The following is a 57671-nucleotide window of genomic DNA, read 5'->3' as shown; positions in this document are numbered from 1 at the left end:
ATACGCGCCGCCTCCAGGATCTCGCCGGGGATTTCCTTGAAGTAGGTGTAGAGCATCCAGATGATGATCGGCAGGTTGATCAAGGTCAGGATGATCACCAGGCCGAGGCGGCTGTCGAGCAGGCCCGAGTTGCGGAACATCAGGTAGATGGGGATGAGCGCGCCGACCGGCGGCATCATCTTCGTCGACAGCATCCACATCAGGACATCCTTCGTCCGCTTGGTCGGCGAAAACGCCATCGCCCAGGCGGCGGGGATCGCGATGATCAGACCGATCAGCGTCGAGCCGAACGAAATGATCACCGAATTCATGAAGTGGCTGAGATAGTTCGAACGGCTCTGCACCTCCGAATAGCTCTCCGTCGTCCAGTGGAAGAACAGGAACTGCGGCGGCGAGGCGATGGCATCCGCTTCCGTCTTGAAGCTCGTCAGGAACGTCCAGAGGATCGGGAAAAAGATCAGGATGCCGAGCGTCCAGGCGATGGCGGTCATGACGACCTTGCGCTGGGTTGTGACTTTTCTAGCCATCTCAAGCCTCCAGATTCTTGCCGACGAGGCGTACGAGGAAGATCGCAACGATATTGGCGAGGATGACCGCGACGATACCGCCCGCCGAAGCGCCGCCGATATCGAACTGCAGAAGCGCCTGCACATAGACGAGATAGGTGAGGTTCGTACTCTGCGTGCCCGGCCCGCCATTGGTGGTGACGAGGATTTCGGCAAAGACCGAGAGCAGGAAGATCGTCTGGATCAGGATCACCACCGTGATGGCGCGGGCCATGTGCGGCAGGATGATGTAGATGAACTTCGAGACGACGCCGGCGCCATCCATTTCGGCCGCTTCCTGCTGCTCTTCGTCGAGCGACTGCAGGGCGGTCAGCATGATGAGCGTCGCAAACGGCAGCCACTGCCAGGCAACGATCAGGATGATCGAGAAGAGTGGCGCATTGGCAAGCCAGTCATAGGGCTGGAGCCCCAGCGCCTTGGCGAGATGCGCGAAGAGCCCGTTGACCGGGTTCATGAACATGTTCTTCCACACCAGAGCCGCAACCGTCGGCATGACGAAGAAGGGCGCGATGACAAGGATGCGAACGATGCCCTGCCCGTAGATATCCTGGTTCAGAAGCAGCGCGAAGGCGATGCCGCCGACGACGGTGATCAAAAGCACGCCGAGCACCAGCAGCAGCGTATTGATCAACGCCGAGAAAAAGGCCGGATCGGTCAGGAAGTATTTGTAGTTCAGGAAGCCGACGAAGGTTTCCATCCCCGGGCTGAGCAGATTGTAGTTCAGCGTCGAGAAGTAGATCGTCATCACAAGCGGGACGATCATCCACAGGAAGAGCAGGATCACGGATGGCGCAATCATCATTCGTGCTGCGGAGCGGGTGTGTAACGTTGCCATGGCGACGACCGATCATGTCAGGAGGGGGCGAACGGCTGCAGGACAGCTAAGTAAAAAGGGCCGCCGACGCAATTTCGGGCACCGGCGGCCTAGACGGGCGGGGAGGTCAAATCCCCCGCCTCTCAGGAGGTTATTTATTTGATGTAACCAGCCTTCGTCATTTCGCGTGTCGTCAGCTGCTGTGCGCTCTGCAGGGCCTGGTCGACCGAAACCTGGCCGGCAAGAGCTGCGGAGAACTGCTGGCCGACGGCCGTGCCGATACCCTGGAATTCAGGAATGGCGACGAACTGGACACCAACATAAGGAACCGGCTTGACGGTCGGCTTGGTCGGGTCGGCGGAGTTGATGCTGTCGAGCGTCATCTTCGCAAACGGCGCTGCCTTCTGGTAGTCGGCGTTCGCATAGAGCGAAGAGCGCGTACCGGGAGGTGCGTTCAGCCAGCCTTCCTTCTCGGCGACGAGGTTGGTGTAATCCTTGCTCGTTGCCCAGGCGACGAACTTCTCAGCCGCTTCGACCTTCTGCGAGCCTGCCGGGATGGCGAGGTTCCAGGCCCAGAGCCAGTTGCCGCGCTTGCCGAGACCCTTGTCCGGAGCCAGAGCGAAGCCGACCTTGTCGGCGACGGTCGATTCCTTCGGGTTGCTGACGAAGGACGCAGCAACGGTCGCATCGATCCACATGCCACACTTGCCGGTCTGGAAGAGCGCCAGGTTTTCGTTGAAGCCGTTGGACGAAGCACCGGGAGGGCCGGCTTCCTTCATCAGGTTGACGTAGAAGTTCAGCGTGTCCTTCCACTCCGGCTGATCGAACTGCGGCTTCCACTGCTCATCGAACCAGCGAGCACCGAAGGAGTTCGACATGGCCGTCAGGAAGGCCATGTTTTCGCCCCAGCCGGCCTTGCCGCGCAGGCAGATGCCGTAGATTTCCTTGTCCTTGTTGGTGATCTTCTTCGCGGCATCCGCGATGAAGTCCCAGGTCGGCGCGTCGGGCATCTTCAGGCCGGCGGCATCGAAGAGGTCCTTGCGGTACATGACCATCGAGCTTTCGCCGTAGAATGGTGCCGCATAGAGCTTGCCGTCAGTCGTCAGACCACTGCGGATAGCCGGCAGCAGGTCGTCGGCATCGTAGTCCTTGCCGAGATTGTCGAGCGGCAGAAGCCAGCCCTGCTTTGCCCAGATCGGAACTTCGTAGGTGCCGATCGTCAGAACGTCGTACTGACCGCCCTTGGTCGCGATGTCAGTCGTAACCTTCTGGCGCAGCACGTTTTCTTCGAGGGTTACCCACTCGAGATCAATACCGGGGTTCTTTTTCTTGAAGTCGTCCGTCAGCTTCTGCATCCGGATCATGTCGCCGTTGTTGACGGTCGCGATCGTCAGCGTCTCGGCCGAAGCCATGCCGGCAAACGCCAGTGCCGAGCAGGCGCCCAGCAGGAGAGTTCTCAATGTCATATCTTCCTCCCAGAAGATGAGTGCGAGCATTCGCTTTGCTCATGGGCAATTACTCATCGCGGAGCAAAAAAAGTCAATCACCATTCGTTGCTGCAACAGCGAATGAATGCATTATCTAACTGATTTCAAATATAAATATTTTTGCTCACGCCTTGAGCAAATACTCGGCAGCTTCCTCATCGGTGATCAAACCGTTGATCTGATGACCCAGTACGGCCGCCTTCATCGCCTTGAATTTCCGCTTCCCCTTGGCAATGCCGATGACAGTCGACGAATCGCGCGATGGGATCGAAGCGGACGCGACGCGGTCATTGATCGGATGGTCCAGCAGCCTGCCTTCGCTGTCGAAAACCCAGCCGCAGATTTCGCCGACCGCGCCGTTGCGCATGAGCTCCATCATCTCGTCTTTCTCTAGAAACCCATCGACGCAAAGCGGCCCATCGATGCCGAGTTCGCCGATGCCGACGAAGGTGACATCCGCCTGCGCGCTCATCTCCAGCGTCGCGTGCACCAGCTGTTGCGCATGCAGCGTTTCCCGCTCCTTGGCTGACGTTACGAGAACCGGAAGCGGCATTGGAAAGTGCCGTGCCTTCACCGCATCCGCCATGCTGAAGATGACGTTATAGTAGGCGGCCGAGCCGTCGGGCGCGATATTGCCGGTCAATGACACGATACGATGGTTGGGACATTCGATCGCCGGCAGTTGGTCGACCGCAGCCTTCAGCGTGCGCCCGGTCCCGACAGCCAATACGATCGGGTCCGGCCGCTTCAGCCAGCGTTCGATCTCGGCCGCCGCTGCCTCGGCAATGCCGATGGTCGTCGATGCAGATCCCGGATCGCTGGGCACGATCTCGACATGCTTCAGGCCATACTTCTTGCGAACGGCATTGGCCAGCTCGAGGCAGGCGGCAATGGGATGGTCCAGGCGCACCTTGATCAACCGCTCGGCCACGGCGAGCGAAACCAGGCGCTGCGCGGACTGCCGGGAAATACCCATCGTCGCAGCGATCTCATCCTGCGTCCGGCCCGCGACGTAATACAGCCAACCGGCGCGCGCGGCGTCATCCAGCCTTCCGGGTGTCTCGGATCTCTTCACCATCAACTATATCTACCGTGCAGGATGTGCCGGCTTCCGCCGGTAAAGCTCATGAGTCGCTACTAGATGAAAACAAAATTCGGGTAAATGTCGAGTACGTCGTGGCAATATGCCGCCTAATTCGGGTCGTATGAAGCCTGTCTCCGTCATCGTCCAGCCATCTTCGCCGCAGAAGCCTCTGCTTGACCGAATGCCGAACTGCAAGCTAACTGTGGTTGAGAGGAAAAACCGTGCGAATCCTGCTGGTTGAAGACGACAAGATGATTGGCGAAGCCGTGCGGGACCACGTCACGGCTGCAAATCATGCTGTGGACTGGGTCAGCAACCTCGCCAACGCCGACGTTGCGACCGGTCCCGTCGAATATGGCCTCATCCTGCTCGATCTTCAGCTTCCCGACGGAAGCGGCGTTGACTTCCTCCGGCGCATTCGCGCCCGGGACGTCAGAACGCCTGTTATCATCCTTACCGCCCGCGACCAGATCTCGGACCGCATCGAGGGATTGAATGCCGGTGCCGACGACTACCTCGTCAAGCCCTTCAACCTCGGCGAACTGGAAGCACGGATAATGGCCGTCGCGCGACGCTACGAAGGCAATCCGCATCCCGTTCTCCGCATTTCCGATATCGAGATCGACAGGCCCCAACACAAGCTGTCGGTGGCAGGCGAGCCTATCATTCTCACAAGCCGGGAGTGGGCCGTTCTCGATCTCTTGACAGCACGCCCCGGCGCGATCGTTTCCAAAGATCGCATCGAGGAGGCGCTCTATGCCTTCGGCTCCGAGATCGAGAGCAACACCGTTGAGGTCTACGTCAGCCGGCTTCGCAAAAAGATCGGCAAGGAACGCATCCGCACCGCGCGCGGCATAGGCTACACCCTTGGATGACGATGAAGTCTGAACGCAGTATTACCCGCCCGCTTATTCTTGCCCTGACAACCGTCATGGTCATCTTCTGGTTGCTGGCAATCGGCCTGAGCATTCGTGTCATGCAACACGAGTTCGACGAGATCTTCGATAGCGCCCAGCAGGAGACGACGGAGCGTTTGCTGGCTCTCATCATCGACGACATGGCGCAGGGCAACATGGATGACCCGCGCAGTGTCGCAATATTGAGAACGGCAGCAAACCGCGAGTATCTGACCTACCAGGTGCGCGACGCCAGCGGCAAGGTCGTGCTTCGTTCCAACGACGCCTCGGCTGAACCGTTCCAGGTTCCGCTGAAAACCGGTTTCCACGATACCGACACGGCACGGATCTACACGGAGCGGTCGGCTGATGGCAGCCTGTTTCTGCAAGTCGCAGATCGCTTCAAGAATCGCCGGGAGGCCGTGCGCGAAAGCGCCGCTACGCTGCTCATTCCGCTCATCGCCCTCATCCCGGCCAGCATCTTCGCTGTCTGGTTCATCGTGAGCCGCGCAATGAGGCCGCTGGATGCCTTGCGGCAGGATATCGGAACGAAGGACGGCGGCAATCTGGCGCCGCTTGCAGGCAACAGCTTGCCGAAGGAACTGAGGCCGATCGCGCGCTCCGTGAACCTGTTGCTCGACCGGCTGCGCGCGGCCCTGGAGGCGGAGCGCGAGTTCACCGCCAACAGCGCCCATGAACTGCGTACACCGATCGCGGGAGCACTGGCACAGACCCAGCGCCTTGCCGAAGAGCTTGGACCTGGGCAAACGCAACTGCGTGCCCGACAGGTCGAAACTTCGCTCATCAATCTGGGACGGCTCGCAGAGAAGTTGTTGCAGTTGTCCCGCGCCGAAGCGGGGATCGGCGGCAGCGCCACGCCTGCCGATCTGCGGCCGGTGCTGGACATGGTGGTATCGGACTTTGAGCGCGACAGCCGCTCGCACGGCCGATTGCGCTACTCGGCGGCGAAAGGCGCGACGTTGACCCGCAACGCCGACATGGACGCCTTCGGCATCGTCATCCGCAACCTGATCGAAAACGCTCTGACGCACGGGGATCCCGAAATGCCGGTCAATGTCAGCCTAGAGGGCGACGGCGTCATTCGCGTCGTCAACGACGGGCCGGCTGTACGAGAGATCGACATCCAGACGCTGAAAAAGCGCTTCCGGCGCGGCAAGACCACGGGCGCTGGCTCCGGCCTCGGCTTGGCGATCGCCGATCGGATTGTCTCGCAAATGGGCGGGACCCTGGAGCTGTTTTCGCCCGCGAGCGGCGAGGCATCCGGTTTCGAGGCCCGCATCATCCTGCCCGCCTGAGCGTTGGTTTTGGCTTGCAAATCATGCCGAACGGTGCGAGCAGACGCTGAGCTTCTCGAACAAGCAGAATCCGAATGATCATCTCTTTCGATATTGGCGGTTCGGCCATCAAGGGCGGCATCGCCCGCTCTGAAACCGACATCACTCCACTCGGTCGTCACCCGACACCCGTCGATGACTTTGCCGCCTTCATCGCCACTTTGCGCGCGATCATTGCCGAGACCGGCGAACAGCCGACGCGGCTTTCCTTCTCGATCGCTGGTGTGGTCGATCCGGATACGCAGCGGCTGACCTGCGCCAACATCCCCTGCATCCACGGGCGCAATCTCGCCGCCGACCTCGAGGCTGAGTTCGGTCTTCCTGTCCTGATTGCCAACGATGCGGATTGCTTTGCAATGGCCGAAGCCGGCCTTGGCGCCGGCAGGGGACATCGCATCGTGCTCGGTGCCATTCTCGGCACCGGCGTCGGCGGCGGCGTGGCGGCCAATGGCCGGCTGATCAACGAAGCGGGCGGTTTTGCCGGTGAATGGGGCCACGGCTCTATCGTCGCCTTGCGTGCCGGCAACCCACCCGTCGAAATCCCCCATTTCCAGTGCGGTTGCGGCCAGAAGGGCTGCGTCGATACCATTGGCGGAGCCCGCGGCGTCGAGCGGCTGCACCAGACGCTCCATGATCTCGACTTCTCAAGCCAGGAGATCATCGACCAGTGGCTGAAGGGCGAAGAGAAGGCAACGCGGACGATGGACGTCTACGTGGATCTCGTCGCCTCCCCGTTGGCGCTGACAATCAACATCACCGGCGCAACCATTGTACCGGTGGCCGGTGGACTGTCGAACGTCGAGCCTCTGCTTGCCGAACTCGACAAAGCCGTGCGGCAGCGAATCCTGCGCAAGTTCGACCGCCCGATCGTCGTACGCAGCGAATGCCGCGTCGAACCCGGGCTGATCGGCGCAGCGCTGCTCGGGTTGAGAGCGGAAGCCGATCTGACGGCTTGAGCTGGCGGACTAGGATCCTTCACCAAAAAGAAATGGCGCGGTCTTCACCGCGCCATTTTCGTTCACTCTGCCGCCACCGCCGGAGGCTGATGGTGATCGGGCACCGCGTCGTTGCTGTTCGACGCGAGGCTCTTTTCGTCTTCCTTCGTCTTCGGCTCCTTGCCGAAGAACAGTGCGTAGGCCGCCGGCAACACCAGGATCGTCAGAACCGTTGCGACCAGAATGCCGCCCATCATGGCGTAGGCGAGCGGACCCCAGAACACGCCGCGCGAGATCGGGATCAGCGCCAGAACCGCCGTTAGCGCCGTCAGCATGATCGGGCGGAAACGGCGCACCGCCGCGCCGACAATCGCCTCCTGTCGATGCATCCCCGCCTTGATATCCTGGTCGATCTGATCGACGAGAATGATTGAGTTACGGATGATGATGCCGAGCAGCGCGATGACGCCGAGGATCGCGACGAAGCCGAAGGGCGCGCCGGAGATCAGCAGTGCCGCAGCAGCGCCGATGATGCCGAGCGGGCCAGTCGCCAGCACCAGCATCGCCTTACCGAAGTGCTGCAGCTGCGCCATCAGGAGCAGGACGATGACGACAAGCATGATTGGTGCCTTGGCGGCGATCGATGCCTGGCTTTCGGCGGAATCTTCCGCGCCACCCTGGATCTCGACCTTGTAGCCGGCCGGCAGGCTGTCACGCAGCGGCTGCAGATCGGCATACATCTTCATGACGACGTCATTTGACTGCACGCCATCGGGAAGCGTCGCACGGATGCTGATCGTCGGCAGACGATCACGCCGCCACTCGATACCCTGCTCGAGAACAGGCACCACCTTGGCGATCTGCGAGACCGGCACGAAGCCGCCGAAGTCTGTCGGCACATAGACCGAGTTGACGGCCGACAGCAGCGAGCGATTGGCATCCGGCTCGCGGGCAACGATCGACACCGTTTCCTCGCCATCGCGGAAATCATCGAGCGGTGCGCCGGACATCGCCGTCTGCAGCATCTGGCGGACGCGTTGCGAGGTGACCCCGAGGGCGCGGGCACGATCCTGGTCGATCACCAGCTTCATCGCCGGTACCTGCTCCAGCCAGTCATCGTGGATGGCGCCGAGCAGCGGATTGGCCTGGAATTTCGCCTTTACCTCGTCCGCGATCTTGCGGACTTCCTGGCGATCCGGACCCATGACGCGCATCTGCACGGGCCAGCCGGTCGGCGGACCGAGGAACAGGCGGTCAACCTTGCCACGAATGTCAGGGAAGTCCTCGGCGAGGATATCACGCAGCTTGACGATCAGCCGTTCGCGGGCCGGCTCGTCGTTCGCCATGATCAGCAGCTGCGCGAAGTTCGGGTTCGGAAGCTGCTGGTCGAGCGGTAGGAAGAAGCGTGGTGCGCCTTCGCCGATATAGGTGGCGACGAACTTCTTATCCTTGTCGTCCATGATCTTGGCTTCGAGCGCCTTCGATTGCTTCTCGACTTCCTTGATGCTGGTACCCTCGGGCAGCCAGAGATCGACGAGGATCTCGGGACGCGAGGACTGCGGGAAGAAGTTCTGCGGAATGAACTGGAAGGCCCAGAGGCTGGTGGCGAAGGTCACCAGTGTCATAGCGACGACAATGATCCGGTGGCGCACGGCCCAGCCGACCGTCGACCGCAGCCGGCGATAGAAGCTGGTGTCGAAGGCGTCATGATGCTCGCCGCCGGCGTGCTGGCGCTGCTTCAGGATCATGTAGCCGAGCCACGGCGTGAAATAAACCGCCACGAACCACGACACGACGAGCGCGATGCCGACGACATAGAACAGCGTGCGGACATATTCGCCGGCGGTAGAGGCCGCGAAACCAACCGGAATGAAACCGGCCGTGGTGATGAGAGTACCCGTCAGCATCGGGAAGGCGGTCGAGGAGTAGGCGAAACTCGCCGCCTCGATCTTCACCAACCCCTCTTCGAGCTTTCGCTCCATCAACTCGACCACGATCATCGCGTCGTCGACGAGGAGCCCAAGCGCAATGATCAACGCCCCGAGCGAGATACGCTGCAGGTCGATGCCGAGCTCGTACATGATGGCGAAGGTCGCGGCCAGCACCAGCGGAATGGCGATCGCGATCACGAGGCCCGAGCGCCAGCCGATCGAGAGGAACGAGACGATCAGGACGATCACCAGCGCTTCACCGAGCGCGTGCATGAACTCGCTGACCGCATCGGTGACGACATCGGGCTGGTTGGAGATCTGGTCGACGGCAACGCCATATGGCAGCGATTCCTCGAAGTGCTTGTAAGTCGCTTCGACATCCTTGCCGACATCGGTGACCTTGAAGCCCTTGGCCATGACGACGCCGACCTGGACGCTCTCATGGCCATTGAAGCGGTACTTCTTCTGATAGGGGTCTTCGAGACCGGAATAGACGGTGGCGATATCGCCGAGACGCGTGACCTGATTGCCGGCCTTGAGTCGGAGCTCGCGGATATCGGCTGCCTTCGTCACGTCGCCTTCGACGGCGATGCGCACCGAGCGCGTGCCGGTATCGACCGAGCCTGCCGGATCGACACTATTCTGGCCCTTGATGGCATTCTGCAGGTCGAGAATGGTCAGCCCGCGTTCTGCGAGCGCCTTGGAGGAGACGTCGATATAGATCTTCTCCGGCTGATCACCGATGATGACCGCCTTCTCGACGCCCGGCGTCGTCAGCAGCATGTCGCGCGCCTGGATCGCGAACTTCTTCAGCTCGGGATAGCTGTAGCCATCACCGCTGATCGAATGCAGCGTTATGAAGGTATCGCCGAATTCGTCGTTGAAATAGGGACCGAGCAAGCCTTCCGGCAATTCGTTCGAGATATCGCCGACCTTCTTGCGAACCTGGTAGAAGGCATCGGCGACCTGCGCCGCGTTGGTGTCGCCCTTGACCTGCAGCGTGATGACGGCGGAACCGGCGCGCGTGTAGGACTTCACCCAGTCGATATGCGGGGTTTCCTGCAGCTTGCGCTCGATCTTGTTGACCACCTGGTCTTCCATCTCCTGGATGGACGAGCCCGGCCAAACGGCCTGCACGACCATGACGCGGAAGGTGAAGTCAGGATCTTCCTTCTGGCCCATGCGCATCAGCCCGAGCACGCCGGTGATTAGGATGAGCCCGAACAGGAAGCGCGCGATGCTCGGATGACCGATCGCCCAGCGCGACAGGTTGAAGGGCTTCTTCTCGGTGGTGGAGTTGTCCATTGTCCCGTTCCCTCTCCTGACCGCTTAGCGAACGACGCTGGCAGCTTCGGCAGATGCCGACTGCTGACCTGGCAGCTTGACCTTGAGATTTTCGGTCATGAACTGCGTGCCGGCGGCAACGACGAGGTCGCCGGTCTTCAGGCCGTCGGAAACGTTGACGCCATCACCGGTAAAATCGGCCACCGTGACATCGCGAGCATGAACCGTCGCCTCATCGCGATCGACCACCCAGACGATCTTCTTGCCATCCTTCTCGGAGAGCGCTGCGAGCGGGATGACGACATGGGCATTCGTGTTGTTGACATCAGCCTCGATCGTCGCCGTCATGCCGAGCAGAACGCGGTCATCGTTCGGCAGGCTGACGCGAACCGCAAATGTCCGCGACTGCGCATCGGCGCTTCCCGAAACTTCGCGCACCTTGCCTTCAAGAACCAGTTTGTTGTCCGACCAGAAGCTCGCCTTCACCGCCTTGCCCGGCTTGAACTGCGCGATATCGTTTTCCGGCACCGCGATCTGCACTTCCTTTTCGCCGTCAAGCGCAACCGTCGCTACCGGCGTACCGGCCGCAACGACCGCACCGACATCGGCACTGATCGCCGTAACGATGCCGCTCTGGTCGGCCTTCAGCTCGGCGTAGCTCACCTGGTTTCTCGCCTGATCGAGCGAGGAAGCTGCGGCATCGCGGGTGGAGACGGCCTGGTCGTAGCTCAGCGACGCCTGTTCCAGCTGCGATTTTGCAGTGACGCTCCTATCGAACAACTGCTGCGCGCGCTTGTTGGCAAGATCGGCGGTGCCGACGCCCTTTTCGGCGGCGGCAAGGTTCGCCTCGGCCGTTCTCGTCGCAAGTTCGTAATCGGTCGCGTCGATGCGCGCGATCAGATCGCCCGGCTGTACGCGGTCGCCGATATTGACACGCCGCTCGGTGATCTTGCCGGCAACGCGGAAGCCGAGGTTCATCTCGACTCGCGCCTTGACGGCACCGGAATAGTCAAGCGAGCGCGTATCGCCGGCCTTGGTGATCTCGACCACCTTGACGGGCCGCAGGATCTCCTTGGTTTCGGCCTTCTTTTCATCGCTGCAGCCGGAAACGGCGAGCGACACAGCGCCAAGCAGCGCGAGACTGACAACGGACGGCAACTTGACTGTCTTCAGCGAAATCATCTTTCGCACTCCTAAAATGGTTTTGTGTGTTGAGTGGCGCGGCGGCCTGACCGTCGGGCTATTTTTTCAGTGCCCTGATCGAGAAATCGATCAGTTCATCCACCGTCGCGCGGTTGGTCTTGGCAAGACATTGGGCCACCATGATCGGGTGGCAGAGCGTTGTCGTCGCAGCCCCGAAGCAGCGAGATGCCGCAGCCGGGTCCTGATCGACGAATTCGCCGGCCTCGATACCCTCGCGGATCACCTCGGCCAGCAGGTCGTGAATGCTGTCGACATGTCTCTCGATCACGTGCCAGTCGCGTTCGATGGCAACGACGACCATCTCGTGCACCTTTTCCTGATCGATCATGGTCTCGACGGTCATCTGGTACTGACCGCGCACGAAGCGGCTAAGCCGCTCGGAAGCACTGAGGGGGAGGTGACAGATGTCATAGGCCTGCTGATAGCTGGCAGCCAGCATCCGGCCACAGATAGCCTGGTGGATTTCAACCTTGGAAGAGAAGAAGCGGTAGACGTTGGCGGGCGACATGCCCAGGTCGCGGGCGATGTCTGCAACCGTGGTCTTCGAGTAGCCGTAGTGGCGAAACAGCCTTTCGGCGGCATCGAGAATGCGGGTCACATTCTCCTGTCGCGTTGAATCAAGGGCGTTTTCGGCGATGTCGTTCATGAGTTCTGCACACCTGAATTACGACTGACGATTTTTGAATTTCGTCAGTAGTAAAACATCAAGTGGCATTTGTCAATCTGCTGCGCTGCGGCAGAACGACCTAGAAGCCGGCCACAACTGGGCGAAAGCGGCGAAGGCTGAGATAGCCGACAATCAGAAATGCAAGGAAAACAATTGCCTGCACGATGCCCACGATCGGCTCTCCCCCGGTCGGCGCCAGCGCGTTGAGGGGTGTTATCTTCTGGAACGACTGAACGACGAAGACCAGACAGTTGAAGTAGAAGAGCGCGAGCGCGCCCACGATGAAGACGGGGCGCCAGAAACCGGCCATCCCAAAACGATAGCGGGCGAGTGCCGTGGGTATGAAGACCAGAACACAGATGATGCCGACACCGATCCCCGGCGTGAAGCCATTATAGGGAAAGACGAAGCCCGTCAGGACCGTGACCGCCGTGGTCAGCATGAACAAAGCGGTCCACCGGTCGAAGCGCTTTCCTGAAATAAGCCCGTAGGCAAGCGCGACACCGGCAACGATCGCGATCAGGCTGACAATGACATGAAACAAAGTAAGAGCTGCTATTCCCGACATGGTTTAACTCCCTTGATGAAGGCGGGTCAAAAGAATGGGCAATGAAAATGCGGGATGACGGCAGGACGCACTACGGACCTGCGCAGCGGATGCTGCAGTGTAATCGCTTCAAATGAAAGAGAAATTTAAAGAGAGCAACGTGATGTATGCGTGCCGCTAGCCGCGGCACGCGGCTCTTCTGCTCACTGGAACCTAGATGAGCTGAACATCCAGGGAAATCGGAACCGCCGACAGTGCCTTCGAAACCGGGCAACCGGCCTTCGCCTTGTTTGCAAGTTCGATGAAGGTCTTTTCATCTGCGTTCGGAACACTGCCGCGCAGCGTCAGCTGGATCGCGCTGATGGCAAAACCACCTTCAACGCTCTCCAGCGTTACCTTTGCGGTTGTTTCCATATTGTCGGCCGTAAAGCCAGCCTCGTTGAGTATCAGCGACAGGGCCATCGTGAAGCAGCCGGCATGGGCCGCGCCGATCAGTTCTTCCGGGTTGGTGCCCGGGAGGCCTTCGAAGCGGCTTGCAAAGCCGTAGGGATAGGACTTCAGCGCGCCGCTTTGCGTCGAAATCTGGCCCTTGCCGTCCTTGAGACCGCCCGACCACTGTGCGGAAGCTGTACGATTGATCTGCATGCCGTTCTCCTGTTGATTGAGTTTTCGTCGAACGCAGCGAACAAGCCGCGCCGTTCGTTCGAGAGGCGCAACGGACCCTCGCCGCTGGATATAATCCTCTAAATCAGGAAGGCGACAGGCATGCGAAATTTGATCCCGTCGGTCTGCGCGATCAGCTCATGATGCGGCCGGTATCGAGGGTGTAGAGTTCCTGGGCTCGCTGCACGCCCCGCAACGCGTAGCGACCGACGCAGGCCAGCCGATCACGGGTCTCTTGCGGAATGTTGGCAACGAAGTCCGAGGACATCAGCACGTTGAAATCAACCGACCGGCACATCGACGCAATGCGGCTCACCTCGTTCACCGCGGGTCCGATGACCGTGAAGTCCAGCCGCTCCATGCTGCCGATATTGCCGTAGAAGACATCGCCGATGTGGAGGCCGAGATAAACATCGGTGGTCGGTCGTTCCTCCAGCGCACGCTCGTCATTCAACCGCGCGAGCTTCTCCCTGAGGAGCCGTTCGGCGCTCAGTGCGGCGCTGCAGGCGTCCACCGGGTCATCGGCCTTGAAAATTGCCAGCACGCCGTCGCCGATCAGCTTCAGAACGTTTCCCCCAGCCTCGTGAATAGCCGAAATGACCACGTCGCTATACGCATTCAGCATTGGAAGGATCTCTTCCGGCGGCGCGCTGTCGGATATCTTCGTGTAGTTCATGAGATCGGAAAACCACAGCGCAGCGGAGATGCGCTCGGACTTTCCGCGCATGATCTTGCCGTCGAGAACCTGGCGCGCGGCATCCTCGCCGAGATAGACCTCCGCAATCGTGCGCGCGATCCGCCCGAGCGCGATGCACTTGATCGCAAGCGCCAGCACCGGCACGAGCTTGCGAAGGATCATCATTTCATGATCCGAAAAACCCTCCGGATGGCGCGTCGAGAAATGTGAGAAGAAGCAATCCATCTCACCGATCGTGCCGGCCTTGGCAAAACGGTGAACCATCGCGACGAAATCCGTATGGCCGTCCTTGGCCATCTTCTCGAGCATCGAGAAATCCGTCGGATCGCCGAAGCCGATGCGGCGGCGCACCTCGTTTTCAGTCCCGGCCCAGAGATAATAGAAGGCTGACCGATGCCAGCTCTCGAGCGAGTTTCCCTCGCCGCCGGTGGGGCCGTAGGCGAATTCCGGCTCGATGTCCTCCTGGCTGTCCCAGCGGAACGCACGACCCTCGTGCACTGGATGCAGCGTGTCCATCAACGCCATGCCGCGATCGATCGGCAGCCCGAAATCGCGGCATATGCCGCAAAAGCCCGTCAGCAGATCAGATTCCGAGACGCCTTTCAGCCCCTGCTCGGTCAACCATGCCGCAACCGTCCCGATATCGCTGTGTTCCATGTCACCACCTCGCTGCCGGAAAAGAACTAGCCTGATTTTCCCGGCGAGGAAAAGACAAACCTCCGTTCGCGATCTGCGCGTGCGGCCCCGGTCGATCTCGAAAAAGCACCTACGGCAAAGCAGCCACACTATCGATTTTTGCGCTGTTGGCATCTGGCACGCTCCTCCGTTTACGTTTACGAAGGGAGTCACATCGCTTTGGGAGGAGCCAGATCGTGTCGCAAGATGCGCCTTACGAGGTTCGTGACGAACGTTTCCGCAGCCTGATCGCCGGTAGTGCCAGGCTTGAAGAGCTTTATTCCGGGTGCCGCTGGGCGGAAGGACCGGTCTGGTTTTCCGATCTCAATTGCCTGCTTTGGAGCGACATTCCCAACGAGCGCATCATGCGCTGGGTGCCGGATGGCGGCGTATCGGTCTTTCGCGCACCGTCCAATTACGTGAACGGCAACACCCGAGACCGGCAGGGTCGCCTCGTGTCCTGTGAACATGGCGGCCGGCGCGTGACGCGCACCGAACCCGATGGCCGCATCACCGTGCTCGCCGACAGCTACCAGGGCAAACGTCTGAATTCGCCGAACGACGTGGTCGTCAAGTCGGACGGCTCGATCTGGTTCAGCGATCCGAGCTACGGCATCATGTCTGACTATGAGGGCCACAAAGCCGAGCCCGAGCAGGAAACCCGGAACGTCTACCGGATCGATGCCGCAACGGGCGAAATCGATGCCGTCGCGACCGATTTCATCCAACCGAACGGCCTCGCCTTCTCGCCCGACGAAAAGCAGCTCTACATCGCCGATTCCGGCTCGTCCGATCACGATGTGCCCCGCCATATCCGCATCTTCGATGTCTCCGACGGCCGCAAACTGACAAACAGCCGCTACTTCTGCTCGATCGAAACCGGCGTTCCAGACGGTTTCCGTTTCGATGTTCAGGGGAACCTGTGGAGCAGCGCGGCGGATGGCGTTCACTGCATCGCGCCGGACGGCACGCTGCTGGGCAAGATAAAGGTGCCGCAGACCGTCTCGAACCTGACCTTCGGCGGGCCCAAGAAGAACCGTCTGTTCATAACGGCGACACAATCGGTGTACTCGATCTACACCACGACCAACGGCGCACAATATCCCTAACGCCGTCCTCTGCAATTTTCTTTCCAAGGAGCATGAGATGCGTTCCGTCGTCTCGTTCAATGAATCATGGGCTTTTCACGAAGGGTTCGCCCAGCGCCTGCTCGACAGTTTCGACGGCAGACAATTGGTCAGCCTGCCGCACACGGCAGTAGAACTGCCGTTCAATTATTTCGATGAGAAGTCCTACCAGCGCGCCTTCACCTATCAGAAGCTCCTGCGCTGGATGCCGGAGTTCACGGGTCGCGAGGTGTCGCTCGTTTTCGACGCGGCCATGGCCGATGCCGTCGTTTATCTGAATGGTGAGGAGATCATTGCGCACAAGGATGGTTACACACCCTTCGAGGCCCGGCTTACCGGCAAGCTCATCAAGGGCGACAACCTGATCGCCGTGAAGATCGACGGCAGCGAAAACCCGGCTATTCCGCCCTTCGGCGGCGCCATCGACTATCTCACCTATGCCGGGATCTATCGCGACGTATGGCTCAAGGTTACCGATCCGGTCTCGATCAGCAATCTCAAGATCGAAACCCGGGACGTTCTGAATGACGAGAAAACAGCGACGGTCCGGATCGACCTCGCCAATCCGCAGGCTGTCGACTTCCTCGGCACGTTGACGGCAACGCTGAAGGATGGTGACGGCACGGTGTTGGCGACCACATCGGGCGAAACGACTGGAGAAGCGGTCACGCTATCCTTCCACGGCCTGACCGACATAGCGCTCTGGAGTCTCGAGACGCCGGCGCTCTACTGCGTCAACGTCGAACTGGCGACGAGCCACGGTTCCGATCGGCTCTCCTCCCATTTCGGCTTCCGCTCGGCCGAGTTCACACCGGACGGTTTTTTGCTGAACGGCAAGCCGCTGAAACTGCGCGGGCTCAACCGCCATCAGGCCTTCCCCTATGTCGGCTATGCCGCCGGGCGTTCCGCGCAGGAGCGCGATGCCGACATCATGAAGACGGTGTTGAAATGCAACATGGTGCGCACGTCGCACTATCCGCAGTCGAAGTGGTTTCTCGACCAATGCGACCGCATCGGCCTCCTGGTTTTCGAGGAAATCCCGGGCTGGCAGCACATCGGCGACGAGGAGTGGCAGCAGGAGTCGATCCGCAACGTACGGCGCATGATCGAGCGAGACTGGAACCATCCGTCTATCGTCATATGGGGCGTGCGCATCAATGAATCGCAGGACAGCCACGATTTCTATGCGGAAACGAACCGGCTTGCGCGCGAACTCGACCCGACCCGGCAGACCGGCGGTGTCCGTTACATCACCGACAGCGAACTGCTCGAAGACGTCTACACGATGAACGACTTCATCCTCGGCAACGAGGAACTGCCCGGCGTCAATCGCCCGCGCACCGCACTACGCCCACAGCAGGAAAGCACGGGACTGTCTCGCAAGGTGCCGTACATGATCACCGAGTTCGGTGGCCACATGTATCCGACCAAGATCTATGACCAGGAGGCGCGCCAGGCCGAACATGTGCGCCGCCACCTCGAAGTGCTCAACGCCGCCTACGGCGACCCCGATATCGCGGGCGCGATCGGCTGGTGCATGTTCGACTACAACACGCACAAGGATTTCGGCTCCGGCGACCGTATCTGCTACCACGGCGTCATGGACATGTTTCGCGAACCGAAATTCGCGGCTTACGTTTACGCCAGCCAATGTGACCCGTCCGACGAAATCATCATGAAGCCCGTAACCTTCTGGGCGCGTGGCGAACGCAACATCGGCGGTGTTCTGCCGCTTATCGTGCTGACCAATTGCGACGAGGTGGAGTTGACCTACGGCTCGGTGACGAAGCGTATCGGCCCGGACCGCGAGAACTACCCCCACCTGCCGCATCCGCCGGTCGTTCTCGATCATCGCCATTTTACGCCGGACGAGCTGGGCACCTGGGGCCTTGCCTGGATCGACGGGAAATTCACGGGCTATATCGACGGAGAACCGGTTGCCCATCTGACGTTCGCAGCCGATCCGCTGCCAACAACACTGGAGCTGGTTGCCGATAGCAGTACGCTCAAGGCGCGCGAACGCGATACGACACGCGTGATCATCCGCGCGCTCGACCAGCACGGCCACCGACTGCCGTTCCTCAACGAGAGCATCACCCTTCGTGTCAACGGACCGGCCAAGATCGTCGGACCGAGCTGCGTGCCCCTGCAAGGCGGAACGGCCGGCTTCTGGCTGGAGGCAACGGGATTGACCGGGACTGTTACCGTGGAAGCGACATCGGCCCGTTTTGAGCCGGTCGTCGTCACGGTAGCCGCCGTTTGAGTTGTCGCTCGCCGGCCAGCCGGCGAGCACACAAGCCTTAGGCCGCTGCCGGCGTCACCGAACGCACGGTGCCGTTGTTGTCGACGACGCAGGAGAATTTCTTGCCGCCGGCATCAAGGTCGACACCAAAAGTGCCGTCCGGCAATGCGCGCGAACCGGTTGGCAGAACCTTGGCGCCCGCGCCGGCAACCCCGGCTGCGGAATTCGCGCACAACAGCTGCAGATCCGCCGGCGCGGTTTGCAGGGTCGTCCGTGCCATGGCATCCGGCGGTGGCGCGGGAGGCGTGCAACCGCCGATCACGACCGCCCCCATTGCCACAAGAATACTCCACCGGCCTGCAATTCGCGTCATAAGGTCATTGTGCGGCACGTATCCCACCCTCCGGAATTTGTCGGTCCTTCCTGCACGTCTTCTTCTGCAATTTTCGGCCTGGCTTCACGCAATTCCAGACGCGAAACCACGGCAGCCCTCTGCCGAAATTGCGTCAGCCGGTGCTCAGACGCCCTTGTAGAGCGCGGCGCCCTGCATCAGCACGATCACCTTGGCGCCGATCTGTATCCGTGAATGCAGATCGATGATGTCATTGTTGTTCATGCGAATACAGCCGGACGACACATCGAGGCCGATTGTCCAAGGCTCCGCCGTCCCATGGATGCGATAGATCGTGTCCTGGCCGCCGTCATAGAGATAGAGCGCTCTCGCCCCCAGCGGATTGTCCGGCCCGCCGGGCATTCCCGCCGCCCATTTCGCGGCATTCGGGTCGCGCGCCACCATCTCGGCCGGCGGCGTCCACGTCGGCCACTCCGCCGTTCGTCCGACCCGCACGATTCCTGCCCAGCCGAAACCTTCGCGCCCGACACCGATGCCGTACCGAATGGCCTGCCCACCCGGCTGCACGAGGTAGAGAAAATGCTGGTTGCCATCGATAATGATCGTGCCCGGTGGCTCCGCCGTACGGAAGGGCACCGTCTGCATGCGGAACGCCTCGGGTGGCTGATTGTTGCGGGCGTAGTATTGCCGCGCTTTCTTCTTGTCGTAATCGACCCAGGTGTGCGTCTTGGGATCATAGATCTGCGTTTGCGCCCAGGCGATCAACGGAACCAGCGAGGCAAAGGCCGCGACCACGATGGCGGCTGCCTTGGTCTTTCGGAGATGTTGGAAGCTTGCCGTCATTGTTTCGCCCACCCATCGACCCGGTTTGCGTTATCCGCGACCCATTTCTTTGCGTAGTCGGACGGCGTCTGGCGCTCCACCTCGAGCGCATAGCTCATCGCGGTTACCTCCTCCGGGGAGAAGTCGACCTTCTCGAGAAATGCCGCGATATTGGCGTGCTTCTTTTCGAACGTCTTCGAGTAGGCGATGTGGAATTCCGCGGCACCCCACGCCGTAGAGGCCGTTGATTTGCTGATCCACAGCGGATCGGCAGCGCTGACGAGCTTCCATTTGCCGGCGTCGTGCGGCGGTTCCTTGATCCGCGCGATCTTGTGGAGATCGAAGATGAAGTGTGGCGCGTAGCACGCGAAAACCATCGGCTGGTTGGTCGCGACTGCCGCGTCGAGCCCTGCCATGGCGACTTCCTCCTCGGCTTCGACCAAGGTCAGGTTCTTCGCATAACCATAGGTATTCGCCCGAACGCGCTCGATTCCTGTCGATGACCATGTAGGGGCGCCGATCCACATCTCGCCCTTGCCATCACCATCGGTGTCGAGAATCTTGGTCTTTTCCGGATCGCTCAGATCGTCGATCGTCTGCAAACCCTTCTCGACGGCACTCGGTGTCGCGCAAATCCCCTGCCATGCAGCCACACCGCGCTTGCTGAGTACGACGACACCCTTGTCCGTCACGAATTTCTTGATGACGTCGTCAAGGTTCGGCCGCCAGACCTCGGGGTGAATATCCACCGTGCCGTTCTCAAGACCGACGAAAGCATTGAGCGTACCGATTTCCTGAACATCGGCATCAAGTCCGAATTCCTTGGCGATCCCCACTTTCAGGATGTTCGCCGTCGCCTGGCCCGAAGGCCAGTTCGGCATGGCGATCAAGAGATCGGCAGCGTCTGCCCGGCCACCAAGACCGAAGACGGCTGCAAGCACTGATACGGAAAGCCATAAACATGCCACGCGCTTCGTCATGCCTGTCCCCCAAACATGCGCCACAGGATCGTAGAAATGCACGGTACACCCTGCAAGCGAACATGCCCAACCGGGCCGCATCCGTCAAGCGCGCGCGATCACGACGCTTGATGTCAATCCAGACCCTTGGCCCACACCTCGACGCGGGCGGCCATGGTGGACAGGTGATCGGCGGCGCTGAATCCGGAGATCTTCTTGCGCGGCTTGAGATCGTGATCGCCGTCCTCGAGCCAGAGCACATCGATCGCGGGTGAGAGCACGTAGGTGGCGACCTCGTCCTTCGTCCCGAACTCATCCCGCGTGCCCTGGCATATCAGCGTGGGCGTCTTCAGCTGCGCGAGATGCGCGGTGCGCAACTGCTCGGGCTTTCCCGGCGGGTGGAAGGGATAGCCGAGGCACAGAAGACCGACGATTCCGCCTTTGGCACGAAGGTCATCGGCTACCATACTGGCCACGCGGCCACCCATCGACTTGCCGCCGATGATCAGACGACCGCTCGCCTTAAGCGCCTGGACAGCCGCGACATATTCGGGGATCAGCTTGTCGGCGCGTGGCGGCGGTGTCCGTGAATCGGAAACGCGGCGAGCCGCCATATAGCCGAACTCGAAACGCGCGACGCGAAAACCTCGAGCCGCGAGCGCCTGGGCGGCCGCGGTCATGGAGGCCGAATCCATTGCACCACCGGCGCCATGCGCAAGCAGGATGGACGTTTCCGCATCAGGTGGACCATCGAAGAGAAATCTGTCGTTCATCACACGTTTTCTAAACCGGCGGCCGATAGCACGCCACACCGAAATCTCAAGGCGCGCACCGCAAGTTAGGCCACAAAGCCAGCGACCGAACGGCTGTTTTGCTGTGGCCTAGTCGTCTGTCACTTGCCATTTGTCGCCCGGGTTAAACGACTTCATCCTGGAAGCGATAGTGCTCGTATCCGCTCCGAGATCGGCTTGGTAGACGATGCCGTTCCGATTGACGACGAAGGTTTGGACACCGGTCTCGCCATATTTCACCGGCCAGGCCACAAGAGCAAAGCCAGCGATCATGTTGCCGTTGATGATGTAATCATAGGCACCGCCGGCGATATTGGCGCCTTGCCGTGTCAGTATCTTGTAACGATAGCCAAAGTAGCCTTTGTCGTCCTTGGCTTTCTTGAGCTGGGCGTAGTCGAGGATCGGTCCCGCCGGGCTCGCGTCTTCGGACTGCCCGGGTGGCCAGAAAAGGCCATCTGTCTTTCCGGGACTGCTGATGAGCTTCTGCGCATACTCCAAGACACCATCGCCGTCGTGGTCATGAAGCGCGTATTCCTCCTGGGCATCGACATAGGCCCGCATGGTGAGGATCGTCTGCAGTTCGTTTTCGCCGATGCGACGATTGATGATCTCCTCGATACCCGCGACCGGGTCGAAGGCCCATTTCCCGTCCTCGCGTTTCGTTATCGGGAAGGGAAACGGCCATTGCTCGTCACCGACATCGATAACGCTCTGCCCACTCTTATTGGTCTCCAGGCTCAGCCGCTGGTCCGCTCCTTCCTTGATGGCCGAAAGCGTCTCCGTCACACCCTCGGTTGCCTTCAACTTGGCGGCGTCAACACCGAGTAGCGCGGCCAGCTTGTCCAGATCGGACGCCGCAACGGCATCCTTGAAGGCCGCCATGGCGTCATCGGCCGTCGCATATTCAGGCGACTTTTGCTTCGAGACAAAGTTTTCGAAAGCCGGTCGGTCGGCTGCTACGCCTGTCCCGGCAAGGAGGAGAACTGAAACAACGATCGATCCAAAAATCGAACGAGAGATCATGCGATGATCATGCTCAATCATGACGAATGTCCTTTGTTCGATTGACCTAGCGGCGTTCGCCGTGAGGAATGCGCGCCCGCCCGCCACCGTGCTGCCCGCCACCCATGGCCTTGCCGCCTCTGTCGGATTGCATCTGCGCTGCCCTTCCCGACCGAACCTCACCAAGTCCGGACGGCTGGCTCGGCCGGTTGTCCGGCCTGTTTGCCATGTTCGGCTTTGCAGCCGGGCGATTGGACGAAGCTGCTCGTGCGTCGGGGCGCTTAGGCGAAGTGTCGGGTCTGGAGGCTCCCGCGCCGGCCAGGTTGCCTTTGCCGCCACGATTGGCAGAACCCGGTTGCCCGCCATCGATCTTGTTCGCACGAACATCCTTGATCGAAGAGGGGGAAACGCGATTGCTCGCAGCGCTGGCGGCATTGCTTTGCAGGGTCTTGGCCTTGGCGTTGACGTTATTGGTGTCGTTCGCCTCGATCTTGCCGCGCATGTTGGTGTTGTCGAGTTTGGTGAACTGGTTCTGGTCGAAGCTGATCTTGCTCCGATCGACGTTTTTCCAGTCCACGTCGTTGAAGTTCACCTTGCCGTTGATGTTGTTGCCGCTGATGTTGTTGAAACAATTATTGCAATCGATATTGACGTCGTTCCCGTTGTAACGCCCGCCCCATACGCCCCAGTGGTCCCAATCCACCGCCGCACCGAACACCGCTCCGGTCACGAAGGCCGCGAAATAGGGAGCCGTGGGATAGTAGTAGTTGGGATAGGGATCCGGGTAATAGGCCAGTGGCGCTGGCGGGTACCCCGCCTGATAGAGCATTTCAGGCGGGTAGTGCGGAACATAGATCTTTTCGGGATTGGTTGCCTGAATGACGACATTGTCGTTCTGCTTGACGACCTTGATCTTGTCGTCGGTCTTGATGACGCCATCCGCCACCGCCTTGTCCCGGAGGGTCTGAATTGCGACCAGAACGCCCTTCTGCTGATTGGCGATGGCCGCACCGATGGCCTGCGTCCAATCGAGATCATTGGCCATCATCTTAACGATATCGGGATAGTTCAGCAGCGATACGACGCTACCGTCCCAGGTACTCTTGGGCTTCAGCGATTTGTTCTTCTGCACGTCGTCCAGATAGCGCGACGCTTCGACAATCTGCAGCGGATAGATGGACGCCGAGCTGATCAGCGCGACCAGTTCATCGGGATAGAGCGCGATCCGTGCCACCAGCACTTCAAGCTGATCTTCGCTCAACAGTTGAGGCGCATCGCTCTGGGTCGTCGTTGTATCCGCGCTTGCCTGCTCCTGGGCGAATGTCGCGGTGACAGGCAAACTCCACAAACCCAGTGCCGTCAAAACCGTTGCCGCAACGCGGACGCACCCATTTCCAGCACGTATTCCCATGTCATCCTCCGACATTCGAACGCACGATATTCTGGCTGCTTGCTATGAAAGTATCTCGTGACGCGGTGGGCGATGCCCTTGGAACCGCGAAGGCAGTACCTGCTTGATGTGGGCAACGTAACCACAACCGGCAAGGCCGCACAAGCGGCATTGTTCAGGAGCCGGGTAGGTTGAAATGCGCGCTCGCCGGAGGTCGGCACCGCTCCCCGAAGCAACCAGAACGTTTTATCAGTGCGCGACTGCCCTCATGCGCGCACTGAGTTCCTGCAAGCCAAAGGGCTTCACTAGGTAGTCATCCGCACCATAACGCAGGCCCTCCATTTGATCGGAGATCTGATCATGAGCCGTGAGAATGATAATCGGGACCGTGCTGTGGCTGTCGCGGAGCATACGAAGAAGAGTGAGACCATTGCCATCAGGAAGGCGCAGATCAAGAAGCACGATGCCGTAGTTTTCGGATGCAACGGCAGACGTGGCGTCACCGAGCGTGACACACCATTTCACCCGGTGACCTTCTGCTTCCACATGATCGCGAACCGCGTCGCCGAGCAACGCGTTGTCTTCAACCAGAAGTACCTTCAACGACATGCACCTCCGCACCGGTATCCCGAGGGTCCGATGCGGGGTTTGCACCGACGACAGGTTCCACGTTGTAATATTTCTCGAGATCGGCCCAGCTTCTGTCCATGGCGTAGGTTCTAGAGAAATGAGGAATCGCAACATGGCCGTACAGGAACGAAAGCTGACGTTCGGCCGTATCCTCGTCGATATGCGCGATCTGGTGACTGTAGATGAGCGACACCAGCCCTGTCCTATCGGCTCCCGATTGGCAGTGAATCAGCATCGGCTTTGGTGCCGAGCGCATAATTTCGATGAGTCGGTCAGCCTGTTCCCGCGACAGGACCCTGGCAGCCGACATGCGGAAGTCGATGTGCTCGACGCCTAGACGCTGGGCATCGGCGAGTTCCTGCTTGTACCACTTGGCGTCGGTTGAACCGCGAAGATTGAGAACGGTTTTGATCCCATGCTCGCGCACATAGCTCTCCAACGCCGCCGAAGTCGGCTGTGCAGAGCGATATAGTTCGCCAGGGATGACCGTGTGGAAATTACCACTGAGCTGAAGATATGCTTCGTACGCCCCAAACGAGCCGCCGAAAAGAAGCAGCGTGGCGGCGGAGGCCACAAAAAGCTTCGACCGGAATATTTTCAATAATCGCACAAGTGCCTCGCGCCAGAGGGAATAATGCGCCTTTTTGCCCCTCTGCCCTGACAGCCACCTGAAGCGTTGCCAGAAATATGCTCTGTGTCGCGTCCGCCCTGCCCTTACAAAAGCGTAAACTATCGGAAAACCGCTCGTAAGATTTGTGGCGTACCTCCGAGTTCAGCGCGAACTTCGAGGCTGGCATGGATACTCTTTCGAGCGGCAAACAATATTCAAGCATCGCCTCTTGGATAAATGAGCGGATGGCGACCTACTACATCAATCTCGAACGCTGCCCCGACCGCCGCCTGCATATGGATGCGATGCTTGCAGCGCAGGGGTTGAAGTTTCGACGTGTGCCGGCAATTGACGGCAGCCAGCTCAAACTTCCCGTCGCCGGCTTTGATGAGCAGGGATACAAGCTGCGACATGGGCGAAAACCGAACCCCTTTGAGATCGGCTGTTATCTCAGCCACCTCGCATGTGCGCGCGAACTGCTGGAAACACAGAAGGCCTATGCATTAATCCTTGAGGATGACCTGGCATTTCCGGCCGATATACTAGAGCTGCTCTCGGCGGCGCTCGAGGACGCCTCCTCTTGGGATATACTGCGGCTATCGACAGTCAATAAGGGTCGAAAATATATCGTGAAAAGGCTTACGGCCGCGCGGGGGTTGGCGGTTTCGCTGACGCGCGAGAAGGGCTCCGGCGCCTACATCATCAACAGGCGTGCCGCCGCCTGGATCACCGAACAGCTCAATCCCATGCGGCTACCCTATGACCTCGCTTTCGACCTCGAACACTTTGCCGGCCTTAAGGCGCTGTTCGTTGCCCCCGTCCCGGTCCTCCAAACTGCCGACCGCCACTCCTTTATTCAGAATGGACTACGACAGTACCGTCTGCCCCACCGACAGCGCATGATGGTGATGCCATACCGATTCTGGTATGAAACGACGCGTTTCCTCGCCCGTCTGGGGGATCTGACAACTTGGAAGGCAGGAATTCACTAAATTGCGTCGTGAAGACGTACTGCACCAAACTTATACCGCCCTCTGAAATTCGTTCAGGTTGGTGTCAGCTTTTCGTGGCTGTCTAATACACGACGTCGTAGTATGTATCACACGACGACGTCGCCACTGTATGGGGGACAGTTAATGGCTGACAGTACGCGGCGCTTGGTACTTCGTACCGAGCATAGGGATAACGTATTTGCCCACGAGCACGAGCCCGTCGGCGATTTCACCTTCAACGCAACAGTTGCCAATGTCTTCGATGATATGGTCAGCCGCTCGGTACCATATTACGAAGAGATGCAGCGCATGGTCTGCGAACTCGCGCAGGACTTCGCGCAGCCCAAGACCAATCTCTACGACATAGGCTGTTCGACGGCGACAACACTTCTCACGCTCGACGGCATGATCGATGCCGACGTGAATTTCATCGGCATCGACAATGCGCCGGACATGCTGCGCAAGGCGACACAGAAGATAGAAGCGTCCGGCACCAATCGCACGATCGATCTGCAGGTGACCGATCTCCATCGCGGATTTTCGATGGAGAACGCCAGTGTCGTCACCATGTTGCTGACCCTGCAATTCGTTCGACCGCTGTTTCGCGAACGCGTGATGAAAACCATCCACGCCGGCCTGAACGAAAACGGCTGCCTCCTTCTGCTGGAGAAACTGACCAGCGAAGACACGACGTTCAATCGGCTTTTCATTCAGCACTACTACGACTTCAAGCGCCGGAATGGTTATTCCGAGATCGAGATCTCAAAGAAACGGGAAGCGCTCGAAAACGTGCTGATCCCCTACCGCCTGGATGAAAATGTGCAGCTTCTGAAAGAGGTCGGCTTCCGCAGCGTCGAAGTGTTTTTCCGCTGGTACAATTTCTGCGGCATCGTCGCCGTAAAGTGAATGAGGGACGCATGAAGCAGACAATGATCACACTGGGGAATTTCTTCTTCCGGTTCAGAAATCAGGTATTTCCCTTCATCATCGTGGTGCTGTTTTTGGTTGCGGCACCGTCTTCAGATTTCGGTGGAAGCGTCACAGCCGAACGTGTCAAGGATCTCGTCGCGCTGCTTGTCGTTCTGTCCGGATTGACGCTGCGGGCAACCGTGATCGGTTACGCCTACATAAAGCGTGGCGGCCTGAACAAGCGCGTCTATGCCAACGACCTCGTCACCGACGGGATGTTCGGTGTGTGTCGCAATCCGCTATATGTCGGCAACATGCTGGTCTACGTGGGCATATTTCTGCTGCACGGCGATCCGACGGTCGTGATTGTGGGCACGGTATTGTTCGCATTCATCTATCAATGCATCGTCTATGCGGAAGAGAAGTTTCTCCAGGCCAAGTTTGGCGATGGCTACCTCGCTTACTGTCGTGACGTTCCTCGCTGGGGGCTGCGACTTGCCAATTTTGCCGAGTCGACTCGTGGAATGACCTTCAACATCAAGCGCGTAATCGCAAAGGACTATTCCACCATCGCGGCCGCTCTGATCGCAATTCTCGTTACCGAAATCTACAGATATGCCGCGACTGCGAATAGGGCTGAGTACGGCTCGTACCTGCTCGCGCTGGGTCTCTCGATCGCGGTTGTCGGGCTTGCAACGGCTGCGGTGAGCCATCTGAAGAAGCAGGGTGTGTTCCGCGAACGGAAGACACTCTACGAGCCGCAACCCGGAGACGGCTAACCGCGAGGTCGCGGCCAGCCGTTCAACCTGTCAGTATTTGGACGGAACATAGAGCTCCGGCGGCAAGACCTTTCGCTCATAGTCCGGATTGAAGACGCGGTCCGGTAGCGCGATATCCTCGTGCGGTACGTCTTCATAAGGAATCTGCTTCAGCAAGTGGTCGATGCAGTTCAGCCGCGCCCGCTTCTTGTCATTACCTTCGACGATATGCCACGGCGCCTCTGGAATGTTGGTGCGGGCAAACGTCTCTTCCTTGGCCTTGGTGTAGCTCTCCCAGCGAACGCGCGACTGCAGGTCCATAGGCGAAAGCTTCCATTGCTTCAGCGGGTCATGGATGCGAACGAGGAAGCGCAACTGCTGTTCTTCGTCGGTAATGGAGAACCAGTATTTGACGAGGCGAATGCCGGAGCGGACGAGCATACGTTCGAACTCCGGCACGTCGTGAAAGAATTGCTCGACTTGATCCTCGCTGGCGAACCCCATCACCCGCTCGACGCCGGACCTGTTGTACCAGGATCGGTCGAAGAGGACGATTTCGCCACCCGCCGGCAGGTGCGGCACATAGCGCTGGAAATACCATTGCGACTTCTCGCGGTCGGAAGGCGCAGGCAGGGCGACGACGCGGGCGACACGCGGGTTGAGCCTCTGGGTGATGCGCTTGATCACGCCACCCTTGCCCGCTGAATCGCGCCCTTCGAAGATCACGACGACCTTTTCCTTGTGGTAGGTCACCCAATCCTGCAGCTTGATCAGCTCGGACTGAAGGCTCAGCAGCGCTCGGAAATAATCGATCCGCGGCATCGCTGCGGGATGCGCCTTGCGATAGATCTTGCGGATCTCATCCGACAGAGCCGGTTCCGACAGTTCGAGCTCATAGTCCTCGTCGAGCGTATCGGCCAGTTCGGCTTCGAGCCAATCCGAGGGGAAAGTGCCATTTGTCGCGGTCATTTCAGCGTCCTGATCTGGAATTGCCTGGCTTCAGAAGATCTGCCGTAAAACAATCAAGTCGGCAACATTTGCCGTGCTCGTCGCCCCGCGCATGAGAAGCTGACTACCGAATTAAGCTCTCAGGATGAAATTCTCGTGACAACACACGCCGAAGCGTTCAGCCCTCCCGCAATCCGAAATGCGTTTCGAGGTCTTGCCAACTCCTGTCCATCGCGTAGGCGGACGAGAGATAGGGAATTCCCAGGTGCCCGTAGTAGAAGGAGAGCTGGCGTTCCGCGACCTCTTCGTCCATGCCAGCGACCTTCTGGCTGTAGATGACCGAGACCAGACCGGTTCTGTCTGCGCCCGACAGGCAATGAACAAGGATGGGCTTCGGGGCGGAGCGCATGATGGCAACAAGCTCGTCTGCCTGCGACGGCGAGAGTATCTTGGATGCCGACATTCGGAAATCGATGTGCTGAACGCCCAGGCGCGCCGCCTCTTCCCGCTCCTGAACATACCAGGACGCATTGTCATTCTGACCACGCAGGTTGATTACCGTCTTGATGCCATGTGCCTTGACGTAATCAGCAAGCTGCTCCGACGACGGCTGGGCCGAGCGATAGAGCTCTCCGGCAATGACGGTATGGAAATTACCGCTCAGCTGCAGGTAACCGACATAAAGGCCCGCGAGTGCGATCGTTGCGAACACAACGGCTGCGGAGAAGCGAAGTCGTGACCGCCAAGCAGAAAATGAGGTTTTCAAATCCACCACGCCTTTGAAAAGAGAGACGCTCGGGATATGCGATCGACGGCTGACAACGACCTGAACGGCCGGCACTAATCGCCCGGGATGCGATGAAATTTGTGTGACAGTCGGCCGGTCACATCAGGCCGGCTGTTCGCCTTTAACGCTTAGTTTCGAAGTAAAGCGCCGCTCAACGCGGAATGCGCCTTATACAGCGGAAACCGACATGGCTTGTCGTGGTGTCGATCTCCTGGGCATGCCGGGCCGCCGGGCGGTACCGGCGGCAGTAGTTCGGCGCGCACAAATGCGATCCGCCTTTGAGAACGCGGCGAGGAATATGAAGCGCCGCCTGCCGGGGATCGATGCTTGCGTCTTCATCGGCATTGCGCGGGTTACTCGGGATGCAGCAGGCCTTCGCGGCGGCCTGAGGGTGCTGCGTTGTCCAGAAATCGACTGTCCACTCCCAGACATTGCCGATCATGTCATAGATGCCGTAGCCGTTCGCAGGATACGTCTTGATCGGCGAAGTGCGGTCGAACCCGTCCTCCTGCAGATTTTCGTGAGGGAATGCCCCCTGCCAGGTATTGGCGAGATGGCGCCCCTCGGGCGTAAATTCCTCGCCCCAGGCAAACTCCGCGCCTTCCAGTCCGCCCCGCGCGGCCAGTTCCCATTCCGCCTCTGTCGGCAGCTCCTTGCCGGCCCACTCGGCATAGGCAAGCGCATCGCAATAGGCGATATGCACCACCGGATGGTCGAGAAGATTGCCGATGCTGCTCTTGCGTCCAAGCGGGTGGCGCCAATTGGCGCCGAGGGTGAACACCCACCACTGGCGGATATCGCGGCTCTGCACCACATAGTTCGGCGGCACGAATACCAGCGATCCCGCCCTCAACTTGGCCGGATCGGCACCGGGATATTCCGACGCCACCGGCTTTTTCTCCGCGAAGGTGACATGTCCCGTTGCGTTGACGAAGCTGAGGAAGTCCCGATTGGTAACGGGCGCCTCGTCGATCCAGAAACCGTCGACACGGACAGGGTGAGCCGGCGCTTCCTCGGGATAGTGATGGTCAGAGCCCATCATATAGGTCGAACCGGGCACCCACACCATTCCGGCCGGGGCGGTCTCTTTCGGTGCGTCGACAACATCGGCTGATCGGATATTCATCGAAATAGCATCCTGCCTGCTGGTGAATTGACGAGCCTGGGCATGCGATCACAATCCTGAATATGGCGCGTTTCCTCGGTCCTCGCCAGTCCCACGAAGTCGAGCGCCGATTTTTTGCTCAGATCCGGAGAAACCGACGACGGCATGGAGGCCGCTACGCTCCCGCCGAAAAGGCCAGATCGCCCTAATTCTTCGGCGTCGCCGCCGTTTCTGCTGAGCTCTTGTGCAGGGCCATCTGCTCCTCCAGCAGGGTGTAGGCAATGTAATATTTGAAGATGTTGCTGACGTACTGAACCGTCTCGCGCCCGACGATCGCCGCGGCACCGTTCTCGACATTGCCGAACCAGATATTGGGATCGAGGCCGAGTTCGGTAGCCTTCTTCCGGAATTTCCTGAGATTCCCCGGCCCCGCATTGTAGGCGGCAAAGGCCATCAATTGCTGGTCGCGCGGCGTTATGCCGGGGTCGTTGATATAGACATCAATCAGATGGCGAAGATATTTCGCGCCAGCCTCGACGTTGCGATCCTCACTCTGGGCGATACCCGTGATGCCGATATCCTTGTCGGCTGCGGTGGCCGGAAGGAGCTGCATGACGCCCACCGCGCCACGTGGGCTGCGCCGTGTCTGGTCCAGCTGAGACTCCTGATAGCCCTGGGCGATTAGCATCAGATAGTCGAAGGAATATTCGCCCGCATGCTTGCGGAAGATTGCGACCAGCGTCTTGAACCGCTCGACATCATCGGGGGAATAGGCCTTCTTCAGTATCTTGTCGCTTTTGAAAAACTTGTTCCGAAGCATATTGCCGAAGGCTGTCCCGATCTTGTGCTCCCCGGCAAATTTATCGAGCACCGCCTTCAGTTGCGGACTGTCCTTGCGGATGGCCCAGGCGATCTCCCCATGCGTCGATACGGCAATGTCGGCATGCACCTTCAGATCGGAAAAGACCGTAGACCATATCTCGGCCTTGTACTGGTCGACGATCGTCCAGGGCAACAGCCCGGCATTGACCATCTCCATCAGATCTTCATCCTCGAGATTCTCATCAATGATCTTGATCCGGACTTCCGGCTTGCCGTCATGCTTTAGCTGCTCATTGAGGGCAACAAGGTGCTCGTAATAGCTGCTGCTCTGGCGAACGGCTATCTCCTTGCCGCTGAGCTCGGCGAGGCTGGCCAAGGCAGGGGCAGACGGCCCCGATACCAGCACTTCACTTGCATCGGCATAGATCGGCGCGCTGAAGTCGACCTGCTCCAGTCGCTTGGGAGTCACTGTCATGTTCGCCATGACAATATCGCCAACCCCTTCGTTGAGTGCCGGAAGGAGACGATCGCGCGCCGTCGGAATGAAGGCGACCCGTATACGCTCGATTTCCTTCTTCTTTCCCTTGTTCAGCTCCTTCTCGAGCGCGAGCCCAAAATCCACTGCGGTTCCGAACTGGCGTCCCTTGTCGATGAAGTAGATGGTCTTGCTGTAGGGCACCAGGATCCGGATCAGCCGCAACTTGGCCATCGCATCGAGGTCGCCGGTATTTGGCTTCGGCATGATTTTCGTAAGCAGCGGTGCACCGACATCCGTTGCGAACAGGACTTGGTGGCTAACGAACAGGATCGCAGCGGCAAGCATCACCCTCAGAAAAAAATGGCGCATGGCTCCACCCCAACTTCCGTGTTTTCCGACAGAGGCCTGTCGCCTTCAGATTCCACGCGTGAGCAGGACTTTTGAGCGACCGCGCGATGCTAGCGGATTTCGTAGCGGTTCGGCAACAGCAACGCGCGATCCGCTCCTTACCGCCACCTCAACGCGAAAAAGCGCTTCCTAATGGGCTCCAATATTGCCAACATCGTTCCAGCAGTGAGTCATCTGTAGCCGTGGCGTTCGAGGGGAAGTCCAATGGTCAGTAAGATAGCATACATTGCAACGATCGTGGCGGCGCTTGCCGTTTCCACCGGCGCGCGGGCCGCCGATCTTCTCCCGGCAACTGCACCGCAACCCGTTCCCTCAAGCTCCAGCGGATGGACGTTCTCTGCCTCCCCCTATTTTTGGATCGCCGGGCTCGACGGCAAAACGCAAATTCTCGGACTGCCGACGGTCGATATCAGCGAGAACTTCAGCGATATTATATCGGACTTGGACTTCGCCTTCATGGGCGCGGCCGATGCGCGCTATGATCGCTACAGCATCTTCACCGATCTCAGCTATGTCAGGGTAACGACCGATGCAGCGACACCCCGCGGCATCATTGCCGACCAGGTCGACTTGAAGTCGGTCACGTTCACCGCCATGGTTGGCGGCGCTTACACAGTCTATGAGGACCCCAAGCTTCGCTTTGACGTGCTCGCGGGCGCACGCTTTTGGCACGTAGAGACACGGGTCGCGTTGAGCGGCGGATTGATCGGCAGCCTTTCCCGCACTGACTCGGCAAACTGGGTCGATGGTCTAGTCGGCGTTAAAGGCAGCTACTCCTTTACCGACAACATTTACGCCACGGGATGGGCGATGATCGGCGCCGGTGGATCCGACCTCGACTGGGATGTGCTTGGAGGTCTGGGCTACAAGTTCAATGACACGGTATCGGCAGTTGCCGGCTATCGCGCGCAGGGCGTCAACTACAGCAACGACGGCTTCACCTACGATGTCATCCAGCATGGACCCATCCTCGGCATGACAATCAGGTTCTAACGCTTCAAAGGATCGCGACCTAGCCGAGCTGCCGAAGCCGATTGTTTCCTCATCATGGAGCCGTTCCATCTCGGCGACAGCAACAGCGGTTGTTTGACTGGTTCTCCAGGCTGCGGTTCCAGTTTCCGGGACGAGCCGTCACGCGGTCGGGATCGAGCGCACGTGGTTGCGCCTCTCGGGCAGCCCGTTGCTCCGGGCATTTTTACCGTAACGTACTTCCGAAAAACCCAGGATTTTTCCAAGATCGATCGGCACCCGATGCCGCCTTCCCTTGGCACATCATGAGCATGAACACTACGGAGCGTGCCGTGAATCTCATCATCACTATCGCCGAATGGAGCCCGATCGCGTTTGCTATTGGCCTCCTTGGCACGCAGCTTGTAGCCCATGAAGTCGGTTTTCGCGTGGGCGCTCGAAGCCGCGACGGCAAGGGCGGACAAGTCGAAAATGTAGGCGTCGTCGTCGCCGGAATGCTCGGCCTGCTCGCTTTCGTTCTGGCACTTACACTGTCATACGCGTCCGCGCGTTTCACCGAGCGTCGTGAGGGGACGCTAACTGAAGCCAACGCCATCGGCACGGCCTGGCTGCGAGCAAACGCGATCGGCATCCCCGCCGGTGACGAAATCGCGACGCTGCTCGAAGAGTATGCGCGCGTACGGGCCGATTTCGTAAGGGCTGGCCGGAGTGGCGACGTCGTCGCGAGGACCAACACCGACACCTCCGCACTTCAGAAGGAGATCTGGAGCCGCGTGACCACGATCGTGCGTGCGCGGCCCGATCCGGTCTCCGCAGCGCTGATGGCATCCGTCAACGAGACCTTCGACGCCAGCACCGCAGAACGCTTCGCGCTCGGAATGCGACTGCCCTGGCAGATCTTCTGGCTGCTTATCGGCGTCATGTTCTTGAGTATGGCGGCCCTCGGCTACCAGTTCGGCCTGAAGGGCCGCCCCGTTCGCTTCCTGATTTTCCTGCTGACCGCCGTTTGGACCGCGATCGTCGTGGACATTCTCGACCTAGCCTCGCCACGGCTCGGCTACTTTCGGACAGATGCGACCGTATACGACTGGGCAATCCAGGGATCTCGGGGTAACAGCTCGTAAAACGCAATGGTCTATTATTTCGACTAGGTGGTGGACTAATAATTTCTGAGCCATATGCGAGCTGAGGCGAGCATGACTGCTTGAGTTTGCAGAAGTAGCGTTCGACGACATTGCGTTTCTTATAGACCACCGGATCGACTGTGCGCTGGACTTTGCGATCCCTCTGTGTGGGAATGTGAGCGTGGCCACCACGCTTGCGGACCAGATCCACAATGGCCTTAGCATCGTAACCGCGGTCAGCCACAAGGGCCTTGGCCGGTTCGAGACCGTCGATCAGCGCCTCGACAGCTGCCTTGTCCGATGCTTGGCCGGCGGAAAGGGTAACCCGCAGCGGCAGTCCATCCTGATCGACCAGAGCATTGATCTTGGTGCTCCGTCCTCCACAAGACCGGCCGATGGCGTGATCCGGACCCCCTTTTTTCCACCGGCAGCATGCTGGTGGGCGCGGATGATCGAACTGTCGATCAGGTGCATCGCATTGGGCGAGGCGGACGACAAGGCCTTGAACACACGAACCCAGACGCCCGCTTTGGCCCAACGATTGAACCGATTATAGACGGTCGTATGCGGTCCATAGCGTGCAGGCAGGTCGCGCCAGGGTGACCCCGTGCGAAGAATGTAGAAGATGCCGTTGATGACCCGGCGGTCATCGACACGGGCAACCCCGCGTGGCTTGTTCGGGAGCAGCGGCTCGATCAGCCGCCACTCCACGTCACTCCATGCTGAAACTCCTTTCGTCGACGACTTAGCTTGCGATACCGAGCCCGTTAGCTCTCTTGCCAGCCCCGCCCAGTGCCCACTGCCCCGAGGCAAGCGAGAGCGGTGGGCTCCGATCTTTCCGGGCCGCTGCCTTCACAAATCAGTCCTTGTCGCACTCAAATTTCGCGCTGCTTCCTGGCGGATACGTCGAAATTTACCGTTGCGTACTTTTGCAACGCTCCACAATCGGCATTGTTTATCCGACACCTGAGGCGAAGTCTTGGAAAGCAGGGTGCGGCCCTAACCCCCCTCGGAAATCGGAGGAAGAGATTGTGACGGCACGTGACGATATTCTCGATCTGGGCAAGCGTGTCGGACAGTCGATCATCGGCCAGGATACGATGGTGCAGCGCTTGCTGCTTGGCCTCCTGGCGAATGGCCACCTGCTCGTGGAAGGGCTGCCTGGTCTGGCAAAGACGAGAGCGATCAAGAGCCTCGCCAAGAACCTCGATTCCGAGCTGTCGCGCGTGCAGTTCACGCCCGATCTCCTGCCTGCCGACATTACAGGTTCCGAGATCTACTTCTCGGAAGGCGGCAAGGGCGAATTCAAGTTCCAGCAGGGCCCGATCTTTGCAAACCTAATCCTGGCCGACGAAATCAACCGCGCGCCGGCAAAGGTGCAATCGGCACTTCTCGAGGCGATGGAAGAACGGCAGGTGACCGTCGGCGGCCAAAGCTATCCGTTGCCCGATCTCTTCATGGTGATGGCGACGCAAAATCCAATCGAACAGGAAGGCACCTACCCGTTGCCGGAGGCACAGCTCGACCGTTTCCTGATGCACGTCGAGGTCGGCTATCCCAACGAGACATCGGAAGCGGCGATCATGCGTCTCAACCGGGATGAAGAAAACGCCGCACAAAACAACAAGGGACAACCAGCAAAGATCGAGCGGCTAAACCCTCAATCGGTCTTCGACGCGCGCACGGAGATCGGCGTGGTAACCGTCTCCGAACCCGTCGAAAAATACATCGTCTCCCTCGTCATGGCCACGCGTTACCCCGACCGCTACGACAAGGATCTTGCCAAGCAGCTGCAAGTCGGCGTCAGCCCCCGCGGCGTCATTGGCTTGGACAAGGTGTCGCGTGCCTATGCATGGCTGCAGGGGCGCGACTACGTCACACCTGATGACGTCAAGGCGATCGTGAACGACGTGTTCCGACATCGCCTCATCCTCTCCTATGAGGCTCACGCCTCGAACACCACCGCCGACCAAGTCATTGATCGCATCACCGAACTGGTGGCCGTCTCATGAACAACGGCGGGGATCACACAACCGGGGTCCACGTAACGACGCAGCAACTCGTTGCGCTCGAGGGCCGCGCTCGAGACCTCACCTTCATCCAGAAAGCTCGCTCCCACCAGCAACTTGCAGGACGCATGCAATCGGCGATGCGGGGCCGCGGCCTCGTGTTCGAGGAGTTGCGGGAATACCTTCCCGGCGACGACGTCCGGTCGATCGACTGGCGCGTCACTGCGCGGACGAGCAAACCCGTTGTCAGGGTCTATGGCGAAGAGAAGGAGCGCCCTGCCATTCTCGTCGTCGATCAGCGCATCAACATGTTCTTCGGAAGCCGCCTGGCGATGAAGTCGGTTACGGCGGCAGAAGCCGCGATGCTGACCGCCTGGCGCATTCTCGGCTCCGGCGATCGCGTCGGTGGCTTCGTGTTCGACGACCAGGACGTGAGCGAGGTGAAACCCCATCGCAGCCGAAATGCGGTAATCGCCTTCGCCGATCGGATCGCCACCATGAACGGCAAGCTGGATGCCGGCCACTCCGCTCCCCCGTCTCCCGAGGCCCTTAACGACGTCCTCCACCGAGTTGCGGAAATTGCCCATCATGACTTCCTCGTTGTCGTCGTCAGCGATTTCGACGGTCACAGCGAGACGACGCGCCAGCTCCTGCTTCAGCTGTCGTCCCGCAACGACGTCGTGTGCCTTCTCGTTTATGATCCATTCCTTCTCGAGCTGCCGTCGTCGGGCGAGATCGTCGTCAGCGGCGGAACGCTGCAAGCCGAACTGCCGCTCGGAAAGCCCGCCGTGCGCCGGTCTATCGACAAGTTCGCTCAGGACCGCGGCGACGAACTCAGAGCCTGGCAGCGCCAACTCGGCCTGCCCATGCTGCCGATTTCAGCAGCCGAAGAAGTCGCCCCTCAGTTGCGGAGCCTCTTGGAACAATCGGCCTGGCGGCAAAGGAGGCGATGATGGAGCCGGCGGCCAAACTCGACCCGATCACGGAAGCCGCCCTGCGCTCGCTCAAGGACATAGCGGTGCCACAGCCGGTTTCCTGGATGCCGCAAACCTGGGGCTGGGGTGCACTGGCCGCCATCGCGATCGCGGCCCTGCTGCTATGTGCAGCCCTTTTCTACAGGCGTTGGCGTCGCAACGCCTATCGGCGCGAGGCGCTTCGGCTGCTCGACGAGATTGCCGACGACTTCCGCAGCCCGCAAACCCGGGAGCAGGCCATCACGCGCCTCGGGGAGTTGCTGAAGCGCACGGCTCTGGCAGCGTGGCCACGCCAGACGATCGCGGCGGCTTCGGGCAACGATTGGGTCAGCTTTGTCAGCGCCCATCAGGGCGGCGAAATCGGCACGTCGCTGAAAAGCTATCTCGACGATCTGGAATACCAAGCCCCCACGGCACTGAACGTGGAGGCCGGGGACAACCTTCTGCGTGATGCACGGCACTGGATCGAGAGGCATCATGTATCAGCTTGACCTGCCATGGGCGCTGCTGCTTTTGCCCCTTCCTCTGCTTGTCTGGTGGCTCGTGCCCCCGCATCGAGAAACGTCGGCATCCATCAGGCTGCCCTTCTTCAATGAGGTCGCGAGTGCAGCCGGTGTCGAACCGACGGAAGGCTCCGTGGTGCCGAAGCGGTCCTGGCCTCAGACCGTGATCGATGTTCTGGCCTGGTGCCTGATCGTCATCGCATTGGCGCGTCCGCAATATGTGGAACCGCCACTGGAGAAGACCGAACCCCAGCGCGACATTCTTCTGGCGCTGGACCTGTCCCAGTCGATGGATACCCGCGACTTTGCGGCACCCGACGGAACATCGAAGGCGCGCGTTGATGCGGTCCGGACCGTCGTCGCGGACTTCGTGACCAAGCGACCGGGCGATCGTATCGGCCTGATTGCGTTCGGCGATGCGCCCTATCCCCTCGCACCCTTCACGATGGATCATACTCTTGTTGAAACCATGGTGGAGGGCCTTCTTCCGGGAATTGCAGGACCCCGGACAGCACTTGGCGACTCGCTGGGCCTTGGCATTCGCATGTTCGAAAAGACCACAGTTCCCGAGAAGGTGATGATCCTGCTCACCGATGGCAACGACACCGCAAGCAAGATGCCGCCTCTCAAGGCGGCCGACATTGCCAAGACAAAAGGCATCCTCATCCACGCGGTCGGCATCGGCGACCCGGCTGCGACCGGCGAAGACAAGCTCGATACAGCGTCTCTGCAGAAGATCGCCGAGACCACCGGCGGGCGCTATTTCTTTGGTGGTGATCAGAACCAGTTGCAGGATATCTACAACGAACTCGACCGGATCACACCTCAGGATCAGAAGCAGCTTTCCTGGCGTCCTCGCATAGAATTGTTCCATTGGCCGCTTGGCGCGGCGGTCATCCTCACTGCCACCTGGTACGGGATCACCGGGCTCTTGGGCTTCGTCCGCCGGAGGTCTCCCGCATGATCTCGGATTTTCACTTCCTCCGGCCATTCTGGCTGAGCGCCCTGCTTGTTCCTCCCGTCATCCTCTGGATGGTGTCGCGTGCGGGTGATTTTCGAAGCCGCTGGAAGGGATTGATCGCACCGCACCTGCTCGACAGCCTCATCATCCAGCCGGACCGCAGGCATCGCTATGCCCCCGCCTGGGTTCTGGCTGCCCTGCTAACGCTCGCAATACTCGGTGCCGCGGGCCCGACCTGGAAACGCGAAGCGCCGCCATTCGTTGCGGATACGGCATCCCTCGTCATCGCGGTGGATCTTTCACCGACCATGGACGCCATTGACATTTCTCCAAGCCGCATCGAACGGGCGAAGCTGAAGATCCATGATCTTCTTGCCACCCGCAACGGCGCGCGCACCGCCGTGGTCGCCTATTCGGGAACCGTCCACCTTGTCGTGCCGCTCACGGACGACATCGAGCTGATCGAAACCTATACCGACGCATTGGCGACCGGCATCATGCCGAAGCCGGGAAAAGACACGGCGGCCGCCCTGACGATGGCGGATAACCTGCTGAAGCGGGACGGAACGTCAGGAACCATCGCGCTCCTGACCGACGGAATAGAGCCGACTGCGTCGGCAAGCGCCAAGAATATCGAGAGCGCCACCGTTGTGCTTGGCATCGGCACGGCCGAAGGCGGCGTTGTCAAGCAGAGCGACGGCAGCTTTCTTACCGGTGCCGGAGGAGCCCGCCTGACCGCGAAGCTGGACGTCGATGCGCTGAAGGCATTCGGCAGCGACACCGGCGCGGATGTCGCGACGATGACGCAAGACGACACCGACGTCCGGTGGCTTGCGCAGCGCGTGCGAACGAACTTCGCCCAGCAAACAGCAACGGAAGGCGATCGTTGGCACGACCTCGGATGGTGGCTCATCGCTCCTGTGGCGCTGTTGTCCGCGCTGTCGTTCCGTCGTGGCTGGCTCGTCAGGCTTTCAGCCGTATTGCTCGCCTTTCATGTCCTGTCGCCGACATCGGCGTCAGCCTTCGACTTCGCCGACATGTGGCTGACGCCGGATCAGCAGGGCCGCCGCGCCTACCAGCGGGAAGATTACGCGACAGCAGCGGGGCACTTTCAAGACCCCATGTGGAAGGGCGTCGCCCTCTATCGTGCCGGCCGATATCAGGATGCGATTGATGCCTTTGCGGCCATCGACACCCCGGAAAGCTGGTACGATCAGGGGAACGCGCTCCTGCATCTGAGCCAATTCGAGGAGGCTGTTGCTGCCTACGGCAAGGCACTGGAGACGCGAAAGGATTGGCCCGATGCCGTCGCAAACCTCGCGATCGCCCAGCAACTTCTCAAACAGGAGCAGGACAAGGAGCAGGAACAGGAAGAAGACCCGAATCTGAAGCCAGACAGCATCCAGTTCGACAACAAGGCAAAGAAGGGCAAAGCGGGAGAGGTGAGCGTCGCCGAGCAGACGTCGGAGATGTGGATGAAGAACATCCAGGTCAGCCCGGCCGACCTCATGGCCAGAAAATTCTCGATTGAGGATGGAGGTCCGAAACCATGATGAAGCTGATCCTGAGCATCGTCCTGCTTCTTGCCCCGTCGATTGCATGGAGTGCCGAACCGTTTGCCCGGGCTACCGTCGAGGATGGTGACGGCATCGTGCCGGGGCAGCAGGTGCGCGTCGATGTCGATATATACGTTCCCGACTTCTTCACATCGCCTCCGCAATTCCCACTCTTTGATCTGCCGAACGCCTTGGTGACGCTCCCGGCCGAACGGTCTCAGAACGTCACCCAGACCATCGACGGCGTTCAATATTCCGGCATTCGCAAGGCCTATGCGATCGTGCCGCAGGTCTCAGGAGCTTTCACCCTGCCCGAATTTGCCGTGGAGTTCGGCTATTCCGTCCAAGGCAAGCCGGAGAAGGCAACGGTCACGGTACCGTCGGTGTCCTTCGCCGTTAAGGGATCACCGGCACAGGGAGAGCAGGCCGCGCTCGCGGCAAGCAATCTCACCGTGGAACAAGCCTTCGATCACGACGCGCGATCCTTGAAGGTTGGGGACGCGCTGACCAGAACGATAACGATTACCGCCCAGAACACCCAGGCCATGATGATTCCGCCGCTGGACGCCGGCACCGTTACTGGGCTTCGTCAGTACGAAAATGCCCCCGCGATCCAGGATGGCATCGAAGTCGGCCGCGACACGGCAAGTCGGCGAACCGAAACCTATATCTATACGGCAGACAACGAGGGCTCGTTCGTCATCCCGGCCGTTTCCTACGCCTGGTTCGACATATCGAGCCACGAGAGCAAGTCGGCCTCATTGCCTGCTGTGACCGTCGATGTGTCTGCGGCGGCCGCGTCTTCGACCGGGATCAAACCGGTGCTCGAGGAACCGCAGCACCCGCTGCCGCATGTCAATCGCCAACGGATCGCCATAGCGATCCTGTCCCTTCTTGCAGTCGCTGCGCTGGTGCGGATCGGCTTCAAGCTGTTTCCCGCTCTCGCCGCACGGCTCCGGTCAGCGCGGGAGAGACACCGTTCCTCGCACGGTTATCGATTGAAGCTGCTGCAGCAAACAATCCAGAACGGCAGCGAAGCGGAAATCTACGCTAGCCTCGCGGCCTGGAGCAGAAGGCTCGGCTACCGCACGCTTGCCGAATGGCTGCGGGGGGCACCTGAGGAACTCAAATCTCAGGTCGATATCCTCGCCCGCACGCTTTTCAAAGCCGCTGGCAGCAAGATCGACCGAACGAAGTTGGCGGCCGCAGTCGACTTCAGGACAGCCGATGCGCCGGTCGTGAATCCGGTTCTGCCGCCACTGAACCCCTAGCTGTCGCACGTCGTATCACAGGCCGAACGCCGTCAATTTACGCTCGGTTTTACCGTAACGTACTTCCGCGTGAGCGATAAGGCGCGTCTTCTATCCGGGCACGGTCCCAACCCAAGGAGACTACCAGATGGATAATAGTGAAAATGGCAGGCCAGATGCCGAATTGACATCTGTCAGCCGTCGCAACCTTCTGCTCGGCGGAAGTTCCCTCGCCATAACGGCTCTGGCTGTTGCTTCAACAGCAAGTAACGCGAGTGCCCAGACGCAGCAAGCAGCTCAATCGCAGACCGCAGCGCCATCCGGCAAGAAGCCGAACATCCTGGTCATCTTCGGCGATGACATCGGTATCCCGCAGATCAGCGCCTACACGATGGGTCTCATGGGTTACCGCACCCCCAATATCGACCGTATTGCCAGGGAGGGTGCGATCTTTACCGACTCCTACGGCCAGAATAGCTGCACGGCAGGTCGTGCTTCGTTCATCCTCGGCCAGGAACCCTTCCGGACAGGCCTCCTCACTATCGGCATGCCGGGCGATCCGCATGGCATTCAGGACTGGATGCCCACCATTGCCGAGGTGCTGAAGACGCAGGGTTATGCAACGGGTCAGTTCGGCAAGAACCATCTGGGCGACCAGGACCAGCACCTGCCGACCAAGCATGGCTTCGACGAGTTCTTCGGCAACCTCTATCACCTCAATGCCGAGGAAGAACCGGAAGGCTATTTCTATCCGAAGGATCCTGCTTTCCGCCGGCAATTCGGCCCTCGCGGCGTGATCAAGTCAAGCGCGGACGGCAAGATCGAGGATACGGGCGCGCTCAATACGAAGCGCATGGAAACCATCGACGAAGAGTTTCTTGGGGCTGCCAAGAATTTCATCGATCGACAGGCCAAGGCGGACAAGCCTTTCTTCGTCTGGTTCAACTCGACACGCATGCATGTCTTCACGCATCTGAAGGCGGAATCGCTCGGCAAGACCGGCAAAGGCATCCATGCCGATGGCATGGTCGAGCATGACGGCCACGTCGGCCAGCTCCTCGATCAGCTGGATCAGCTCGGAATCGCCGACAACACGATCGTCCTCTACACCACCGACAACGGGGCCGAACTTGCTCTGTGGCCGGATGGCGCGATGACCCCTTTCCATGGTGAAAAGGGTACGACATGGGAGGGCGGCTTCCGTATTCCCATGATGGTACGCTGGCCCGGCGCGGTCAAACCAGGAACAGAGATCAACGACATCGTCACTCTCATGGACTGGATGCCAACCTTCGCAACCGCCGCCGGCATCCCTGACCTCAAGGAGCAGATGAAGAGTGGATTCAAGTCAGGGACCAAGGATTTCAAGGTCCATCTGGATGGGTACGATCTTGCGCCCCTTTTGAAGGGTGAAGTCCAATCCGGTCCGCGCGACGCCGTCTATTATTTCGACCAGGGCGGCAATCTCAACGCCATCCGCTGGAACGACTGGAAGCTTGCCTTTGCAGTCAATAGCGAAGGCAACATTGCGACGGCAACCCGCGAGGTGCCGAGTTGGGCCAACATCTTCAACCTGAGGATGGATCCTTACGAGCGAGGCCTCAAGGAGGGCGGAGGCGCCATGGAGTTCCTGGCCCGAAACATGTGGCTGCTTGTTCCTGTGCAAGGGAAGATCAAGGACTTCTTCTCTGACTTCGATAAGTATCCCTATCAGGAAGGGAGCTCATTGAATGCCAGCGGCATCAACTACGCAATGCTTCGCCAACAAGCAGCGCTCCAACGGCTGAACGAACTAGAGCGTCTTGCACCGCAATAGTTGCTCCTGGGACCGCGGGGAGTGATCTCACTTCCCGCGGCATCCCCAGCCACGCATGGAAGCCGGGCGCCGCTCAAGTGCTGCTCCGCTATCCGTCACTGACAGTCTCCTTCCACTAAGACTTGGCGTCCCTGCCGCAACAATTGGTCACGAGTTCGAAGACTTCGATCTCCTCAGCGCGGCCTTTGGCGCGTGCGTTCCCCAATGCTCGAAATTCGAACAGGGCCGAAACCTTCGACTGCACCGCCTCACTGACCAGAATGCTGGTGCCGAACTCCTTGTTCATGCCTTCTAGGCGGGAGCCCACGTTCACCGTATCGCCCATGGCAGTATATTGCCGCCGATTTCTTGCTCCGACGCTGCCGACCACCGCGGGGCCAGTGTGCAGTCCGAAGCGGGTAATCAGCTCCGGGCGTCCCGATCGCCGGCTGGCGGCATTAAGGTTGTCAATCGCCTCCTTCATTGCCAGCGCACACTGGCAGGCATTCTCGACATGGTGTTCATCGCGCGTCGGCGCGTTCCACATCCCGAAGATCGAATCCCCCAGGTACTGAACGATGGTGCCGCTGTGTCGCTCGACGGTTTCGTTGAGAAGCTCGAAATAATCCGAAAGCAGTTCCACCAGATCTTCGGGAGAGTGCTTTTCCGAGATCGTGGTGAAGTCCTTGATGTCGGTGAACAGAACCGTGACGTCCTGCCTGTCGGCCGAACCGATCGCGGTCTGGCCCGAGGAAACGATGCGGCGCACGAGCTCGCGCGGCACGTAAAGGGAAAAGGTCGCGATCGTATTGCGCGCAGCGCCGAGCGCTCGCGCAAGGACGTTGATCTCGGCAATCCAGGAATGAGGAAGTCGGCGATCTTCGAACTTCAGGTCACCGATGCGGCGCGCTTCGTCGGCGAGCGCGAAAAGCGATTTACTGATGAGCTGGGCGAGGACAATCGCCGCAACGATGCCGGCTGCCACGAAGGCAACGGCCGTCAGCAGGTTCTTGGCGAGAAGCCGGTCTGTTGGACCCACCAGATCATCCAGGGGAGCGGCGATCACGACGGCATTGCCTTTCAGCAATCCGGAGAACTCTACCGGAGAGACCTGCGCGATAAAGGGTTTGCCCCCGACTGTGAAGGGTACGATGCCGCCAGCAGCACCGTCGCGATCCCGCAGCAGCGCCCGGATAGGCGCGATCGCCGGATCCATATCGTCGGAGACGGAGGCTCCGTCTGTTCCATTGTGTGAAAGCGTATCGAGAATGTTCGCCATGACGCTGGCGTCCGAGTGAACGATAAGCCGGCCCCTACCGTCGAAGACGTAACCGCGCGCGTTCTCCGAAATGGCTTCCTTGTTGAGCAGGCGGCTGACGGTCTGCAGGAGAACGTCGACGCCAGCGACGATCTCCGGATTCTTGCTCAAGGGCACGGCGAGCGTCAGGCTCAACGACTTCGTCGTCGCTGTCACATAGGGGCCGACCGACACCTGCCCCTTCGTCTCGATCGCCGCCTGATACCAGGGTCTCGTCCGAGGATCGTAGGTTTCGTCCCGATCCTCACGCTTGGCGATTTCAACGCCATTGGCTCCGAGAAAATGCCAAACGGTGCCGGCAGCGGGCGGCTCCTTGGTAAGGGTGCGGATTGCAAACGCCGTGCCCTTCGGAGCGGACAGGGCCTTGCTCCAGGCGGGATTGGCCGCAACGTTGACGGCCTGGATGAAGCTGCCATCAGGATAGCCGGAATAAATGCCGTCGATGTAATTGCCGCTCTGAAGCACCTTCAAAAGGTACTCGCTTTTCGCATCGAAATCCTGCGACGGCGGTGACAGCATTTGCGGAAGCACCGACGCGGTAGCGACGGCGGAATAGCCGTCACCGAATACGCTCTTGTAGTTCTCGACGACGCGCAAGCCGAGCTGGCGCATCTGGGACTCTCCTGATGCGAGAGCCGTCGCGCGGCCTTGCTCGTAGGCCATCCACATCAGCGGCGCAGAAATACAGATCAGCAACCCCACGATGACCACACTGAGGTGCACCCTCAGTGGCTTCGACCACGAGGCGAGTCCTGAATTCGATGTCGGCCCTGAAGGGCGGCTTTCGTCTTGGTCCATGGCGTCGAGATCTTGCCGGTGATGGTGCGTGGATGCTGACGAACCTTTGCCGACGGAAAGCCGGCTAGGAAGTACGTTACGGTAAATGCTGCCGTACACACGTTTCAGCGCCTCGAAAAACGACCCGCAAACGGCTGGTCAGCAATTGCCGCTATGGCGTCGCCAGCATCATCTCCGCCGCCTTCTCGGCGATCATGATCACCGGAGAGTTCGGGTTGCCGGAGACAATGGTCGGCATGATCGACGCATCGACGACGCGCAGCTTGCCAAGACCATGGACGCGCAGGCTCGGGTCGACCACAGCCATCGGGTCGTCGCCCATCTTGCAGGTGCCGACCGGGTGGAAGATCGTAGTCGCAATATCGCCGGCGCAGCGGATCAGCTCATCATCGCTTTGATACTTCGAACCGGGAAGCATTTCCTGTGGTCGAAAACCAGCAATGGCATTGGCCTGCATCAGGCTGCGGGCGTGACGGATGGACTTTGCGGCAAGCAGGCGGTCGCCGACGGTGGACAGGTAATTCGGACGGATTTCCGCCGCGGCCGCCGCGTCGCGGGTCGTGACATGCACAGTCCCGCGGCTCTCCGGCCTGAGATTGCATACCGAGACGGTTACGGCAGGATAAGGATGCAGCGGCTCGCCGAGCCTGTCGGTGCTCAGCGGCTGGACGTGATATTCGAGATCAGCGGTCGCAACAGCCGGATCGCTCTTGGCGAAGATGCCAAGCTGGCTCGGCGCCATGGAGAGCGGCCCCGAGCGGCTGAGCGCATATTGCAAACCCATGCCGGCACGGCTCAACAGGCTGTGATAAAGCTGGTTCAGGGTACGCGCCCCTTCGATCTTGAAGACAGTGCGGATCTGCAGATGGTCTTGCAGGTTTTCGCCGACACCCTGCAGCGCATGGTGGACGGGAATGCCGAGGTCAGCCAGTAGATCCGGTCGCCCTATCCCGGAGAGTTCGAGCACCTTCGGTGAGTTGATGGCCCCTGCCGAAAGCACGACTTCGCGCGTCGCGCGCGCCACACGGACCCGGCCGTTGAGACGGAAACGCACACCGGCCGCCGCCTTGCCCTCGAATTCCAGCCGTTCGGTTTCCGCATTGATCAGAACCCGGAGATTCCTGCGCTTCATCGCCGGTCGGAGGAAGGCCTTTGTCGTATTCCAGCGCACGCCGCCACGCTGGTTGACCTCGAAATAGCCAGAGCCCTCGTTGTCGCCGCCATTGAAGTCATCCGTCTTGGGAATGCCGAGCTCTTCGGCTGCGTCGCGGAAAGCATCGAGGATCGGCCAGGAGAGCCGCTGGCGCTCGACGCGCCATTCCCCGCCAACGCCATGCATGGCCGACTTTCCGCGATAATTGTCTTCCGATTTCAAGAAATAGGGCAAAACGTCGTCCCAGCCCCAGCCGGCATTGCCCGCCTGGCGCCAACCGTCATAATCGGCCGCCTGGCCGCGCATGTAGATCATGCCGTTGATGGAAGAGCAGCCGCCGAGGACTTTCCCTCTGGGATAGTTCAACGCGCGGCCATTCAGGCCCGGCTCGGATGCCGTCTTCATCATCCAGTCCGTGCGCGGATTGCCCATGCAATAGAGATACCCGATCGGCACATGGATCCAGTGATAGCGATCCGTGCCACCGGCTTCGAGAAGCAGCACGCGATTCCTCGGGTCAGCAGAGAGCCTGTTTGCAAGCACGCAGCCTGCCGAACCGGCTCCGACGATGATGAAGTCGTAGCTGCCTTCATCCACCGGCGTTTCATTGTCAGGCATCGTCACGCGGCAACTCCCGTTTCCAGCCGGCCTGTTGCCGAGAGCCGCTGCCAGAGCGGCGCCATGGCTTCGGCGATATCCGTGTAAAGCCGGTAGCGGCGATCATAGTGGCCGGCAAGCGCTGAGTTCGGCTGATAGTGTCGATCGATCTGCACCATGGCGTTGGCGCCTTCCGTGAAATCGGCAAAAAGACCGACGCCGGTTCCGGCCGCAATCGCCGCCCCAAGGGCACCCGTCTCCCGCGAGACGGCAACGGAGACCGGCATACCAAGCACATCGGCAAAAATCTGAGGCCACAGGCGGCTTCGCGAGCCACCACCGGAAAGCACTGCCTCGTCAAACGTGGCGCCGGCCTTGCGAATGGTCTCGATATGCTGGCGATGGCCGAAAGCCACGCCTTCCAGCAAGGCCCGGATCAGATGACCCTTTCCGTGCCAGCCGGCAATTCCATAATAGCCGGCCCGCGCATGACCATTCTGCTGGGCACCGTAGAGATAGGGGTGATAAAGCGGATCATCCGCCGTGGGCTCAACTGCGGCCGCAAGTGCGCAAGCCGCATCGAACGGCGACACGCCTTCCCCATGCTCGCCGTCGAAGAATTCCCGGACCAGCCATTCGAGGTTGGCGGCGGAGGTCGCGCTGTTCTCCATGGCCATATAGCGGCTGTGGTCAAAGGTCGAAGACATGAACACCGGCCCATCGAGCGTGGGGCCGTCCATGATGACCTGATTGATGCTCCACGTCCCTGCGATGATCGAAGCGCTGCCGGTGCGCGAGACGCCCGAACCGAGCGCCGAGGCTACGACATCGAACAGGCCGCCGATAACGGGCGTGCCCGCGGCAAGCCCCGTTTCCGCCGCAACAGCCTCCGTCACCATGCCGGCAATATCGGCGCTTTCGATCAACGGCGGTAGAAGCGCCATGGAGTCGGCCAGCCCGTAGGCGGCCATCAGCGTCTTGTCGTAGCGGCGGGCGGCGAGATCGAGCAGCCCGGCCCCGGACATATCGGACACTTCGCTGACGCGCCGACCGGTCAGCCGGTTGACGATGAAATCCTTGGAGAAGAACACCGTACCAATACGTTGGAAGAGGTCGGGCCTATGGCGTTTCAGCCAGGCCAGCAGGGTCGGCGTCTGCGAGGGCCATGGACGCTGACGGGCGATGGCCGCAGTCCTGTCGCCAACCCCTTCCGCCGCCCATTCCTCGACAAGGCCCGTCGCTCTGGTATCCAGCGACTGGATGCCGATCAACGGTTCGCCTGCGCGGTCGAGCGCATAGAGCCCGTTGCCGTGACCAGCGCAGCCGATCGCAGCGATTTCGGTGGCTGCAATGCCGGCCTGGTTCAGGCAGGCACGGATCACGCGCTTGGCGTTGGCCCAAAGTTCGCCGAGATCGCGCTCGACGTGGCCGGGGCACGGCATCCGGCTATGGCCCTCCTCCCCCGCATAGGCCACCTCCTTGCCCGTCCGGTCAAAGATCACCGCCTTGATGACCGTGTTGCCGGCATCGAGCCCCAACAAGTAATTTCCCATCGTGAACCCCTCCCAGGTTCTGACAAAGTCTCGCGCGCTCCAGCCCACCTCCACGGGGAAAGTGCCCTCTGGACGACGATCCGCGTTGTGGCCGAGCCCCATCGCTCGCCCACATCTCCCGTTCGCCGCAATCACCGCGATCCATGGCTACCCTGCATGGGTATCAGCCGCGCTGGTAAAGTGCGAAGGCCTCCTCGCCGCTCGCATCCTCGTGAATGATCGCCATCAGGCCGCGCACAACCGCATTCGGATTGGCGTGTTGATAGATGTTGCGCCCGTAGACCATGCCCATTGCGCCCTGTCGCATCAAGGCCGCGGACTTGGCAAAAACGGCTCCAAGGTCTTCCTTTCCACCGCCGCGCACCAGCACCGGGCAACGCGCCGCCTCCACCACGCGGTGGAAATCATCAGCGTTCGTCGTCGGATCGGCTTTGACGATATCGGCGCCCATCTCCCGGGCAAGGCGGGTGAGCGTAACGATCTTGTCGGCGTCGCCATCGACCATGTAGCCGCCACGCTCCGTCACCGGCTGCATGACCAGCGGCTCGATCATCAGCGGCATTCCGTATTTCTCGCAATCGGCGCGCACGCGGGAAATGTTCTGGACGCACTGGCGAAAGAGATCCGGCTCGTCGGGCAGCATGAAGAGGTTCACGACGACGCAGGCTGCATCCATCTGCAGCGCGCCAACCAAAGGCTCGGCCTCGTTCTGCAGCACCGCCCACATGTCGCGATGGCGAATGCGGTTATAGGGATTGCCCAGATCGAGGCGCATGACGAGCGCTGGCTTGTCCTTGCCCGGCAGGTCCTGCAGCAAATCGGCCTGACCGTAGTTCATCTGGATCGCATCGGGTTTCGCATCGACCAACGCCTTCACGACAGCGGGCATGTTCTCCAGGCCATCCAGGAAGGATGGCTCGTTGCAGACGCCATGGTCGATCGCGACATCTAGGCAACGGCCGTTGCCGAACAGCCGGTTCATCCGGACTTTGCGGTTGTCTCGCATACTTCACTCCTTTGTTCGTTCCTTGCGGAAAGGGTTTCTTCGCAGACGCCGTGGCGTTCGCGTATGAGGGTTAGGAAACGGGTGCGCTCCTCGGCGGCACGCTGAGGCGGCCAGCCTTTTTCGGCGGCGAGAATCTCAAGAACGGCATCCGCCATCTCGAGGGAGAGTTCGCCGGTGATGGCAAGCGTCGTGCGCCGCAGCAGAATGTCGTCCAGATGCTCCACCGCTTCGCCGCGAATGAGGAAGATGAGCTCGCGAGCGCTGTAGCCGGCATGAGGCAACATGCGATCGGGCGCCGCCGCAATGAAACGGGCGACCTCGGCTGCATCCGTGCCATAGCGGCCAAAGAGCGCCGCGGCGCGATCCTCTGCAAGACCGGTAGTCGCCGCGAGCCGCCGCAGCCAATCGCCTCGATCGTCGGGAAAATCGCGTCCGCCGCCGAATGTGCGCTCCGCCGTATCGAGACGACGCTTCCGGCCGAGGCGCTCCAGCGCCATGTCGGCGGCCAGTTCGCCGAAGGAGCGGAAGGTGGTCCACTTCCCGCCGATCATGCAGAGCACCGGTGGACCGCCATCGCTACTCTCAATGACAGTGCAGAAATGGTCGCGCGGAATGCGGCCGGTAAAGCTGTCCTTGCTGGCGGGCAGCGGCCGCACGCCGGCGAACTGGAAAACGATCTCTTCCGGCCGGATCACGACGCCGGGCAGCACGAAGGCAAGCGACTGCAGGATATAGTCGCGCTCCTCCGCCTCGCAGCGCACCGTGCCGGGGTCATCGACCCTTATGTCCGTCGAGCCAACCAGCACCTTCCCGAGATAAGGGAAAAGGATGCAGATGCGCCCATCCTCATTCTCGTAGTAGATCATGTGGCCATTAAGCATATCCCGCAGGCCGACATTGTCGACGATCAGGTGCGAGCCCTTAGTGCCCCCCATCAATGGTGCTGGGCGGGCCTTCTCGGGAAAGAGCGCGCCGTTGGCGATATCGATCCATCCACCGGTCGCATTGATGATCAATGCCGGCTTGATTGTCAGCGTCTCGCCCGAGAGACCGTCGCGCAGCAGAAATTCTCCGCCCGAATTCTGTTCGACAGTCGCGTAGTTCAGCGCAGCGGCGTTCGCACTCGACGTAAGGCCATCGACCAGCAACTCCATGCCAATGCGCTCCGGGTGACTTACCCAGGCATCGTAGTAAGTGGCGGAGTTGCGGATCGCCGGATTGAGTGCCGGCCATTTGGCGAGCGTGCTCCTGCGCCCGCGAAAATGGTGGCGCGGCATCAACGCGCGCTTTCGCGTCAGGAAATCGTAGATGCTGAGCCCAGCCTTGATGACTACGGCGCCACGACGGCTCGGCCGGCGACTAAGTCCGAGAAACCGGACGATGCCGTTGGCAAGGCCGGAGAACACGTCGAAGATCGGAACCGTCGTCGCCAATGGTGCAACATAGTGCGGCGCATTGCGCAGCAACCGGTCCCGCTCGACCAGGGATTCCTGCACGAGACTGAATTCGCCGTTTTCGAGATAACGCAACCCGCCATGCACCATGCGGGACAGCGCGGCACTGGCACCGGAGCAATAATCCGCCTGTTCGACAAGCAGCACGTTGACGCCCTGCAACGCCAGCTCGCGAAAGACGCTGAGCCCGTTGATCCCGCCGCCGAGGACGCATACGTCCACCTTCGGGCTTTTGCGAAGCCCGTCCAATGTCTCTTTACGGTTCATGATGCTGGTCCGTTATCCGTCCATATGGGCGAGCTTCGCCGAGAGCGCCGCGTCGATAGCCTTGAGATCGTCGACCGAAAGCTGAAGCGTGCCGGCCCTTGCATTGTCGAGCGCCTGCGCCGGGTTGCGAGCGCCACAGAGCGCAAAGGTGATCCCCGGCTGCGCCAGCGTCCATGCAATCACCACCTGGGCAATGCTCGCATCATGCCGCGCCGCGACCGGCTGGATGGCATCGGAGAAGTCCTTCGCCTTCTGTCGATTGGCGACCGAGAAGCGCGGGTTGTCCTTGCGCTGGTCATCGCCCGAAAAGATGCGGTCCGGCCCGACCGTGCCGGAAAGCAGCCCGAGCGCCAGCGAGGAATAGCTGAGCGTTGACACGCCGCTTGCAACAGTGAGCGGCAGCAGGTCCGCCTCGATCTCGCGATCGATCATGCTGAACCGCTCCTGGATCGCATCGAGCGACCCGGTTTCGATGTAGCGCTGAAGCTCGGACCGATCGACATTGCTGGCGCCTATCGCGCGGATCTTGCCCGCCGCCTTCAATTCTTCCAACGCCCGGACCGTCTCCTCGATCGGTGTCGTCGCGTCCTGCCAATGGGTGATGTAGAGATCGATATGATCCGTGCCGAGCCGCCGCAGGCTTTCTTCCACCTCATGGATGATCGCGTCCCGGCCAAGATAGCGGTGAACCGGCTTACCGTCCTGATCGAAGAAATGGCGGCCCTTCTGCGTGTGCCAGACGAGACCGCACTTCGTCGCGATGACGGCCTGGTCGCGACGTCCGGCAAGCGCCTTGCCGACGATTTCCTCCGAGCGGCCAAGCCCATAAGCGGGCGCCGTGTCGATGAGCGTGACACCCGCATCCAGCGAAGCATGGATGGCGGCGATCGATTCAGCCTCATCGGTCCCGCCCCACATCCAGCCGCCGATCGCCCATGTTCCAAGCCCGACAGCCGAGGCCTTGACGCCGGAGTGCCCGATCTCGCGGGTCAACTGTTCGCCGCTCATGCCTGATGTCCTTCCTCGGATGCTATTTCAAGAATGCGCGCCCCGGTCGCCTCGTCGGTCACCAGCGTGTCGAGATGATTGCCTCTGAGAACGCTGAGGATGGAGCCCGCCTTGTTCAACCCGCTGGCGACACCGATCTTCGTCGGGATCGAGGCAAACTCCTCCAGTGTCAGCGAGACCAGCGACCGGTTGAGGCTGTAGTCACAAAGCTCGCCTGCGCCATCGAGCAGGTGTGCAAGCAGTTCGGAACTCGCGCCGGCGTGTTCAATCGCCATGCGATCGGTGCTCGATGAGGGATGCAGGTCGTAGTAGGTCGAGTCGCTGCTCAGGATCGAGCCGATGCCGACGACGGCAACCTTCGCCTCGCGCGCCCGCTGGAAGACATCGGCGACAGAGCGCATGGTCATCAACATCGCGCGCTGCTCGGCATTGTCGGCAAAGAGCGGCGCGTGGATCTGGTAGGAGCGACCGCCGAGCCGTTCGGCCATCAGCGTCGAGACGTGATTGACGTCCGTGTAGTGCTTGCCCTGAACGCAGCCGGTCGCGGGAATGACCTCGACATCGAAGCGGCGGCCGGGCTGCAGGCCGGCGACGACGGCGCTGACGCCCTTGCCGCCGGTGATGCAGATCGTGTCGCCATCGGCGATTTCTTCGATCAGCAGTCGGGCTGCCGCCTCCCCTACCGCCTGAAGTGCTGTCTGCGGGTTGTCGGAAACGGTGGGCACGACGACGGCGCGGCTGATGCCGCCAAGCGCGAGCAGCCTTTCCTCCATATCCACCAGCGGCTCGACCGGCGACTTGATCTTGATCTCGACGAGGCCGAGCTGGCGACCACGCTTGATCAGCCGGTTGACGGTTGCATGCGAGATGCCGAGCTGGTCGGCGATCTGCGCCTGGGTCAAGCCTTCAAGAAAGTGCAGCACGAGCGCCTGGTGCATCTGGCGCGCGATGACGATTTCCTCGCGCGGCGCTGTGGTCTTGGGTTTCAGTCTGGCGATCGGCATATCAGACGGCCTTCCGCTTGTGCAGGAAATGATCGATGGAAACGGCGGCGAGCAGAATGCACCCCTTGATCATGTCCTGCCAATAGACGGAGACGTTCAGCAGGATCAACGACGAGGTAACGACCGAGAGCAGCGCGATGCCGAGGATGGCACCGAGGATGGTGCCGGAACCGCCGTTGAGCGAGGCACCACCGATCACTGCGGCCGCGATGATGTTGAGCTCCATGCCGACACCGAAGGTCGGAGTCGCTGCGCCGAAGCGGGACATGTAAATCACGCCGGCAACACCCGCTAGCGTGGAGCAGAGCACCGTGACCCAGAACTTCACCTGGTTGGTCTTGATGCCGGAATAGAGCGCGGCCTTCTCGTTGCTGCCGGTGTAAAACACCTTGCGGAAGGCCGTTGCCCGGCGCAGCAGGAAATCGAACAGGACGACGACGGCGATGAAGATCAGGATGACATACGGCACACCGTAAAACGTGCCCTGGCCGACGGCCTTGAAACCGGGCGGCAGTGTGAAGAGCGAAAGCGGTGTGCCCTTGGTGATGATGAGGCAGAGCCCACGCACGATCACCATACCCGCAAGCGAGGTGATGAAGTGATTGAGCCCCACGACGGTCACGAAGAAGCCCATGATTGCGCCGATGACGCCGCTGGCAAGGATGCCGATTAGCGATGCGGTCCATGGGTCCAGCCCGGCAAGGAACAGCGACCCGGAAAGCACCATGGCAAAGCAGACGACCGAGCCGACGGCGAGATCAATGCCGCCGACGATCAGAAGGATCGTCATACCGACGACGACGATGCCTTCGACGGAGAAGCTCATCAGCATGGCGCGGAAGTTACCAAGCGTCAGGAAGTGGGGCGAGGCAAAGCTCATGGCGACGCAGAGAGCAAGGATGATCGCGATCAACCCAGCCTCCCGCATCGTTCCGATGCGTTTCCAGGCTCCCGTCCTCTGCATCTCGGCCGTCATCGTGTCGATTGCCATGCCCGTTTCTCCCCTTCCATCTTCACGCGGCATGATCTGCCGTCCTTGCTGCACCGATGCCTGATGCCAGGCGGATCACGGCCTCTTCCGTCATGTTCTCTGCACCGAGTTCGCCCGCGATACGCCCCTCCCTAACAACCAGCACCCGGTCGCAAAGCCCTAGCAACTCGGGCATCTCCGACGAGATGACGACGATGCCGATGCCGGAGCTGGCAAGTTCCCGCAACAGGCGATGGATCTCGGTCTTGGCACCGACGTCGATGCCGCGGGTCGGCTCGTCCATCAGGATCACCTTCGGCTTCACCGCGAGCTGCTTGGCGATCGCCACCTTCTGCTGGTTGCCCCCAGAAAGCGATTTGACCGGCGCCTCGACGCCGCCCATACGCACGGCAAGCCGTCGCGCGATGTCCCGTGCAAATGCAGCCTCGGCACGGCCGTTAAGCAAACCGGCACGATTGGTGAGGGCCTGCAGGTTCAGCACCGAAATATTCTGTGCGATCGACATCTCCAGGAACACGCCGGAGCCCTTACGGTCCTCCGAGAGATAGACGATGCCGGCCTTGACGGCATCCGCATAGGTATTGATCGTCTGAGCCTTGCCATGCAGGCGGATGCCGCCCGCCGTGCGCGGCCGAAGCCCGCAAATGCCTTCGGCAATCTCAGTGCGGCCGGAGCCGATAAGCCCGCCGATGCCAAGAATTTCGCCCTTGCGCAGGTCAAGGCGCACATCATGGAACCGCTCGCCGTCACTCAAGCCGTCAACGTCCAGGATCGTCTCGCCCGCGACATCGCCGGGGCCAAGTTTGTCGGGATAGAGCTGGGTGATCTCGCGGCCAACCATGCGGCGGACCACATCATCCGGAGTCACATCAGCGATCCGATCAGTGCAGACATAACGACCGTCGCGAAAGACCGTAACCCGGTCACAGAGACTGAAGATCTCGGCCATGCGGTGACTGATGTAGATGATCGAGATGCCGTTCGCCTTGAGATCGCGGATGATCGAGAAAAGCTGCTGCGCCTCGGTTTCCGTCAGGGCCGCAGTCGGCTCGTCGAGGATCAGCACGCGGCAATCGAGTGTCAGCGCCTTGGCGATCTCGACGAGCTGCTGGCTGGAAATGGGCAACTCGGCGACTTTGCGGCGGACGTCGATGCCGGCAAGCCGGTTCATCACAGCCTGCGCATCCCGTTCCAGCGCCCGGTAATTCATGAAGGGTGAGCGGCGGCGATTGGTGGCCGCCATGAACATATTTTCGGCGACCGTCGCATCCGGGCAGAGCGCGATTTCCTGGTGCACGAGCCCGATGCCAAGCGATTGCGCGGCGGCTGGTGTGGGTATGCGCACAGCTTTGCCGTAGACGCGGATCTCTCCCTCTGTCGGCTGTACCACGCCGGCAATGATGTTCATGAGCGTCGATTTGCCCGCGCCGTTTTCGCCGCACAACGCATGGACCTCCCCCTTCTCGAGGGTGAAATCGACATCCGCAAGCGCCTGGATAGCCCCGAATTGCTTGCTAACGCCGTGGATTGACAGAACCGCTTCAGCCATCTTCGTCCTCCTTCCCCTTGGAACACCATCCGCGCCGCATGACGCGGATGGTGCTTGCCCAGGAGGTTACTCCTCGATACCCTTGGTGCCGCGGCGCTTCAGGTATTTATCCCAATAGAAGTCGTCGGCGTTCGCGGCAGTCACGATCGAAAGCCCGTTATCAACGACCGGAATGCTCATCGGGTTGAAGCCCGAACGCTTGGCATCGTTCATCGGGTCGATGAGTTCGGGGTGCTTGGCCAGCCAGAGCAGCATGAAGCCCATATAGCCCTGCATACCCTGGTTCGGATTGATCGAGCCGAAAACTTCGCCGGCCTTGATCATGTCGAGAATGTTGGCGTTGACGTCGGCGCACATGACGAGCACCTTGCCGCCGTTTTCCTTGCTGGCCTGCGACGCGCCGATGGCCGAATTCGCCTCCGGCATGAAGACAGCGCCAAGGTTCGGATTGGCCTGGATGATGCTCGACAGCCCCTGATAGGCCTTGGTCGGATCCTGGTTGGAAGCCGCACGACCGACGAGCTTCATGTCCGGCCACTTTGCTTCCATGCGGCCGATAAAGGCAGCGATACGCTTGTCGTGATTGTCCTGGCCTGGATTCTCGAGCACGGCATATTCGCCTTTGCCGCCCATCTTCTCGGCAATCGCGTCGGCCGCATAGATGCCTTCACGTGTGTTGTCCGAGGTAATGAAGGAAACGCGCTTCGAAAGCGGCGAGTCGGCGGCGAAAGTGACAACCGCAGTGCCCTGGTCGATGGCGCGGTTGATCGGCTCAATGAACGGATCGGAGTTCATCGGATGAACGAGAATACCGGCCGGGTTCTGGGCCAGCGCCTGGTCGAAGCTGGCGATCTGCTTGTTGACGTCATATTCCGGCGTGCCGGTGTATTCCGTCTCGCAGCCGAACTGCTGGCCGGCCTGCTTGAACATTTCATAGACGGGGAACCAGTATTCCACGCCCGAGACCATCACGTTCATCACGTATTTTTCGCCCGGCTTGCAACGGAACGGATTATCCGTAGCCGCCGACGCAGTGCCGGCCAGAAAAGTGGTTGCAAGAACCGCCATGGCGGTCGAGCCGATAAATTTGCGCAAGTTTCCTCCTCGAGGCCGAAGCCCCTCCCAAAAGCCCGAGAGCGTCGCATAGACGCCGCTGATCGCGTTGAAACCGAACTTCCTCCTCGAAGTTCGATGAACACAATAAAGTGCAAGAAGGAGCGCGAGTCAATATAATTCACAAGTAGAAATATATTTCACAAGGGCGCCATGACTTATCGGTTGTCCGCTTGATTTCGGACGATGTGCTTGTTCTTTATCTTGGGAAGGTTGTAGAGGCTGGATCGTGTGCGCGTGTGTTCGATCATCCGGCGCATCCGTATACGCAGGCGTTGTTTTCAGCGGCTCCGATCCCTGATCCGCGTCTGGCGCGTGGCCGCGAGCGCATCCGCCTGCGGGGGGATCCACCCTCACCACTAAACCCACCTAGTGGCTGCGTGTTTTCGGCTCGCTGTTGGAAGGCGACGGAGATCTGCGGGACCTCGCCGCCTGTGACGGAAGAGGTTGGGCCGGAGCAGACGGCTGCGTGCTACCATATCGATCGCTAGGCGGCCCTCTGTTGCCTTGGCCCCAGAAACGCAAATAGCCCCTTGCGGGGCATATTGAGTGTGTGTTCGTCTCGATTGGGAAGATTGGTTGCGGGGGCAGGATTTGAACCTGCGGCCTTCAGGTTATGGTCCGCAGGACGAGGAGCTACCATCGCCAGCGAAGATGAAGTCTTCGCGCCAGCGATAGAATTTGGTCTCGATTGGGAAGATTGGTTGCGGGGGCAGGATTTGAACCTGCGGCCTTCAGGTTATGAGCCTATCGAGCTACCGGGCTGCTCCACCCCGCGCCATC

49 protein-coding genes, 1 tRNA gene and 2 pseudogenes (1 of these 52 running past the window's edge) are annotated in these 57671 nt (G+C 60.3%); 18 read left to right on the top strand and 34 right to left on the bottom strand.

Annotation, left to right across the window (positions count from 1 at the left end; all coding sequences use genetic code 11):
- The 4 genes from A6U87_RS28325 to A6U87_RS28310 form a co-directional block, all read right to left on the bottom strand.
- Window positions 1-527 carry the 5' portion of a carbohydrate ABC transporter permease gene (locus A6U87_RS28325; protein WP_065694657.1) on the bottom strand. Its footprint begins 304 nt before the window's first position, so the window shows 527 of its 831 coding nt (coding positions 1-527); it begins with the start codon at window positions 525-527; its stop codon lies off the left edge, out of view.
- A 1-nt stretch (window position 528) separates the two neighbouring features.
- On the bottom strand, window positions 529-1401 hold the full coding sequence (locus A6U87_RS28320; protein ID WP_065694656.1) for a carbohydrate ABC transporter permease: 873 nt from the start codon (window positions 1399-1401) through the stop codon (window positions 529-531).
- Between the two features lie 134 nt (window positions 1402-1535).
- The gene (locus tag A6U87_RS28315) at window positions 1536-2846 is read right to left on the bottom strand and encodes a sugar ABC transporter substrate-binding protein (RefSeq protein WP_065694798.1); all 1311 of its coding nucleotides are present in this window, start codon (window positions 2844-2846) and stop codon (window positions 1536-1538) included.
- A gap of 145 nt (window positions 2847-2991) precedes the next feature.
- Window positions 2992-3945 carry a sugar-binding transcriptional regulator gene (locus tag A6U87_RS28310; protein ID WP_065694655.1) on the bottom strand — a complete coding sequence of 318 codons (954 nt, stop codon included), beginning with the start codon at window positions 3943-3945 and terminating at the stop codon, window positions 2992-2994.
- 227 nt (window positions 3946-4172) lie between these two features.
- On the opposite strand from A6U87_RS28310, the gene A6U87_RS28305 reads away from it, so the two are divergent.
- From A6U87_RS28305 to A6U87_RS28295, 3 genes are all read left to right on the top strand, one after another.
- Window positions 4173-4826 (top strand): response regulator, encoded by a 654-nt coding sequence (locus A6U87_RS28305; protein ID WP_065694654.1) that lies wholly within the window; start codon window positions 4173-4175, stop codon window positions 4824-4826.
- A 2-nt stretch (window positions 4827-4828) separates the two neighbouring features.
- A complete protein-coding gene (locus A6U87_RS28300; RefSeq protein WP_065694653.1) occupies window positions 4829-6163 on the top strand; it encodes a HAMP domain-containing sensor histidine kinase in 1335 nt (444 codons plus the stop codon).
- 74 nt (window positions 6164-6237) lie between these two features.
- On the top strand, window positions 6238-7158 hold the full coding sequence (locus tag A6U87_RS28295; protein WP_065694652.1) for an ROK family protein: 921 nt from the start codon (window positions 6238-6240) through the stop codon (window positions 7156-7158).
- 62 nt (window positions 7159-7220) lie between these two features.
- Here A6U87_RS28295 and A6U87_RS28290 read toward each other — a convergent pair whose 3' ends face one another.
- The 6 genes from A6U87_RS28290 to A6U87_RS28265 form a co-directional block, all read right to left on the bottom strand.
- The gene (locus A6U87_RS28290; RefSeq protein ID WP_065694651.1) at window positions 7221-10373 is read right to left on the bottom strand and encodes an efflux RND transporter permease subunit; all 3153 of its coding nucleotides are present in this window, start codon (window positions 10371-10373) and stop codon (window positions 7221-7223) included.
- Window positions 10374-10397: 24 nt separating this feature from the next.
- Window positions 10398-11534 (bottom strand): efflux RND transporter periplasmic adaptor subunit, encoded by a 1137-nt coding sequence (locus A6U87_RS28285; RefSeq protein ID WP_065694650.1) that lies wholly within the window; start codon window positions 11532-11534, stop codon window positions 10398-10400.
- A gap of 58 nt (window positions 11535-11592) precedes the next feature.
- Window positions 11593-12201 (bottom strand): TetR family transcriptional regulator, encoded by a 609-nt coding sequence (locus A6U87_RS28280; RefSeq protein ID WP_065694649.1) that lies wholly within the window; start codon window positions 12199-12201, stop codon window positions 11593-11595.
- 100 nt (window positions 12202-12301) lie between these two features.
- Window positions 12302-12790: a hypothetical protein gene (locus tag A6U87_RS28275; protein WP_083199701.1), complete on the bottom strand. Its 489-nt coding sequence runs from the start codon at window positions 12788-12790 to the stop codon at window positions 12302-12304.
- A 192-nt stretch (window positions 12791-12982) separates the two neighbouring features.
- Window positions 12983-13414, bottom strand: coding sequence for an OsmC family protein (locus A6U87_RS28270; RefSeq protein ID WP_065694648.1), 432 nt, complete (start codon window positions 13412-13414; stop codon window positions 12983-12985).
- Between the two features lie 151 nt (window positions 13415-13565).
- Window positions 13566-14786: an adenylate/guanylate cyclase domain-containing protein gene (locus A6U87_RS28265; RefSeq protein ID WP_065694647.1), complete on the bottom strand. Its 1221-nt coding sequence runs from the start codon at window positions 14784-14786 to the stop codon at window positions 13566-13568.
- Between the two features lie 215 nt (window positions 14787-15001).
- On the opposite strand from A6U87_RS28265, the gene A6U87_RS28260 reads away from it, so the two are divergent.
- Together A6U87_RS28260 and A6U87_RS28255 are read left to right on the top strand one after the other, a co-directional pair.
- Complete coding sequence (locus tag A6U87_RS28260; RefSeq protein WP_065694646.1) at window positions 15002-15913, top strand: SMP-30/gluconolactonase/LRE family protein; 912 nt, start codon at window positions 15002-15004, stop codon at window positions 15911-15913.
- A 37-nt stretch (window positions 15914-15950) separates the two neighbouring features.
- Entirely contained in the window at window positions 15951-18194 is a 2244-nt protein-coding gene (locus A6U87_RS28255) for a glycoside hydrolase family 2 protein (protein WP_065694645.1), read from the top strand.
- 37 nt (window positions 18195-18231) lie between these two features.
- On the opposite strand, the gene A6U87_RS28250 is transcribed toward A6U87_RS28255, so the two are convergent.
- The 8 genes from A6U87_RS28250 to A6U87_RS28215 all read right to left on the bottom strand — a co-directional run bounded on the left by A6U87_RS28250 (window position 18232) and on the right by A6U87_RS28215 (window position 24729).
- Complete coding sequence (locus tag A6U87_RS28250) at window positions 18232-18507, bottom strand: hypothetical protein (protein ID WP_065694644.1); 276 nt, start codon at window positions 18505-18507, stop codon at window positions 18232-18234.
- Window positions 18508-18690: 183 nt separating this feature from the next.
- Window positions 18691-19368, bottom strand: coding sequence for a L,D-transpeptidase (locus A6U87_RS28245; RefSeq protein ID WP_113523701.1), 678 nt, complete (start codon window positions 19366-19368; stop codon window positions 18691-18693).
- Window positions 19365-20228 carry a glycine betaine ABC transporter substrate-binding protein gene (locus A6U87_RS28240; protein ID WP_244499591.1) on the bottom strand — a complete coding sequence of 288 codons (864 nt, stop codon included), beginning with the start codon at window positions 20226-20228 and terminating at the stop codon, window positions 19365-19367. The genes A6U87_RS28245 and A6U87_RS28240 overlap by 4 nt, the downstream gene beginning before the upstream one ends.
- 212 nt (window positions 20229-20440) lie before the next feature.
- The gene (locus A6U87_RS28235) at window positions 20441-21079 is read right to left on the bottom strand and encodes an alpha/beta family hydrolase (protein ID WP_065694642.1); all 639 of its coding nucleotides are present in this window, start codon (window positions 21077-21079) and stop codon (window positions 20441-20443) included.
- 108 nt (window positions 21080-21187) lie between these two features.
- On the bottom strand, window positions 21188-22141 hold the full coding sequence (locus A6U87_RS28230; RefSeq protein ID WP_065694641.1) for a DUF2950 domain-containing protein: 954 nt from the start codon (window positions 22139-22141) through the stop codon (window positions 21188-21190).
- Window positions 22142-22166: 25 nt separating this feature from the next.
- Window positions 22167-23510, bottom strand: coding sequence for a DUF3300 domain-containing protein (locus A6U87_RS28225; RefSeq protein WP_083199699.1), 1344 nt, complete (start codon window positions 23508-23510; stop codon window positions 22167-22169).
- A gap of 228 nt (window positions 23511-23738) precedes the next feature.
- Window positions 23739-24098 (bottom strand): response regulator, encoded by a 360-nt coding sequence (locus A6U87_RS28220; protein WP_244499585.1) that lies wholly within the window; start codon window positions 24096-24098, stop codon window positions 23739-23741.
- A complete protein-coding gene (locus A6U87_RS28215; RefSeq protein WP_244499584.1) occupies window positions 24073-24729 on the bottom strand; it encodes a dual specificity protein phosphatase family protein in 657 nt (218 codons plus the stop codon). Before A6U87_RS28215 ends, A6U87_RS28220 begins: the two co-directional genes overlap by 26 nt.
- Window positions 24730-24914: 185 nt before the next feature.
- Here A6U87_RS28215 and A6U87_RS28210 point away from each other — a divergent pair, with 185 nt between their 5' ends.
- The 3 genes from A6U87_RS28210 to A6U87_RS28200 all read left to right on the top strand — a co-directional run bounded on the left by A6U87_RS28210 (window position 24915) and on the right by A6U87_RS28200 (window position 27409).
- A complete protein-coding gene (locus tag A6U87_RS28210) occupies window positions 24915-25721 on the top strand; it encodes a glycosyltransferase family 25 protein (RefSeq protein ID WP_065694793.1) in 807 nt (268 codons plus the stop codon).
- Window positions 25722-25865: 144 nt separating this feature from the next.
- Window positions 25866-26627, top strand: a complete 762-nt coding sequence (cmoA, locus tag A6U87_RS28205) for a carboxy-S-adenosyl-L-methionine synthase CmoA (RefSeq protein WP_065694639.1) — start codon at window positions 25866-25868, stop codon at window positions 26625-26627.
- Window positions 26628-26638: 11 nt separating this feature from the next.
- Window positions 26639-27409: an isoprenylcysteine carboxylmethyltransferase family protein gene (locus A6U87_RS28200; RefSeq protein ID WP_083199697.1), complete on the top strand. Its 771-nt coding sequence runs from the start codon at window positions 26639-26641 to the stop codon at window positions 27407-27409.
- Window positions 27410-27439: 30 nt separating this feature from the next.
- On the opposite strand, the gene ppk2 is transcribed toward A6U87_RS28200, so the two are convergent.
- The 4 genes from ppk2 to A6U87_RS28180 form a co-directional block, all read right to left on the bottom strand.
- Window positions 27440-28357, bottom strand: a complete 918-nt coding sequence (gene ppk2 / locus A6U87_RS28195; protein WP_065694638.1) for a polyphosphate kinase 2 — start codon at window positions 28355-28357, stop codon at window positions 27440-27442.
- Window positions 28358-28514: 157 nt separating this feature from the next.
- Entirely contained in the window at window positions 28515-29048 is a 534-nt protein-coding gene (locus A6U87_RS28190; RefSeq protein ID WP_065694791.1) for a dual specificity protein phosphatase family protein, read from the bottom strand.
- A 226-nt stretch (window positions 29049-29274) separates the two neighbouring features.
- Window positions 29275-30249, bottom strand: a complete 975-nt coding sequence (locus A6U87_RS28185) for a formylglycine-generating enzyme family protein (protein ID WP_065694637.1) — start codon at window positions 30247-30249, stop codon at window positions 29275-29277.
- A gap of 184 nt (window positions 30250-30433) precedes the next feature.
- Window positions 30434-31897 carry a lytic transglycosylase F gene (locus A6U87_RS28180; protein ID WP_065694636.1) on the bottom strand — a complete coding sequence of 488 codons (1464 nt, stop codon included), beginning with the start codon at window positions 31895-31897 and terminating at the stop codon, window positions 30434-30436.
- Between the two features lie 243 nt (window positions 31898-32140).
- On the opposite strand from A6U87_RS28180, the gene A6U87_RS28175 reads away from it, so the two are divergent.
- Together A6U87_RS28175 and A6U87_RS28170 are read left to right on the top strand one after the other, a co-directional pair.
- Window positions 32141-32929, top strand: coding sequence for a hypothetical protein (locus tag A6U87_RS28175; protein WP_065694635.1), 789 nt, complete (start codon window positions 32141-32143; stop codon window positions 32927-32929).
- A gap of 308 nt (window positions 32930-33237) precedes the next feature.
- A complete protein-coding gene (locus tag A6U87_RS28170) occupies window positions 33238-34029 on the top strand; it encodes a hypothetical protein (RefSeq protein ID WP_244499583.1) in 792 nt (263 codons plus the stop codon).
- Window positions 34030-34064: 35 nt separating this feature from the next.
- On the opposite strand, the pseudogene A6U87_RS29515 reads toward A6U87_RS28170, so the two are convergent.
- A pseudogene (locus tag A6U87_RS29515) lies at window positions 34065-34812 on the bottom strand (IS5 family transposase).
- Between the two features lie 248 nt (window positions 34813-35060).
- On the opposite strand from A6U87_RS29515, the gene A6U87_RS28160 reads away from it, so the two are divergent.
- The 7 genes from A6U87_RS28160 to A6U87_RS28130 all read left to right on the top strand — a co-directional run bounded on the left by A6U87_RS28160 (window position 35061) and on the right by A6U87_RS28130 (window position 43098).
- A complete protein-coding gene (locus A6U87_RS28160; protein ID WP_065694633.1) occupies window positions 35061-36041 on the top strand; it encodes a MoxR family ATPase in 981 nt (326 codons plus the stop codon).
- Entirely contained in the window at window positions 36038-36991 is a 954-nt protein-coding gene (locus tag A6U87_RS28155; protein ID WP_065694632.1) for a DUF58 domain-containing protein, read from the top strand. Before A6U87_RS28160 ends, A6U87_RS28155 begins: the two co-directional genes overlap by 4 nt.
- Window positions 36991-37503 (top strand): DUF4381 domain-containing protein, encoded by a 513-nt coding sequence (locus tag A6U87_RS28150; RefSeq protein ID WP_065694631.1) that lies wholly within the window; start codon window positions 36991-36993, stop codon window positions 37501-37503. The genes A6U87_RS28155 and A6U87_RS28150 overlap by 1 nt, the downstream gene beginning before the upstream one ends.
- The gene (locus A6U87_RS28145) at window positions 37490-38479 is read left to right on the top strand and encodes a VWA domain-containing protein (protein WP_065694630.1); all 990 of its coding nucleotides are present in this window, start codon (window positions 37490-37492) and stop codon (window positions 38477-38479) included. Before A6U87_RS28150 ends, A6U87_RS28145 begins: the two co-directional genes overlap by 14 nt.
- A complete protein-coding gene (locus A6U87_RS28140) occupies window positions 38476-40029 on the top strand; it encodes a VWA domain-containing protein (RefSeq protein ID WP_065694629.1) in 1554 nt (517 codons plus the stop codon). The genes A6U87_RS28145 and A6U87_RS28140 overlap by 4 nt, the downstream gene beginning before the upstream one ends.
- Window positions 40026-41303, top strand: coding sequence for a BatD family protein (locus A6U87_RS28135; protein WP_065694628.1), 1278 nt, complete (start codon window positions 40026-40028; stop codon window positions 41301-41303). Before A6U87_RS28140 ends, A6U87_RS28135 begins: the two co-directional genes overlap by 4 nt.
- Window positions 41304-41430: 127 nt before the next feature.
- A complete protein-coding gene (locus tag A6U87_RS28130) occupies window positions 41431-43098 on the top strand; it encodes an arylsulfatase (protein ID WP_065694627.1) in 1668 nt (555 codons plus the stop codon).
- A gap of 115 nt (window positions 43099-43213) precedes the next feature.
- On the opposite strand, the gene A6U87_RS28125 is transcribed toward A6U87_RS28130, so the two are convergent.
- From A6U87_RS28125 to A6U87_RS28080, 10 genes are all read right to left on the bottom strand, one after another.
- Entirely contained in the window at window positions 43214-45193 is a 1980-nt protein-coding gene (locus tag A6U87_RS28125; protein WP_065694626.1) for an adenylate/guanylate cyclase domain-containing protein, read from the bottom strand.
- 151 nt (window positions 45194-45344) lie between these two features.
- A complete protein-coding gene (locus A6U87_RS28120) occupies window positions 45345-46964 on the bottom strand; it encodes a GMC family oxidoreductase (RefSeq protein ID WP_065694625.1) in 1620 nt (539 codons plus the stop codon).
- Between the two features lie 2 nt (window positions 46965-46966).
- Window positions 46967-48496, bottom strand: coding sequence for an FGGY-family carbohydrate kinase (locus tag A6U87_RS28115; protein ID WP_065694624.1), 1530 nt, complete (start codon window positions 48494-48496; stop codon window positions 46967-46969).
- 163 nt (window positions 48497-48659) lie between these two features.
- Entirely contained in the window at window positions 48660-49502 is an 843-nt protein-coding gene (locus A6U87_RS28110) for a class I fructose-bisphosphate aldolase (protein ID WP_065694623.1), read from the bottom strand.
- Window positions 49475-51223, bottom strand: a complete 1749-nt coding sequence (locus A6U87_RS28105; RefSeq protein WP_065694622.1) for a glycerol-3-phosphate dehydrogenase/oxidase — start codon at window positions 51221-51223, stop codon at window positions 49475-49477. Before A6U87_RS28105 ends, A6U87_RS28110 begins: the two co-directional genes overlap by 28 nt.
- A 12-nt stretch (window positions 51224-51235) precedes the next feature.
- Window positions 51236-52231, bottom strand: coding sequence for an aldo/keto reductase (locus A6U87_RS28100; RefSeq protein WP_065694621.1), 996 nt, complete (start codon window positions 52229-52231; stop codon window positions 51236-51238).
- Window positions 52228-53235 carry a sugar-binding transcriptional regulator gene (locus A6U87_RS28095; RefSeq protein WP_065694620.1) on the bottom strand — a complete coding sequence of 336 codons (1008 nt, stop codon included), beginning with the start codon at window positions 53233-53235 and terminating at the stop codon, window positions 52228-52230. Before A6U87_RS28095 ends, A6U87_RS28100 begins: the two co-directional genes overlap by 4 nt.
- A gap of 1 nt (window position 53236) precedes the next feature.
- Window positions 53237-54226: an ABC transporter permease gene (locus A6U87_RS28090; RefSeq protein ID WP_065694619.1), complete on the bottom strand. Its 990-nt coding sequence runs from the start codon at window positions 54224-54226 to the stop codon at window positions 53237-53239.
- Window positions 54227-54248: 22 nt separating this feature from the next.
- Window positions 54249-55775 (bottom strand): sugar ABC transporter ATP-binding protein, encoded by a 1527-nt coding sequence (locus A6U87_RS28085; RefSeq protein WP_065694618.1) that lies wholly within the window; start codon window positions 55773-55775, stop codon window positions 54249-54251.
- A 66-nt stretch (window positions 55776-55841) separates the two neighbouring features.
- Window positions 55842-56870 (bottom strand): substrate-binding domain-containing protein, encoded by a 1029-nt coding sequence (locus tag A6U87_RS28080; protein WP_065694617.1) that lies wholly within the window; start codon window positions 56868-56870, stop codon window positions 55842-55844.
- Window positions 56871-57022: 152 nt separating this feature from the next.
- Between A6U87_RS28080 and A6U87_RS29510 the strand changes: the two are divergent.
- Window positions 57023-57379: pseudogene (locus A6U87_RS29510) on the top strand (oligopeptide/dipeptide ABC transporter ATP-binding protein); the annotation flags it as partial.
- A gap of 210 nt (window positions 57380-57589) precedes the next feature.
- Here the strand turns inward: A6U87_RS29510 and A6U87_RS28075 are convergent.
- Window positions 57590-57666 (bottom strand) — tRNA-Met (locus tag A6U87_RS28075).
- Between the last annotated feature and the right edge of the window lie 5 nt (window positions 57667-57671).

The sequence above is a fragment of the Rhizobium sp. AC44/96 genome (assembly GCF_001692185.1).
In the GTDB taxonomy this organism is placed as follows: domain Bacteria; phylum Pseudomonadota; class Alphaproteobacteria; order Rhizobiales; family Rhizobiaceae; genus Rhizobium.
This window is presented reverse-complemented; position numbering and strand designations above follow the sequence as displayed.

Coding starts and splice junctions, on each gene's coding strand:
- A6U87_RS28320 (WP_065694656.1), bottom strand. CDS start 1,401: ATGGCAACGTTACACACCCGCTCCGCAGCACGAATGATGATTGCGCCA.
- A6U87_RS28315 (WP_065694798.1), bottom strand. CDS start 2,846: ATGACATTGAGAACTCTCCTGCTGGGCGCCTGCTCGGCACTGGCGTTT.
- A6U87_RS28310 (WP_065694655.1), bottom strand. CDS start 3,945: ATGGTGAAGAGATCCGAGACACCCGGAAGGCTGGATGACGCCGCGCGC.
- A6U87_RS28300 (WP_065694653.1), top strand. CDS start 4,829: ATGAAGTCTGAACGCAGTATTACCCGCCCGCTTATTCTTGCCCTGACA.
- A6U87_RS28295 (WP_065694652.1), top strand. CDS start 6,238: ATGATCATCTCTTTCGATATTGGCGGTTCGGCCATCAAGGGCGGCATC.
- A6U87_RS28290 (WP_065694651.1), bottom strand. CDS start 10,373: ATGGACAACTCCACCACCGAGAAGAAGCCCTTCAACCTGTCGCGCTGG.
- A6U87_RS28285 (WP_065694650.1), bottom strand. CDS start 11,534: ATGATTTCGCTGAAGACAGTCAAGTTGCCGTCCGTTGTCAGTCTCGCG.
- A6U87_RS28280 (WP_065694649.1), bottom strand. CDS start 12,201: ATGAACGACATCGCCGAAAACGCCCTTGATTCAACGCGACAGGAGAAT.
- A6U87_RS28275 (WP_083199701.1), bottom strand. CDS start 12,790: ATGTCGGGAATAGCAGCTCTTACTTTGTTTCATGTCATTGTCAGCCTG.
- A6U87_RS28270 (WP_065694648.1), bottom strand. CDS start 13,414: ATGCAGATCAATCGTACAGCTTCCGCACAGTGGTCGGGCGGTCTCAAG.
- A6U87_RS28265 (WP_065694647.1), bottom strand. CDS start 14,786: ATGGAACACAGCGATATCGGGACGGTTGCGGCATGGTTGACCGAGCAG.
- A6U87_RS28255 (WP_065694645.1), top strand. CDS start 15,951: ATGCGTTCCGTCGTCTCGTTCAATGAATCATGGGCTTTTCACGAAGGG.
- A6U87_RS28250 (WP_065694644.1), bottom strand. CDS start 18,507: ATGGGGGCGGTCGTGATCGGCGGTTGCACGCCTCCCGCGCCACCGCCG.
- A6U87_RS28245 (WP_113523701.1), bottom strand. CDS start 19,368: ATGACGGCAAGCTTCCAACATCTCCGAAAGACCAAGGCAGCCGCCATC.
- A6U87_RS28240 (WP_244499591.1), bottom strand. CDS start 20,228: ATGCCGAACTGGCCTTCGGGCCAGGCGACGGCGAACATCCTGAAAGTG.
- A6U87_RS28235 (WP_065694642.1), bottom strand. CDS start 21,079: ATGAACGACAGATTTCTCTTCGATGGTCCACCTGATGCGGAAACGTCC.
- A6U87_RS28230 (WP_065694641.1), bottom strand. CDS start 22,141: ATGATTGAGCATGATCATCGCATGATCTCTCGTTCGATTTTTGGATCG.
- A6U87_RS28225 (WP_083199699.1), bottom strand. CDS start 23,510: ATGGGAATACGTGCTGGAAATGGGTGCGTCCGCGTTGCGGCAACGGTT.
- A6U87_RS28220 (WP_244499585.1), bottom strand. CDS start 24,098: ATGTCGTTGAAGGTACTTCTGGTTGAAGACAACGCGTTGCTCGGCGAC.
- A6U87_RS28210 (WP_065694793.1), top strand. CDS start 24,915: ATGGATACTCTTTCGAGCGGCAAACAATATTCAAGCATCGCCTCTTGG.
- cmoA (WP_065694639.1), top strand. CDS start 25,866: ATGGCTGACAGTACGCGGCGCTTGGTACTTCGTACCGAGCATAGGGAT.
- A6U87_RS28200 (WP_083199697.1), top strand. CDS start 26,639: ATGAAGCAGACAATGATCACACTGGGGAATTTCTTCTTCCGGTTCAGA.
- ppk2 (WP_065694638.1), bottom strand. CDS start 28,357: ATGACCGCGACAAATGGCACTTTCCCCTCGGATTGGCTCGAAGCCGAA.
- A6U87_RS28185 (WP_065694637.1), bottom strand. CDS start 30,249: ATGAATATCCGATCAGCCGATGTTGTCGACGCACCGAAAGAGACCGCC.
- A6U87_RS28180 (WP_065694636.1), bottom strand. CDS start 31,897: ATGCGCCATTTTTTTCTGAGGGTGATGCTTGCCGCTGCGATCCTGTTC.
- A6U87_RS28175 (WP_065694635.1), top strand. CDS start 32,141: ATGGTCAGTAAGATAGCATACATTGCAACGATCGTGGCGGCGCTTGCC.
- A6U87_RS28155 (WP_065694632.1), top strand. CDS start 36,038: ATGAACAACGGCGGGGATCACACAACCGGGGTCCACGTAACGACGCAG.
- A6U87_RS28150 (WP_065694631.1), top strand. CDS start 36,991: ATGGAGCCGGCGGCCAAACTCGACCCGATCACGGAAGCCGCCCTGCGC.
- A6U87_RS28145 (WP_065694630.1), top strand. CDS start 37,490: ATGTATCAGCTTGACCTGCCATGGGCGCTGCTGCTTTTGCCCCTTCCT.
- A6U87_RS28140 (WP_065694629.1), top strand. CDS start 38,476: ATGATCTCGGATTTTCACTTCCTCCGGCCATTCTGGCTGAGCGCCCTG.
- A6U87_RS28135 (WP_065694628.1), top strand. CDS start 40,026: ATGATGAAGCTGATCCTGAGCATCGTCCTGCTTCTTGCCCCGTCGATT.
- A6U87_RS28130 (WP_065694627.1), top strand. CDS start 41,431: ATGGATAATAGTGAAAATGGCAGGCCAGATGCCGAATTGACATCTGTC.
- A6U87_RS28125 (WP_065694626.1), bottom strand. CDS start 45,193: ATGGACCAAGACGAAAGCCGCCCTTCAGGGCCGACATCGAATTCAGGA.
- A6U87_RS28120 (WP_065694625.1), bottom strand. CDS start 46,964: ATGCCTGACAATGAAACGCCGGTGGATGAAGGCAGCTACGACTTCATC.
- A6U87_RS28115 (WP_065694624.1), bottom strand. CDS start 48,496: ATGGGAAATTACTTGTTGGGGCTCGATGCCGGCAACACGGTCATCAAG.
- A6U87_RS28110 (WP_065694623.1), bottom strand. CDS start 49,502: ATGCGAGACAACCGCAAAGTCCGGATGAACCGGCTGTTCGGCAACGGC.
- A6U87_RS28105 (WP_065694622.1), bottom strand. CDS start 51,223: ATGAACCGTAAAGAGACATTGGACGGGCTTCGCAAAAGCCCGAAGGTG.
- A6U87_RS28100 (WP_065694621.1), bottom strand. CDS start 52,231: ATGAGCGGCGAACAGTTGACCCGCGAGATCGGGCACTCCGGCGTCAAG.
- A6U87_RS28095 (WP_065694620.1), bottom strand. CDS start 53,235: ATGCCGATCGCCAGACTGAAACCCAAGACCACAGCGCCGCGCGAGGAA.
- A6U87_RS28090 (WP_065694619.1), bottom strand. CDS start 54,226: ATGGCAATCGACACGATGACGGCCGAGATGCAGAGGACGGGAGCCTGG.
- A6U87_RS28085 (WP_065694618.1), bottom strand. CDS start 55,775: ATGGCTGAAGCGGTTCTGTCAATCCACGGCGTTAGCAAGCAATTCGGG.